The sequence below is a fragment of the Allocatelliglobosispora scoriae genome (assembly GCF_014204945.1).
Classification (GTDB): Bacteria; Actinomycetota; Actinomycetes; order Mycobacteriales; family Micromonosporaceae; genus Allocatelliglobosispora; species Allocatelliglobosispora scoriae.
Map to the genome: position 1 here is coordinate 4,379,590 of NZ_JACHMN010000002.1, position 57,671 is coordinate 4,437,260.

44 protein-coding genes and 2 pseudogenes (1 of these 46 running past the window's edge) are annotated in these 57,671 nt (G+C 69.1%); 21 read left to right on the forward strand and 25 right to left on the reverse strand.

The features are described 5' to 3' along the window. The 4 genes from F4553_RS25520 to F4553_RS25535 all read left to right on the forward strand — a co-directional run. A protein-coding gene (locus F4553_RS25520; RefSeq protein WP_184840009.1) for a flagellar basal body-associated FliL family protein crosses the window boundary here: on the forward strand, nucleotides 1-190 show its final stretch. It extends 548 nt beyond the left edge of the window; only the last 190 of its 738 coding nucleotides appear in the window; its start codon lies beyond the left edge, outside the window; its stop codon occupies nucleotides 188-190. A 241-nt stretch (nucleotides 191-431) separates the two neighbouring features. Further along, the gene (locus F4553_RS25525; protein ID WP_184840011.1) at nucleotides 432-2,897 is read left to right on the forward strand and encodes a glycoside hydrolase family 9 protein; all 2,466 of its coding nucleotides are present in this window, start codon (nucleotides 432-434) and stop codon (nucleotides 2,895-2,897) included. Nucleotides 2,898-2,965: 68 nt separating this feature from the next. Continuing rightward, the gene (locus F4553_RS25530) at nucleotides 2,966-5,902 is read left to right on the forward strand and encodes a glycoside hydrolase family 48 protein (RefSeq protein WP_184840013.1); all 2,937 of its coding nucleotides are present in this window, start codon (nucleotides 2,966-2,968) and stop codon (nucleotides 5,900-5,902) included. A gap of 369 nt (nucleotides 5,903-6,271) precedes the next feature. Continuing rightward, nucleotides 6,272-8,509, forward strand: a complete 2,238-nt coding sequence (locus F4553_RS25535) for a M4 family metallopeptidase (RefSeq protein ID WP_184840015.1) — start codon at nucleotides 6,272-6,274, stop codon at nucleotides 8,507-8,509. 69 nt (nucleotides 8,510-8,578) lie between these two features. Here F4553_RS25535 and F4553_RS25540 read toward each other — a convergent pair whose 3' ends face one another. The 3 genes from F4553_RS25540 to F4553_RS25550 form a co-directional block, all read right to left on the reverse strand. Then, on the reverse strand, nucleotides 8,579-9,613 hold the full coding sequence (locus tag F4553_RS25540) for a LacI family DNA-binding transcriptional regulator (protein WP_184840018.1): 1,035 nt from the start codon (nucleotides 9,611-9,613) through the stop codon (nucleotides 8,579-8,581). Then, nucleotides 9,610-12,327 carry a glycoside hydrolase family 3 protein gene (locus F4553_RS25545; protein WP_184840020.1) on the reverse strand — a complete coding sequence of 906 codons (2,718 nt, stop codon included), beginning with the start codon at nucleotides 12,325-12,327 and terminating at the stop codon, nucleotides 9,610-9,612. Before F4553_RS25545 ends, F4553_RS25540 begins: the two co-directional genes overlap by 4 nt. Before the next feature lie 225 nt (nucleotides 12,328-12,552). After that, nucleotides 12,553-13,773: an ROK family transcriptional regulator gene (locus F4553_RS25550; RefSeq protein WP_184840022.1), complete on the reverse strand. Its 1,221-nt coding sequence runs from the start codon at nucleotides 13,771-13,773 to the stop codon at nucleotides 12,553-12,555. Nucleotides 13,774-14,040: 267 nt separating this feature from the next. Here F4553_RS25550 and F4553_RS25555 point away from each other — a divergent pair, with 267 nt between their 5' ends. From F4553_RS25555 to F4553_RS25565, 3 genes are all read left to right on the forward strand, one after another. Then, entirely contained in the window at nucleotides 14,041-15,714 is a 1,674-nt protein-coding gene (locus F4553_RS25555; RefSeq protein WP_184840024.1) for an extracellular solute-binding protein, read from the forward strand. Between the two features lie 207 nt (nucleotides 15,715-15,921). Next, nucleotides 15,922-16,803, forward strand: coding sequence for an ABC transporter permease (locus F4553_RS25560; RefSeq protein WP_246467395.1), 882 nt, complete (start codon nucleotides 15,922-15,924; stop codon nucleotides 16,801-16,803). Further along, nucleotides 16,800-17,720: a carbohydrate ABC transporter permease gene (locus tag F4553_RS25565; RefSeq protein WP_184840026.1), complete on the forward strand. Its 921-nt coding sequence runs from the start codon at nucleotides 16,800-16,802 to the stop codon at nucleotides 17,718-17,720. The genes F4553_RS25560 and F4553_RS25565 overlap by 4 nt, the downstream gene beginning before the upstream one ends. A 104-nt stretch (nucleotides 17,721-17,824) precedes the next feature. On the opposite strand, the gene F4553_RS25570 is transcribed toward F4553_RS25565, so the two are convergent. From F4553_RS25570 to F4553_RS25590, 5 genes are all read right to left on the reverse strand, one after another. Further along, the gene (locus F4553_RS25570) at nucleotides 17,825-19,189 is read right to left on the reverse strand and encodes a type 2 periplasmic-binding domain-containing protein (RefSeq protein WP_184840028.1); all 1,365 of its coding nucleotides are present in this window, start codon (nucleotides 19,187-19,189) and stop codon (nucleotides 17,825-17,827) included. Between the two features lie 132 nt (nucleotides 19,190-19,321). Continuing rightward, nucleotides 19,322-20,707, reverse strand: a complete 1,386-nt coding sequence (xylB, locus tag F4553_RS25575) for a xylulokinase (RefSeq protein ID WP_184840030.1) — start codon at nucleotides 20,705-20,707, stop codon at nucleotides 19,322-19,324. A 6-nt stretch (nucleotides 20,708-20,713) separates the two neighbouring features. Then, complete coding sequence (gene xylA / locus F4553_RS25580) at nucleotides 20,714-21,880, reverse strand: xylose isomerase (RefSeq protein WP_184840033.1); 1,167 nt, start codon at nucleotides 21,878-21,880, stop codon at nucleotides 20,714-20,716. Beyond that, entirely contained in the window at nucleotides 21,877-24,210 is a 2,334-nt protein-coding gene (locus F4553_RS25585) for a glycoside hydrolase family 31 protein (protein ID WP_184840035.1), read from the reverse strand. Before F4553_RS25585 ends, xylA begins: the two co-directional genes overlap by 4 nt. Nucleotides 24,211-24,480: 270 nt before the next feature. Then, entirely contained in the window at nucleotides 24,481-26,178 is a 1,698-nt protein-coding gene (locus F4553_RS25590) for a cellulase family glycosylhydrolase (RefSeq protein WP_184840036.1), read from the reverse strand. Nucleotides 26,179-26,379: 201 nt separating this feature from the next. On the opposite strand from F4553_RS25590, the gene F4553_RS25595 reads away from it, so the two are divergent. Then, a complete protein-coding gene (locus F4553_RS25595; RefSeq protein WP_184840038.1) occupies nucleotides 26,380-28,098 on the forward strand; it encodes a beta-galactosidase in 1,719 nt (572 codons plus the stop codon). 1,020 nt (nucleotides 28,099-29,118) lie between these two features. Here F4553_RS25595 and F4553_RS25600 read toward each other — a convergent pair. From F4553_RS25600 to aroA, 8 genes and pseudogenes are all read right to left on the reverse strand, one after another. After that, a pseudogene (locus F4553_RS25600) lies at nucleotides 29,119-29,910 on the reverse strand (hypothetical protein); the annotation flags it as partial. 170 nt (nucleotides 29,911-30,080) lie between these two features. Continuing rightward, a complete protein-coding gene (gene hisN / locus F4553_RS25605; protein ID WP_184840042.1) occupies nucleotides 30,081-30,884 on the reverse strand; it encodes a histidinol-phosphatase in 804 nt (267 codons plus the stop codon). A 107-nt stretch (nucleotides 30,885-30,991) separates the two neighbouring features. Beyond that, on the reverse strand, nucleotides 30,992-32,572 hold the full coding sequence (locus F4553_RS25610; protein WP_184840044.1) for a glycoside hydrolase family 13 protein: 1,581 nt from the start codon (nucleotides 32,570-32,572) through the stop codon (nucleotides 30,992-30,994). A gap of 184 nt (nucleotides 32,573-32,756) precedes the next feature. Then, entirely contained in the window at nucleotides 32,757-33,533 is a 777-nt protein-coding gene (locus F4553_RS25615; RefSeq protein WP_184840045.1) for a DUF4097 family beta strand repeat-containing protein, read from the reverse strand. Nucleotide 33,534: 1 nt separating this feature from the next. After that, nucleotides 33,535-34,176, reverse strand: coding sequence for a response regulator transcription factor (locus tag F4553_RS25620; RefSeq protein ID WP_184840047.1), 642 nt, complete (start codon nucleotides 34,174-34,176; stop codon nucleotides 33,535-33,537). After that, entirely contained in the window at nucleotides 34,164-35,399 is a 1,236-nt protein-coding gene (locus F4553_RS25625) for a sensor histidine kinase (RefSeq protein WP_246466527.1), read from the reverse strand. Before F4553_RS25625 ends, F4553_RS25620 begins: the two co-directional genes overlap by 13 nt. Nucleotides 35,400-35,788: 389 nt before the next feature. Then, nucleotides 35,789-36,817, reverse strand: a complete 1,029-nt coding sequence (rsgA, locus tag F4553_RS25630; RefSeq protein WP_184840051.1) for a ribosome small subunit-dependent GTPase A — start codon at nucleotides 36,815-36,817, stop codon at nucleotides 35,789-35,791. A gap of 3 nt (nucleotides 36,818-36,820) precedes the next feature. Next, complete coding sequence (gene aroA, locus F4553_RS25635) at nucleotides 36,821-38,104, reverse strand: 3-phosphoshikimate 1-carboxyvinyltransferase (RefSeq protein ID WP_312875361.1); 1,284 nt, start codon at nucleotides 38,102-38,104, stop codon at nucleotides 36,821-36,823. A gap of 34 nt (nucleotides 38,105-38,138) precedes the next feature. On the opposite strand from aroA, the gene F4553_RS25640 reads away from it, so the two are divergent. Both F4553_RS25640 and F4553_RS41185 read left to right on the forward strand, forming a co-directional pair. After that, nucleotides 38,139-38,813, forward strand: a complete 675-nt coding sequence (locus F4553_RS25640; RefSeq protein ID WP_184840054.1) for an SOS response-associated peptidase — start codon at nucleotides 38,139-38,141, stop codon at nucleotides 38,811-38,813. Between the two features lie 240 nt (nucleotides 38,814-39,053). Beyond that, a pseudogene (locus F4553_RS41185) lies at nucleotides 39,054-39,386 on the forward strand (WhiB family transcriptional regulator); the annotation flags it as partial. A gap of 151 nt (nucleotides 39,387-39,537) precedes the next feature. On the opposite strand, the gene F4553_RS25650 reads toward F4553_RS41185, so the two are convergent. Continuing rightward, a complete protein-coding gene (locus tag F4553_RS25650) occupies nucleotides 39,538-39,783 on the reverse strand; it encodes a hypothetical protein (RefSeq protein WP_184840058.1) in 246 nt (81 codons plus the stop codon). Nucleotides 39,784-39,835: 52 nt separating this feature from the next. On the opposite strand from F4553_RS25650, the gene F4553_RS25655 reads away from it, so the two are divergent. Together F4553_RS25655 and rsrA are read left to right on the forward strand one after the other, a co-directional pair. Beyond that, nucleotides 39,836-40,462, forward strand: a complete 627-nt coding sequence (locus F4553_RS25655; RefSeq protein ID WP_376776251.1) for a sigma-70 family RNA polymerase sigma factor — start codon at nucleotides 39,836-39,838, stop codon at nucleotides 40,460-40,462. Beyond that, complete coding sequence (gene rsrA / locus F4553_RS25660; protein WP_184840060.1) at nucleotides 40,459-40,722, forward strand: mycothiol system anti-sigma-R factor; 264 nt, start codon at nucleotides 40,459-40,461, stop codon at nucleotides 40,720-40,722. Before F4553_RS25655 ends, rsrA begins: the two co-directional genes overlap by 4 nt. A gap of 32 nt (nucleotides 40,723-40,754) precedes the next feature. Here rsrA and F4553_RS43015 read toward each other — a convergent pair whose 3' ends face one another. Beyond that, nucleotides 40,755-40,829, reverse strand: coding sequence for a 50S ribosomal protein bL37 (locus F4553_RS43015; protein ID WP_376776290.1), 75 nt, complete (start codon nucleotides 40,827-40,829; stop codon nucleotides 40,755-40,757). Nucleotides 40,830-40,956: 127 nt separating this feature from the next. Between F4553_RS43015 and F4553_RS25665 the strand changes: the two genes are divergently transcribed. Then, entirely contained in the window at nucleotides 40,957-41,172 is a 216-nt protein-coding gene (locus tag F4553_RS25665) for a biotin/lipoyl-binding carrier protein (RefSeq protein ID WP_184840062.1), read from the forward strand. A gap of 52 nt (nucleotides 41,173-41,224) precedes the next feature. Here F4553_RS25665 and F4553_RS25670 read toward each other — a convergent pair whose 3' ends face one another. Next, a complete protein-coding gene (locus F4553_RS25670; RefSeq protein WP_184840064.1) occupies nucleotides 41,225-41,797 on the reverse strand; it encodes a TetR/AcrR family transcriptional regulator in 573 nt (190 codons plus the stop codon). A 134-nt stretch (nucleotides 41,798-41,931) separates the two neighbouring features. Between F4553_RS25670 and F4553_RS25675 the strand changes: the two genes are divergently transcribed. The 3 genes from F4553_RS25675 to F4553_RS25685 all read left to right on the forward strand — a co-directional run bounded on the left by F4553_RS25675 (nucleotide 41,932) and on the right by F4553_RS25685 (nucleotide 46,453). Beyond that, a complete protein-coding gene (locus F4553_RS25675) occupies nucleotides 41,932-43,527 on the forward strand; it encodes an MDR family MFS transporter (RefSeq protein ID WP_376776252.1) in 1,596 nt (531 codons plus the stop codon). Nucleotides 43,528-43,716: 189 nt separating this feature from the next. Then, nucleotides 43,717-44,730, forward strand: a complete 1,014-nt coding sequence (locus tag F4553_RS25680; RefSeq protein ID WP_184841244.1) for an SIS domain-containing protein — start codon at nucleotides 43,717-43,719, stop codon at nucleotides 44,728-44,730. Nucleotides 44,731-44,938: 208 nt separating this feature from the next. Then, a complete protein-coding gene (locus F4553_RS25685) occupies nucleotides 44,939-46,453 on the forward strand; it encodes a sensor histidine kinase (protein ID WP_184840066.1) in 1,515 nt (504 codons plus the stop codon). Here the strand turns inward: F4553_RS25685 and F4553_RS25690 are convergent. Both F4553_RS25690 and F4553_RS25695 read right to left on the reverse strand, forming a co-directional pair. Continuing rightward, on the reverse strand, nucleotides 46,450-47,970 hold the full coding sequence (locus F4553_RS25690) for a glycosyltransferase family 39 protein (protein ID WP_184840068.1): 1,521 nt from the start codon (nucleotides 47,968-47,970) through the stop codon (nucleotides 46,450-46,452). The genes F4553_RS25685 and F4553_RS25690 overlap by 4 nt on opposite strands. An 82-nt stretch (nucleotides 47,971-48,052) precedes the next feature. After that, nucleotides 48,053-49,867 carry a DUF6311 domain-containing protein gene (locus tag F4553_RS25695; RefSeq protein WP_184840070.1) on the reverse strand — a complete coding sequence of 605 codons (1,815 nt, stop codon included), beginning with the start codon at nucleotides 49,865-49,867 and terminating at the stop codon, nucleotides 48,053-48,055. 383 nt (nucleotides 49,868-50,250) lie between these two features. Here F4553_RS25695 and F4553_RS25700 point away from each other — a divergent pair, with 383 nt between their 5' ends. The 3 genes from F4553_RS25700 to F4553_RS25710 all read left to right on the forward strand — a co-directional run bounded on the left by F4553_RS25700 (nucleotide 50,251) and on the right by F4553_RS25710 (nucleotide 53,522). Continuing rightward, a complete protein-coding gene (locus tag F4553_RS25700) occupies nucleotides 50,251-51,939 on the forward strand; it encodes a nitrite/sulfite reductase (protein ID WP_184840072.1) in 1,689 nt (562 codons plus the stop codon). A 157-nt stretch (nucleotides 51,940-52,096) separates the two neighbouring features. After that, on the forward strand, nucleotides 52,097-52,804 hold the full coding sequence (locus F4553_RS25705; RefSeq protein WP_184840074.1) for a phosphoadenylyl-sulfate reductase: 708 nt from the start codon (nucleotides 52,097-52,099) through the stop codon (nucleotides 52,802-52,804). Next, nucleotides 52,794-53,522, forward strand: coding sequence for a sirohydrochlorin chelatase (locus F4553_RS25710; RefSeq protein ID WP_184840076.1), 729 nt, complete (start codon nucleotides 52,794-52,796; stop codon nucleotides 53,520-53,522). Before F4553_RS25705 ends, F4553_RS25710 begins: the two co-directional genes overlap by 11 nt. A gap of 87 nt (nucleotides 53,523-53,609) precedes the next feature. On the opposite strand, the gene F4553_RS25715 is transcribed toward F4553_RS25710, so the two are convergent. Both F4553_RS25715 and F4553_RS25720 read right to left on the reverse strand, forming a co-directional pair. After that, nucleotides 53,610-54,710: an NAD(P)-dependent malic enzyme gene (locus tag F4553_RS25715; RefSeq protein ID WP_184841246.1), complete on the reverse strand. Its 1,101-nt coding sequence runs from the start codon at nucleotides 54,708-54,710 to the stop codon at nucleotides 53,610-53,612. Between the two features lie 186 nt (nucleotides 54,711-54,896). Beyond that, nucleotides 54,897-55,199: a S24/S26 family peptidase gene (locus F4553_RS25720; protein WP_281395056.1), complete on the reverse strand. Its 303-nt coding sequence runs from the start codon at nucleotides 55,197-55,199 to the stop codon at nucleotides 54,897-54,899. Between the two features lie 84 nt (nucleotides 55,200-55,283). Here F4553_RS25720 and sodN point away from each other — a divergent pair, with 84 nt between their 5' ends. Both sodN and F4553_RS25730 read left to right on the forward strand, forming a co-directional pair. Then, nucleotides 55,284-55,679, forward strand: a complete 396-nt coding sequence (gene sodN, locus F4553_RS25725; RefSeq protein WP_184840080.1) for a superoxide dismutase, Ni — start codon at nucleotides 55,284-55,286, stop codon at nucleotides 55,677-55,679. Nucleotides 55,680-55,732: 53 nt separating this feature from the next. Further along, nucleotides 55,733-56,161: a GNAT family N-acetyltransferase gene (locus tag F4553_RS25730; RefSeq protein WP_184841248.1), complete on the forward strand. Its 429-nt coding sequence runs from the start codon at nucleotides 55,733-55,735 to the stop codon at nucleotides 56,159-56,161. A gap of 308 nt (nucleotides 56,162-56,469) precedes the next feature. On the opposite strand, the gene F4553_RS25735 is transcribed toward F4553_RS25730, so the two are convergent. Beyond that, nucleotides 56,470-56,670 (reverse strand): DUF397 domain-containing protein, encoded by a 201-nt coding sequence (locus F4553_RS25735; protein ID WP_184840082.1) that lies wholly within the window; start codon nucleotides 56,668-56,670, stop codon nucleotides 56,470-56,472. A 19-nt stretch (nucleotides 56,671-56,689) separates the two neighbouring features. Beyond that, complete coding sequence (locus F4553_RS25740) at nucleotides 56,690-57,544, reverse strand: helix-turn-helix domain-containing protein (RefSeq protein ID WP_184840083.1); 855 nt, start codon at nucleotides 57,542-57,544, stop codon at nucleotides 56,690-56,692. Nucleotides 57,545-57,671 lie beyond the last annotated feature (127 nt).

A 57,671-nucleotide genomic window follows, 5' to 3' on the forward strand; every position in this document is an offset into this window, starting at 1 on the left:
GCTCGGTTCGCAGATCCACTACAGCGCACCGAAGGGCAACGGTTCGACCGTCTGGCGCCGCAACGGCAAGCAGATCGACAAGCAGGCGTTGTCGGGGGCGATCGGTGCCGAGACGTTCACGTGCTCGGGCGACAAGCTCACCCAGTACGGCGAGACCTACTCCATCGAGCTGGTCCGCGTTGCTACCTGAGCGAGTATCCCCAGTTCAGCGATGTCCTATGTGGACTGTGCGAAACCAGGTCTTCACAAGGGCGCAACTTAAGGGTTAAATAGTTGGGAGCGCTCCCAACATCGATTAAGCATAACATGCATACCCCTGTGTCATCCCCCGTGTAGTGCAGCTCACATGCGGCGGGGCGGATGCGCCAACATCCGCCCCGATGTCCCCCGCACGGCTGTGCCACACGGCTCCACGGACAGGAGTCATCGTAATGCCCGCACCCCTGACGGGGCGACAGGTCTGTCGTACTGCCGCTTCGATCGAGCCTGGAAAACACCGGCTTCACCCTTCCAGCCGAACCCGCACCAGTCGGGTCCGGCTCCTCGTTTCGGGCCTTGCGGTGCTGCTCACGGCGGCTGCAGGCCTCGCCGCAGCGACCGCACCGGCGCAGGCGGCCGGTCCCTACAACTATGGCGAAGCTCTCCAGAAGTCCATCTGGTTCTACGAGGCGCAGCAGGCCGGACCGAAGCCGAGTTGGAGCCGAGTAGGCTGGCGTGGCGACTCCGCGCTGACCGACGGCTCCGATGTCGGCCTCGATCTCACCGGCGGCTGGTTCGACGCCGGCGACCACGTGAAGTTCGGCCTGCCGATGGCGTTCAGCACCACGATGCTCGCCTGGGGCGCGGTGGAGTACCGCAGCGCCTACAGCAACTCCGGCCAGCTCACGCACCTGCTCAACAACCTGCGCTTCGTCAACGACTACTTCATCAAGGCGCACCCCTCCGCCAACGTGCTCTACGGCCAGGTCGGTGGCGGCAGCGCCGATCACGCCTGGTGGGGGAGCGCCGAGGTGATGAAGATGGCGCGTCCGGCGTACAAGATAGATGCGAGCTGCGGTGGCTCGGACCTGGCCGGAGAGACGGCCGCGGCGATGGCGGCGAGCTCGATGGTCTTCCGCGCGACCGACCCGACCTATGCCAACACGCTGGTCACGCACGCGCGGCAGCTCTACACCTTCGCCGACACCGTGCGGAAGAAGTACAGCGAGTGCATCACCGACGCGGCCGGCTACTACAACTCCTACAGCGGCTACAACGACGAGCTCGTCTGGGGCGCGCTCTGGCTCTACCGGGCGACCGGCGAGACGGCCTATCTGACCAAGGCGGAGAGCTACTACGCCAACCTCTCGACCGAACCGCAGCAGACGATCAAGTCCTACCGCTGGACCACCGACTGGGACGACAAGTCCTACGGCTCCTACGTGCTGCTCGCCCGGCTCACCGGCAAGCAGCAGTACATCGACGACACCAACCGGTGGCTGGACTACTGGACCGTCGGCGTCAACGGGCAGAAGATCACCTACTCGCCGGGCGGGCAGGCGTGGCTGCAGCAGTGGGGCTCGCTGCGCTACGCGGCGAACACGTCCTTCATGGCGCTGCTCTACTCCGACTACGTCACCGACGCGACCCGTAAGGCGCGCTACCACGACTTCGGCGTCCGCCAGATCAACTACATCCTCGGCGACAACCCGCGGAACTCCAGCTACATGATCGGGTTCGGCGCCAACTCGCCGAAGAACCCGCACCACCGCACCGCGCACGGCTCCTGGACCGACAGCCTGGAGAGCCCGGCCAATTCCCGGCACCTTCTCTACGGCGCGCTCGTCGGCGGTCCCAAGGCGGCGAACGACGCCTACACCGACAGCCGGGCCGACTACACGATGAACGAGGTGGCGACCGACTACAACGCCGGTCTCACCAGCGCTCTCGTGCGGATGTACAGCGAGTTCGGCGGCGCGCCCATCGCCAACTGGGCGCCGACCGAGACACCCGACGGGCCGGAGATGTATGTCGAGTCCGGCCTCAACCAGGCGAGCGGCAACAACTTCACCGAGGTCAAGTCCTTCGTCTACAACAAGTCGGCGTGGCCCGCACGCAAGCTGACCCAGGGGTCGTTCCGCTACTACTTCACCCTCGACGGCGCCACGACGCCGGCGCAGATCAGCACGCAGGTGGCGTATAGCCAGTGCTCGCCGCCGACCGGGCCGACGCAGTTCAGCGGCTCGATCTACTACGTGACGATCAGCTGCGCCGGGCAGGTCATCGCCCCGGCCGGGCAGTCCGACTGGCGCCGCGAGATCCAGTTCCGGATCACGAGCTCGGGGACCTGGGATCCGTCCAACGACTGGTCCTTCCAGTCGGTGATGGGCCCGAACACGCACGTGACGCTCTTCGACGGCACCACGCAGGTCTGGGGCAGCGCGCCCAACGGCACGTCGCCCTCGCCGTCCCCGTCGGCGAGCACGTCGCCGTCGCCGAGCGCCAGCCCGAGTGCGAGCGCTTCGCCCAGCCCGAGCCCGAGCGCGTCCCGGAGCCCGAGCGCATCACCGAGCCCGAGCGCCAGCACCAGCCCGCAGCCCAGTGGTCCGTGCTCGGTCGCCTACACCGTCAACGACTGGGGTGGCGGCTTCACCGGCTACGCCACGATCACCAACACCGGGACCAGCACTCTCAACGGCTGGACGCTGCGGTTCGCCTTCCCGGGCAGCCAGCAGATCTCCCAAGGCTGGAGCGCGACCTGGACCCAGACCGGGGCCAACGTCAGCGCCGTCAACTTGAGCTGGAACGGGACGCTCCCGCCCGGATCAAGCACCCAGATCGGCTTCAACGCCGGCGGTTCCGGCAGCCCGAAGCCGAGCAGCTTCACCATCAATGGCTCCACCTGCTCCATCGCATAACGCCCGTCCCAAAGAGTGGGGGCCGGCGTCGCCGGTCCCCACACACGCCTGCTTAGGAGAACGGCACAATGAATTTCAGATGGAGACCTCGGCGGTCTCGTTGGACGGTGATCGGCACCGCGGTCGCGCTCATGACCGCCGGGCTGGTGTCCGTGGCTCAGCCCGCGCAAGCTGCGGTCGCCTGTGAGGTGACCTACGGCAAGGCGTGGGACAACGGCAGCGGCTTCGGTGCCAACGTCACGATCAAGAACCTCGGCGACCCGCTCACGAGTTGGTCGCTCACCTGGACCTGGGCCAACAACCAGACCGGTATCCAGGGCTGGTCGGCCAATTACGCACAGTCCGGTAAGAACGTCACCGCGACCAGCCTGTCCTACAACGGCAGCCTGGGCACCGGTGCCTCCACCGGGATCGGCTTCAACGCCACCTACACCGGCGGCGTCAACACCAACCCGACGGTCTTCGCCATCAACGGCGTGACCTGCGGCGGGGCCAACCCGGCGCCGACGGTGAGCATCACCAGCCCGGCGAACAACACCCACTACAACGCGCCGGCGGCCTTCACGATCGCCGCGACCGCTGCGGACACCTCACCGGGGACCGTCGCCAGCGTCGAGTTCTACCGCGACGGGCTGCTGCTCGGCTCGGACACCTCGTCGCCCTACACCTGGGCGGTGAGCTCGCTGCCGGTCGGCACCTACGTCTTCCAAGCGAAGGCGATCGACAACCAGGCCTCGTCGGCGTCGGCGAACGTCACGGTCATCGTGGACGCGGTCACCGGTCCGTCGATCGTCGCCAGCGCCGCGGCGGTCACCGTTCCCGAGGGGGGTACGGCCACCGCCGGGCTGAAGCTGTCCGCGGCTCCGTCGGCGAACGTGACCGTGGCCTTCACGAAGGCGACGGGCGGCGACACCAACCTGTCGGCGACCCCGACGTCGCTCACCTTCACCCCGTCGAACTGGTCGACCAACCAGACCGTGACCTTCGCGGCCTCGGAGGACTCCGACAACACCAACGGCACGGCGAGCTTCGCCGCGACCGCGTCGGGCTACACCACGGCGACGATCGTGGCGACCGAGAGCGACAACGACCAGCCCGTCTACACGCAGCGGTTCCTGGAGCAGTACAACAAGATCAAGAACTCCGCGAACGGCTACTTCTCGCCCGAGGGCGTGCCCTACCACTCGATCGAGACGCTGATCGTCGAGGCGCCCGACTACGGCCACGAGACCACGTCCGAGGCGTTCAGCTTCTGGATCTGGATGGAGGCGCAGTACGGCCGGGTCTCCGGCAACTGGGCCCCCTTCAACCAGGCCTGGACGACGACCGAGCGCTACATCATCCCGTCCCACGCCGACCAGCCCACCTCGGGCGCGTCCGGCACGGCGACCTACTCGCCGGAGCAGCCCACGCCGGACCTCTACCCGGTGCAGATGAACAGCTCCGTCGGTGTCGGTGCCGACCCGCTGAAGTCCGAGCTGACCAGCACCTACGGCAACTCCGACATCTACGGAATGCACTGGCTGCTCGATGTCGACAACAAGTACGGCTACGGCCACTGCGGCGACAAGACCACTCGCGTCGCCTACATCAACACCTTCCAGCGGGGTCCGCAGGAGTCGGTGTGGGAGACCGTCCCGCAGCCGTCGTGTGAGAACTTCACCGCCGGCGGCCAGTACGGCTACCTCGACCTCTACCTGAAGGAGGCTTCGGGCGGCACCCCGGCGAAGCAGTGGAAGTACACCAACGCCCCGGACGCCGACGCGCGTGCCGTGCAGGCTGCCTACTGGGCACTCCAGTGGGCCACCGCGCAGGGCAAGCAGGCCGACGTGGCCGCCACGGTGGCGAAGGCCGCCAAGATGGGCGACTTCCTCCGCTACGCCATGTACGACAAGTACTTCAAGAAGATCGGCAACTGTGTCGGTGCCTCCGCCTGTGCGGCCGGGTCCGGCAAGAACTCGTCGCACTACCTCATGTCGTGGTACTACGCCTGGGGTGGCGGCATGAGCGACCAGTGGTCGTGGCGCATCGGTTCCAGCTTCAACCACTTCGGTTACCAGAACCCGCTGGCGGCGTACGCGCTGGCGAACGTGAGCGGCATCAAGCCGCTGTCGCCGACCGCGACCACCGACTGGAGCGCGAGCCTCACCCGGCAGATGGAGTTCTACACCTGGCTCCAGTCCTCCGAGGGTGCCATCGCCGGTGGTGCGACCAACAGCTGGGAGGGTGCCTACAACACCCCGCCGGCCGGTACGCCGACCTTCTACGGCATGTTCTACGACGAGAAGCCGGTCTACCACGACCCGCCGTCGAACCAGTGGTTCGGCATGCAGGTCTGGTCGCTGCAGCGGGTGGCGGAGTACTACTACGTCACCGGTGACGCCAAGGCGAAGGCGCTGCTCGACAAGTGGGTGCCCTGGGCGCTGTCCAAGACCACCTACACCGCCACGTCGTTCAGCATCCCGTCCGACATGACGTGGAGCGGCGCTCCGGCCACCTGGAACCCCACCAGCCCGGCCGCGAACACCAACCTGCACGTCACGGTCACCGCCAACGGCTCCGACGTCGGCGTCGCCGCGTCCTACGCGCGGACCCTCATGTGGTACGCCGCGAAGGCCGGCACGGGTGCGAGCGGCCCGGCGGCGAAGACGGCGGCGAAGGGCCTGATCGATGCCCTCTACGCCAACAGCGACAGCAAGGGTGTCGGCATCGCCGAGACCCGTGGCGACTACAACCGGTTCGACGACGTCTACAACGCGACCACGCACCAGGGCCTGTTCATCCCGAACGGCTGGTCCGGGACGATGGCCAACGGTGACCCGATCGCACCGGGGAAGTCCTTCGTGGACATCCGCTCCTGGTACAAGCAGGACCCGGACTGGTCGAAGGTGAACACCTACCTCCAGGGTGGTGCGGCACCGAGCTTCACCTACCACCGGTTCTGGGCACAGAGTGACGTGGCGATGGCGTACGCCGACTTCGCGTCCCTGTTCCCGAACGGGTGAGGGACCGGAAACCGAGCCCGAACGGGTGAGGGGTGTAGGCCGGCCAGGCCGATAGCTCACGTGTGACAGCGAATGCCGCAGCTCGTCAAGAGTTGCGGCATTCGCCGTCTCAGGGCAGAGATCATCCGATGCTCGTCGATCGACGTGCGTCGAGTCCGCATGCCAGTCTCGGCTGTGCCATTTGTCACCGCCCCCCGCTATGGACATTGCCTACCAGGGGGATCCGGAAGCGGGTTGGACGGTCGGTCATACATACGTCACCATCCGGCTGATGAACATCGGCTGTACGTCTTCACAAGAGCCGATCTTCCATATATACATGTCAGCGTGACTACCGTCACATTCAAATATTTAGTCGGGGAGGACTAAATGAAGAGATCCCTCGGGATCGCCGGCGCCGCCCTACTCGTAGGTGGCCTGCTGGTTAGCACGGCTCAAGGTGGAACGGCCGCTCCGGCCGGTCCGGACGCGGTTGCCGCCGCGGGTGCCGCTCTGCAGGCGCACCGCAGCGACGTTCGCGCAGCTGACGGTGAGGCCTACTCGGTCAACCGTTCGAAGACCGACGCCAATGGTGCCGGGCACGTCCGTTACGACCGGACCTACAACGGTCTGCGCGTCCTCGGTGGCGACTTCAGCATCCACACCGCGCCCGGCGGCGCCTACGCCGGCACGTCGGTCGGCCTCGCCGCACCGCTGACGATCTCCACCGCCGCGAAGGTCACCCCCTCGGCCGCCGTCAAGGCAGCCAAGTCCGCCTTCACCGGCAAGATCACCGGCGCCGGCAGCCCCGAGCTCTTCGTGGACGCCACGTCGGGCTACGGCAAGCTCGCCTACGAGACCGTCGTCTCCGGCTGGGCCGCCGACGGACAGACCCCCTCTGTCCTGCACGTCATCACCGACGCCGTCAACGGCAACGTGATCGGCTCCTTCAACGACGTCAAGCACGTCAACGGCACCGGCCAGGGCGTCTACACCGGCACCGTCACCATCGACACGACCCTGTCGGGCAGCACCTACTCGATGGTCGACCCGTCGCACGGCAACGGCCGCACCTGCGACCTCAACGGCGGCACCTCCACCTGCACCACCTTCACCGACGCCGACAACGTGTGGGGCAACGGCCTGGCGTCCAACCGCCAGTCGGCCGGTGTCGACGCGCACTTCGGTGCCGCGAAGACGTTCGACTACTTCAAGAACGTCCACGGCCGCAACGGCATCTTCGGCAACGGCGCTGGTGTGCCGAGCCGGGTGCACTACGGCAACGCGTACATCAACGCGTTCTGGGACGGCTCGCAGATGACCTACGGCGACGGTGCGGGCAACGCCCGTCCGCTGACGTCGATCGACGTGGCCGGCCACGAGATGTCGCACGGTGTGACCGAGGCCCTCGCCGGCCTCGTCTACTCCGGTGAGTCCGGCGGCCTCAACGAGGCGACCTCGGACATCTTCGGCAACATGGTCGAGTTCTACGCGAACTCGCCCGGCGACCCCGGTGACTACCAGGTCGGCGAGAAGATCAACATCAACGGCAACGGCACCCCGCTGCGCTACATGTACAACCCGACGCTGGACGGCTCGTCGCACGGCTGCTGGTCGACCAGCACCAAGAACGTCGACGTGCACTACTCGTCCGGTGTGGCGAACCACTTCTTCTTCAACCTGGCCGAGGGCACCGGCGCCACCTCCTACGGCACCAGCCCGGTCTGCGGCTCGGCTCCGGCCGTCGTCGGCATCGGTCGCGCCAAGGCCGAGAAGATCTGGTACCGCGCTCTCGACGTCTACTTCACCACCAACACCAGCTACGTGAACACGAGCACGCCGGCCAACACGGCGCGGGCGTACTCGCTGCGTGCCGCGACCGACCTCTACGGCTCCTGCACCACGGAGTACAAGGCCGTTCAGGCTGCGTGGACCGCTGTGAACGTCGCCGGTTCGGACGCCATCTGCTCCACGGGCAACGACTTCTCGCTCGCCGCCTCGCCGGCGTCGGGCTCGGTCAACCCGGGTAGCGCGGTCACCACGTCGGTCGGCGCCACGCTGACCAACGGCTCGGCCCAGACCGTGACGCTGTCCGCGTCCGGCCTGCCCAGCGGTGCCAGCGCGTCGTTCTCGCCGGCCTCGATCACCTCCGCCGGCGGCACGTCGACCCTGACGATCTCCACCACGGCGGCGACCGCGGCGGGCACCTACCCGGTGACCATCACCGGCACCGGCCCCTCGGCCACCCGGACCACGACCTACTCGCTGACCGTCAACGGCCCGGCGGGCTGCTCGGGGACCAACCCCACCGATGTCACCATCCCGGACAACACGACCGTGCAGAGCACGATCACGATCTCGGGCTGCAACCGCAACGCGTCGGCGACCTCGACGATCGCGGTGAACATCGTCCACACCTACCAGGGTGACCTCGTGGTCGACCTGATCGCCCCGGACGGCACGGTCTACAACCTGCACAACCGGACCGGCGGCAGCGCCGACAACATCGTCACCACCTACACCAAGAACCTGTCCTCCGAGGCAGCCAACGGCACCTGGGTTCTCCGGGTCCGGGACGCGGCGTCGGCTGACACCGGCTACATCAACACCTGGACTCTGACCGTCTAAGGGTTCTCCGCCCGAGGCGCCATCCGCACGTTGCGGATGGCGCCTCACCCTTTGTCCAGCACCAACTCTTCAAGAGTTGCGGCGATCGTGGGTGCTGGCTCGGACACTCAGGCGGGGGGCGAGCAGCGTGGAGTTGGGGACCGGCACCCCGGCGAGCTTGCGCATCAGCAGCTCCACCGCCCGTCGGCCGACCTCCTCGGCCGGGATCAGCACCGAGGTCAGCGCGGGTGTGCACCGCACCGCCACCTCGTCCGGGCAGATCGCGACCACGGAGATGTCCTGCGGCACCCGGTGCCCGAGCTGCCGCAGCGCGGTGAGCACGTGGTCCACGGCCGCCTCGTTGTGCAGCACCAGCCCGGTCACGCCGGTAAGTCCCGCCACCGTCTCCAGCACCGCAGGAAGGGTCTCCTCGCAGGGCAGCGCGGTCGCCTCCAGGCCCGCCGACCCCGCCGCCGCCAGAAACCCTTCGCGGGTACGCCTCGCGTAACCCGTTCCCCGCTCGTAGACGACCGCAGGCGCGCCGAGCAGCGCGATCCGGCGATGGCCGAGCCCGGCGAGGTGCTCGACGCAGACCGCCCCGGCCCGCTCGAAGTCGAGATCGATGCAGGTCAGCCCCTCCACCGAGGCGGGCAATCCGATCAGGACGCTGGGCCGGTCGAGCTCGCGCAGGGTCGGGACCCGGGGATCGTGGGTCTCCACGTCCATCAGCAGCAGCCCGTCCACCATCGCGCTGGCGGCGACGCGGCGCAGCCCCGCCGAGCCCTCGTCGGCCGTGACGAGCAGGACATCGTGGTCGGCGGCGCGGGCCGAGGTGACGACGGCGGTGGCGAACCGCATCAGCACCGGCACGTTCATCCCGCTGCGCAGGGGCAGTGCCAGCGCGATCACGTTGGCCCGGTTGCTCGCGAGCGAGCGGGCACCGGCGTGCGGGTGGAAACCGAGCGTGCGGATGCTGGCGAGCACCCGTTCCCGGGTCCCGGCGGAGATGGTCCGCTTGCCGCTGAGCACATAGGAGACCGTGCTCGCCGCGACACCGGCGTGCTTCGCGACATCGGTGATCGTCACCGCCAGCCGGCGCTGCTGCTCCGCCGGCTGGCCGGTCATCGCAGCACCAGATCGGTAGCCGTCGTGTCGGGCGCGTCGAAGATCAGGTAGAGGTCGTGCACGCCGTCGACCGAGCTCGCCTGCGCCAGCGGGCCGCCCGGGGTCACCGTGGCGAGCACCTGTCCGGCGAACGGGTCGTCCAGACGCAGGGTCACCGACCTTCCGGTGCCGGAGAGGGCCGCCTGGCGTACCCCCGAGAGGGAGAGATTGTGGAAGCAGAGCCAGGCGCCCGCCTCGACCGCCTTGACCCCCGCGGCAGCTGGCGTGATCCCGCAGTATTCATCGTGGCCGATCACCGCGACGGGGCCGTCGGCCGCGCGCCGGGCGGCGATCGTGGTGCCGCGGACCGCGAGCGTCGCGGTGAGCCGGATGTCGGCGCTGGACCGGCCGACCATCACCTTGTGCCGCGCCGACTCGACCACCATCGCGCCCGTCGTCACGTCCCAGAAGGCGAAGTCGTCGACGTTGATGTCGAGGGAGACCTCGCGGCTCTCGCCCGGCGCCAGCGTCAGCTTGGCGAAGGCGCGCAGCTGCCGCAGCGGCTGCTTGACCCGGGAACGCTGCTGGTGGGTGTATGCCTGCACGACCTCGGTGCCCGGCCGGAGCCCGACGTTGGTGACGGTGAGGCTCACCCGCACCGTCTCGCCCGCGATCGCGCTCTCCGCCGACAGGCGCAGGGCGGAGTAGTCGAAGGTGGTGTGCGACAGCCCGTGCCCGAAGGGGTAGAGCGGCGTGCCCCGGTAATAGAGATAGGTCGCGTCGTTGGTGATGATGTCGTAATCGAGCAGGTCGGGCAGCTCGGCAACGCTCCTGTACCACGTCTGCGGCAGCCGCCCGCCGGGGTCGGCCGCGCCGGTGAGCACCTCGGCGAGCGCGTTGCCGAGCTCCTGGCCCCCGTGCGAGGTCCAGAGCACCGCGGGCAGGTTGACCTCGGCCCAGACCGCCGCGTAGGGGTAGCTGCTCACCAGGACCGCAGCGGTGCTCTGGTTGGCGGCGTAGACCTCGCGGATCAACCGGTCCTGCGCGGGCGAGAGGGCCAGATCCAGCCGGTCCTCGGTCTCGCGGCCGTTGACGAGCGGGTGGTTGCCGACGAGCACGATCGCCGCATCGGCCGCCGCCGCGACCTCGGCCGCCTGCACGGCGCCGTCGATCACGAGCTCCAGGTCGAAGACCCGCCGCTCGCCGTCGATGACGATCTCGGTGGTCGGGTTGCCGTCCGAGGCGTGGTGCAGCAGCTCGACGGTGCCGTCGCCCTGCTCGACCAGGCGGAACATCTCCCGCACCACCCACTCCGACGGGCCGGGGGAGTCGGCGGTGAGCGCGCCGTCGGCGTCGACCCGGACGAAGCGACCGGTGGCCGTCGAGCGCAGCGTCACCACGCCGTGGCCCCAGTCGAAGGCGTCGAATTCGCAACGGGTACGGCTCAGTCGAGCCCCGTCGGCGTCGACGACGAGGTAGCGGTCCTCGTAGCGCAGCGCGATCCGGTCCGTCCCCTCGGCGTAGGTCACGTTCGCCGCACCGAGCGCGGTCCGCAGCCCGTTGAGCGGCGTCACCGCGTAGGGCAGGGTCCCGCTGTACCAGTCCGTGAAGAGGTGGTCGGCGTGCGAGCCGATCACCGCGACCGTGCGGTGCTGGGCCGGGTCGAGCGGCAGCAGCTTGCACTCCGACTTGAGCAGCACGATCGACTCCCGGGCCGCCTCGCGCGCCAGCCGCCGGTGCTCGGCCTGGTCGACGGCGGTCCGGACGAAGGGGTTGCCCTCGGCGGCGTCGAACTCGCCGAGTCGGAAGCGGATCGTCAGCGCCCGCGACACCGCCCGGTCCACGTCGGCCTCGGTGATGAGGCCCTGCGCCAGCGCCTGCTCGAAGCGCCCGATCGTGACCTGCGAGTCGGTGCCCTGGTCGGTGAAGCTGTCGATGCCGGCGAGCAGCGCGGCGGCGTGGCTCGTCGCGTGATCGGCGAAGAAGTCCTGCTGTGCGGGGTCGGCGAGGTTGTTGGGCGCGTAGGCGTCGGAGACGACGAAGACCTCGTCGTCGGTCCAGCCCCGCAGCTCGTCGTTGATGAGCGGCGTCACGTGCGCCGGTGAACCGTTGACCAGGTTGTAGGCGGCCATCACGGCGACCGCGGCACCCTCGGAGATCGCCCTGCGGTAGGCGGGCAGCTCATATTCGTGCAGCACGCGGGGGCCGAGGTTGCTGTCGGTGCGGCAGCGGTCGGTCTCGTTGTTGTAGCCGAGGAAATGCTTCAGCGTCGGCGCCGTCTTCAGATATCGAGGGTGGTCCCCGCGCAGCCCCCACGAGTAGGCCGCCCCCATCGCCGCGGTGAGGAAGGCGTCCTCGCTGTAGCCCTCCTCGTTGCGGCCCCAGCGGGGATCGCGCAGCGGGTTGACGACGGGCGCCCAGACGTTGAGTCCGCATCGGGTCGGGTCGGTGTGGTGGAGCTCGCGTACCTCATCGCCCGTCGCGTCCCCGACCGCCCGGACCAGCTCCGGACTCCAGGTCGCGCCGAGGCCGACGGCCTGCGGGAAGACGGTCGCCTCGCCGAGCCAGGCGAGCCCGTGCAGGGCTTCGGTGCCGGTGGAGAAGGCGGCGACGTCGAGCCGGTGGATCGCGGGCTGGTGCTGGTGCAGCATCGCGACCTTTTCGGCGGGGGTGAGTCGGGCGAGGAGATCGGCGACCCGGTGGGGGAGCGGCAGCTCAGCGTTGCGGAAGTCCATGACGCGCCAACCAATCTGTCGAAGCGCTTCGACGCCCCACCTGAGGGAGCTTGATGTCTGAGGTGTTTCGGAGAGTTGACAAAGTTCTACTGGAAGCGCTCCCACGCGTCAAGTGTTTCGATGCGTTGAACGCGATTTGGATGTGCCGCGAGGTCGCAACTCTTCAAGAGTTGGTCCTAAAGACTCTTTAAGGACCAACTCTTGAAGAGTTGCGGCGGAGTGTTGCTACGGAGTGGGGAGGATGCCGGAGTCGATGGTGTCGAGGACCTGGGCGGCACCGCCGGTCGCGGCGGCACCGTGGTCCAGCATGGACGCGACGATCCGGGTGCCGCCCTCGTCGGGTGCGACCGACCGCAGCGTCAGCTCGGCCTGAGCCGGTGGCAGCAGCCACGGCGCGAGCCGCACGAAGTAGCCGCCGAGGATGACCACCTCGGGATTGATCAGGTTGGCGACGGTCGCGATGCCGTGGCCGAGGTCCCGGCCGACCCCCTCCAGCGCCGCGAGCACCGCCGGATCCTTGCCCTTGGCCCGGCGGACCACCTCGTCGACCTCGGGTTCGAGGTCGGTGAGCGTGCCGTCGTGCGTCGAGTCCGGCATCGCCCGCGCGATGAGAGCGCTGATCCCGGCGAGCGCCTCCAGGCAGCCGCGCCGCCCGCAGCCGCAGACCGGACCGGTCGGATCGATGAGCAGGTGGCCGAACTCGCCCGCGTATCCGCGCTCGCCGCGCAGCAGCCGGCCGTCGCTGATGATGCCCGCGCCGATGCCGACCTCGCCGGTCAGGTAAATCAGGTTGTTGGTCGTCGCGTAGCCGCCGTAGCGCTGCTCGGCGAGGACCGCGAGGTTGGCGTCGTTGTCGACCGAGACCGGGAAGGACGGGTTGCCCAGCGCGCTGCGCAGGGCGGAGCGCAGGTCCACGTCGTGCCAGCGCAGGTTGGGCGCGAGCCGCACGACGCCCTCACCATCGACCAGTCCGGGTACGGCGATCGTCACCCCGAGCGTCTGCCGGCCCTCCTTGGCGACCCGGCCGACCGCACGCTTGGCGAGGGCGGCGACCGCTGCCGCGGCCTGGCCCGGCGTGGAGGAGAGCCCGGCGAAGGAGCGCCGCCACGAGAGCAGCCGCTCGCCGCCGAGATCGATCGCGACCGCCGTCAGGTAGTCGGCGTTGATCTCGAGCCCGATCGCGGCGTAGGGCGAGCCGTCGATGACGAGCATCGTGGCCGGCCGGCCGATCCGGCGCTCGGTGAGCCCGGTCTCCCGGACCAGCCGCCGATCGATGAGATCGGCGACGAGGCTGGAGACCGTGGCCTTGTTGAGCCCGGTGGCGGCGGCGATCTCGGCGCGCGAGCACGGCGCGTTGACGCGCAGGTAGCGGAGCACGACGGCGAGGTTGGTGGCACGCACATCGGCGAAGTCGGCCGGTTGCGGCCCTCCCGTGGTCGTGATCACCCTTGGCTCCCGTGCCCTCCGTCGTGTTGCGCTGCGGCCTCATCATGCCGCATCGACTCGCCATGAGTCATCGGCGCTCCTCCTGGACTTGCGTCGCGGCGTCGATCCGCGAGCGGCGTGGGGTGGGTGAGCGAGTAACCGGGAGGAAACGAGGCCTTGTGGCACCCGTCACCGTCGAGTAATTTGTTTAGTCGTAAGACGAACTAACTGTACCCGAGAACCACCCCGCAACACACCCCATTTTCCTGATGACGAAGGGAGTGAGCCGTGCGTAACCCTCTTTCGGGCGCGGCCACCGACCGACGTACGTTTCTCGCGCTGACCGGATTGAGTGCCGCGGCCGTCGCCGGTGGCGGCGTGCTCTCCGGCTGCAGCGAGAAGACCAGCGGCAAGGGCGCCGTCGAGACGGGTGACCAGGCGCTCCTGCCGAAATACCAGCCGGTCTCCGCGGTCGCCGCCGACGTGCCCGGTGTCCCACCGGTCGCGAACGGCTTCGCGAAATACCCCGCCAACCTCGTCGACGCGATCACCGAGATCCCCGGCAAGAGCGGTGCCAAGGCCACCGCGATGACGCCCTACTGGGGGCCGACCCCGCCCGGGCTCGGCAGCAACGCCTTCTACGACGCGGTCAACGCCGAACTCGGCATCCCGATCGACTTCACCATCCAGGACGGCAACAAGTACGGCGAGAAGCTCAGCGCCCTGCTCGGCGCCCGCGACGTGCCGGACCTCCTCTGCGTCCCGTCCTGGGAGTACGGCAAGATCCCGAAGTTCGCGGACGCCGTCGCGGCGCTCTTCGAGGACCTCACGCCCTACCTCGCCGGGGACAAGGCGGCCGCCTACCCGATGCTCGCCTCGCTCGGCGACAACAACTGGCGCTACGCCATCTGGAACGGCAAGCTCGCCTCCATCCCGTGGCCGACCGACTCCACCCCCTTCCCGTGGGCGCTCTTCTACCGCAAGGACCTCACCGACGCGGCCGGGATCGCCGTACCGAAGAGCGGTGACGAGCTCTACCAGGTGCTGAAGAAGGCGACCGACCCGGCCAAGGGCATCTACGGCTGCAACGGCATCTTCGACATCGTCCAGATGTACTTCAAGGTGCCCGGCTCCACCGGCGGCTGGCGCAAGAAGGCGGGCGGCGGTCTGGAGCACAAGTACGAGACCGCGGAGTACAAGGCCGCGCTCGAGTTCACCGCCCGGCTCTTCGCCGAAGGCCTCGTCCACCCCGACATCGTGGCGAGCAAGGGCAGCGACTCCAAGACCCTCTTCTCCGGCGGCAAGATCCTGTTCATGCAGGACGGCCCAGGTGCCTGGCAGGGCATTCAGAAGGACCAGTCGAAGATCACCCCGTCGTTCAACATGCAGCCCGTGCCGCTCTTCTCCGCCACCGGCGGGGACCCGCTGCAGTGGGGGAGCACGGCCCCGATCTTCTACACCTTCATCAAGAAGGGGCTCGGCAAGGACCGGGTCGAGGAGCTGCTGCGTGTGCTGAACTGGTGCGCCGCGCCGTTCGGGACCAAGGAGTACGAGCTGCGGCAGTTCGGCAAGGAGGGTGTGCACTTCACGCGGGGTCCCGATGGGGCGCCGGTGGGCAATGCGCTGGCGCAGAAGGAGATCGCCTTCCAGTACGGGTTCATCGTGGGGCGGAACCCGGCGATCGTCGGGGACCCGGCCACGCCTAACTATGTTCAGGACCTCATCGGCTGGGCCAACTCGTCGGTGAAGTATCTGGAGACCGATCCCTGGGCGGGGTTGAAGTTGGAGAACCCGGCCAACTACTCGAAGATCGGGCAGCCGACGGAGGACAAGATCCAGGACGTGCTGCGTGGTCGGCGGCCGGTTTCTGATCTGGCCTCGATTGTTTCGGAGTGGAAGGCCGGGGGTGGCGACGAGGGGCGGGACTTCCTTGCTTCTGCTCTCTCCTCCAGCGGTCGCTGATTGCTCGCTGGTGGGCGGTCAGGTGCCTCGGGTGAGTCCCTCCGGGCGGTCAGGCTTGATCCCGGCGGGACTCACCCGAGGCACCTAACCGCGTCGTGGTCGCGGTGAGCATTTACCTCATGCTTTTTTACAGATTGACGGTTGGACATGGTGGTCAGGCGTAAGAGTTTCGGGGCGCGGTGGGCTCGGGATTGGCCGTTGCTCGCCATGACCGCGCCGGCTGCCGTGTTGCTGCTGTTGTTCCACTACCTGCCCACGTTGGGGAACGTCATTGCGTTTCAGGACTACAACGCCTGGGTGGGCGACTCGGTCGTCGACTCGTTTGTGGAGAGTCCGTGGATCGGGTTCGGGAATTTCGCAGAGCTGTTCGAGGATCCGCTGTTCTGGGATGCGCTGTGGAACACGCTGTTCCTGACGCTGTTTCAGCTGGTGTTCTTCTTCCCGTTGCCGATCTTCCTGGCGATTCTGCTGAACAGTGTGGTCTCGGCTCGGCTGCGGACCTTCATCCAGGGCGTTGTCTATCTGCCGCACTTCTTCAGCTGGGTGCTGGTCATCACGTTCTTCGTGCAGATGCTGGGCGGGGCCGGGTTGCTGGCGCAGACGATGCACGAAGGGGGGATGACGCCGTGGAACATCATGACGAATCCGGACACGTTCTTCCTGCTGGTGACCTCGGAAGGGGTGTGGAAGGACGTGGGGTGGGGGACGATCGTCTTCCTCGCCGCGCTCTCGGGGATCGACACGAATTTGTACGAGGCTTCTGCATCTGATGGGGCCGGGCGGTGGCGGCGGTTGTGGCACATCACGCTGCCGGGGCTTCGGCCGGTGATCGTGCTGCTGCTGATCCTGCGGATGGGTGACGCGCTCAGCGTGGGGTTCGAACAGTTCGTGCTGCAGCGGGATGCCGTCGGCTATCAGGCTGCCGAGGTGCTCGACACGTACGTGTATTACCACTCGATTGCGGTGACCGACTACGGGCTCGGTGCTGCTGCGGGCCTCTTCAAGGGGGCGATCGGGCTGGTGCTGATCCTGCTCGCCAACCGGCTCGCGCACCGCCTGGGCGAACAAGGGGTGTACGCCAAGTCATGACCACGCTGCCTGCTGCTCGACGCCGTGCCCGCAACCGTCCCGCCTGGGAGGAACCGCCCAGCCTGATCGGGCTGCTGGGCAAGGGGACCGTGCTCACCCTCGTCGTACTCGCCGTCGTTTTTCCGCTCTGGTCCGTGCTCGTCACCAGCCTCTCGTCGCGGCAGACGATCAATGAGGCGGGCGGGATGGTCGTCATCCCCCGCGGGTTCGACCCCGGTGCGTACGTGACGATCTTCTCCGGGGGTCAGGTGGCCCGCGCGGTCTGGGTGAGCCTGATCGTGGCGGTCGGCGGCACCCTGTTCAGCATGGTGCTGACCGTGCTCGCCGCCTACGGGCTGTCGCGGCCCGGGTCGCTGTTCCACCGGCCGCTGCTCTTCCTCTTCCTGCTGACCTTTCTGATCTATCCCGGCCTGGTCACGAAATACCTCGTCGTGACCAGCCTCTTCCACCTCAAGGACAACCTGCTCGCCCTGATCGTGCCCAGCGCGATCAACGTCTTCAACCTCATCGTCGTCCGCGCCTTCTTCATGAACGTGCCCACCGAGCTGGTGGACAGCGCGCGCATCGACGGCGCGGGGGAGTGGCGGATCCTGACCCAGATCATGATGCCGCTCTCCAAAGCGGTGATCGCCGTCGTCGGGCTCTTCTACGCCGTCGGCTACTGGAACATCTACTTCGACGCCGTGCTCTACATCGACGACAACAACCTGCAGCCGATCCAGCGAGTGCTGCAGAGCTACATCCTCGCCGGTCAGGCACCACAGGTCGGAGTCGCCGGGTCGTTCTCGGTGATGCCGCCGACGATCGCGGTGAAGATGGCGGTCGTCATCATCGTGGTGATCCCGGCGATGGTCGTCTATCCCTTCGTGCAGAAGCACTTCACCAAGGGAGTCATCAGCGGGGCCATCAAGGGCTAGGCGCGCCTGTCATGTGGCCGCGGGCGGCGTTGCTCGTCGCCTTGTGTGCAAACAGCGCACACGGCGGCGCCGTGCGCCCTGCCGGCCACCACATGACAGGCGCTCTACCGGTCGGATCTGCTCAGGGCTCTGGTCGCGGCGGGCAGCACGGCGAAGGAGAGGGCCCAGCCGAGGCCCTGCAGCAGCAGCGAGATCACCAGCTTGCCGCCGAGCGGGTGGTAGAGCTCCTCCAACCCGAGCGGCGACGTGGGCAGGATCGCGTCGAGGGCGTAGAGCGCCGCGTTGGCGTTGGGGCTGTGGCTGGGGTGGTCCGGTGCCGGTTCGCTGCGGAACACCCACCAGCCCAGCGCTTCCGCCGCGACCAGCCAGAAGAACGCCCGCCACGGCACGTAGCCGTAGCCGGCCAGCGCGTCCGCGAACCAGCCCGGAATGCGGATCAACAGGCGCGGGAACCACCCCAGCCAGCTCGGCAGCGGCAACTCCTGCGCCAGCACGGCGCGCCGCGCGCGACGTTTCTCCAGCAGCACGGTACGCGCGTCGCGGTCGTGCCCGAGTCCGAGGAAATACTTCGCGAGCTGCTCGTAGGGCTGCGGATGGTAGCCGTTGGGATCCCGGCGCAGCCACGCGATCCGTGGCTCGGCCGGCGGATCGGGCTCCAGATCGTCATAGGTGAGACCGTTGAGCAGCATCGGGACGTTGCGCATCGCGGGGCTGGGCAGCAGGTGCAGGGTGCTGATCCGGGCACCGCGCAGGTCCACCGCGCCGTCGATCGTCGAGTCCACGTGCAGGGCCGTGGCCTGCATGTTCGAGCAGTTCAGCGCGGTCTTGCCGGGGTTGCGAAGGACCGAGCCGTCCGCGACGAGGCGGCCGCCGATCCGCGCGTTGGCGAAGCTCACCGGCCCGATCGCGGTGAACCCGTCGGAGATGGTCACGTCGTGCTCCACCACGAGACCGTCCGCGGAGACGGCGGGGCCACCGTGGTCGGTGATCGTGGAACCGGTGAGGGCCAGGTCCCCGAGGTGCGCGTTGTAGAGGCGCAGGTGGCCCATCCGGCATCCGATCAGCTTCAGCGCCCCCTCCGTACGCAGACCGTTGGCGTTGATCTCCGCCGCCCGGCAGCCGTTGAGCCGGACCTCGCGCAGCCGCGCCCCGCCGAGCCGGACCGCGTCGTCGAACCAGCAGCGGAAGAGGACCAGCTGGCAGTCCACATCGGAGCCCGCCAGGTCGACGGTGCCGATGATGCGCGCGCCGGAGATGAAGATCCGCGGTACGTGCCCCCGCGCGCTGTCCACGGCCCCGAGCAGCAGCCGAGAGATGACCTCCCCGCGAACCTCCCGCTCGGCACCCCAGGACAGGGGATCGAACCCGTCACCGGCGGGCTCGCCACCGCCGAGATCGACCTCCACTCCGCGGGCGAAGCAATTCCAGACCTGCCGCTCGGCGTCGTTCAGAAGATCCTCATACAGCACGCGCCAAACCGTGCCACACCCCGTCAACGTCTGTCGATCCCCCGCCGACCCTCAAAATTCGCGTTGATCAAGGGAAGACTCGCCATGTCGGGGGTCCGATATGCGGCGAGTCTTCCCTTGATCAACGGGGAATCAGCGGCGGTTCAGCGTCTTGTCGCGGGCCTCGGCGTAGCGGGACCGGACGTCCGGGGCCGGGTCGGCCTCGTGGGTGGTCGTGCCGGTGGGGGGCTGCCACGTCGGGAGGGTGCCGGTCAGGGTCCAGGCGGCCTGGCGAGCGGCCCCGTCGGCCACGTATTCGCTGGCCGGTGGGGTCGTCACCGGGCAGCCGAGGATGCTGGGCGCGATCCGCTGCACGGCGGGGTTGGCCGCCGCGCCGCCGATGAGCAACACCCGTTCCGCCGTCAGGCCCTGGGCGCGCAGGGCGTCCAGGCCATCGGCGAGGCCGCAGAACATGCCCTCGATCGCCGCTCTCGCCAGGTGCGCCGCCGTCATCGAATCCAGCGTCAGACCGTGCAGCGAACCGGTCGCATGTGGACGGTCGGGCGTACGCTCGCCGTTGAGGTAGGGCACGAGGGTCAGCCCGTCGGCACCGGACGGCACGCTGAGCGCCAGTGTGGCGAGCTCGTCGTGGCCGACCCCGAGCAGGCGGGCGGTCGCGTCGAGCACCTGGGCGGCGTTGAGCGTGCAGACCAGCGGCAGGAAGTGCCCGCTCGCGTCGGCGAACCCGGCGACGGCGGCGCTGGGATCGGCGGCCGGAACCGTCGAGACGCCGAAGACCGTGCCGGAGGTGCCGAGCGAGACGACCACGTCGCCCGGCCGGGCACCGAGCCCGAGGGCGGCACCGGCGTTGTCGCCCGCACCCGCTCCGACGATCACGTTGCCGTGCTTGCCGGCCGTGCCGGTCGGGTCGAGCACCCGCGGCAGGTGCGCCAGCCGCCCGAAGGCGTGTTCGAGCAGGTCCGGGCGGTAGGCGCCGCCCGACGGCGACCAGTAGCCGGTGCCCGAGGCATCGCTGCGGTCGGTGACGAGGGTGGCGAGGTCGCCCGCACCCGTGAGCTGCCAGGTGAGCCAGTCGTGCGGCAGGCAGACCGCGGCGGTCCGGGCCGCTGCCTCCGGCTCATGGGTGGCGAGCCAGCGCAGCTTGGTGACGGTGAAGGAGGCGACGGGCACGCTGCCCACCGACTCCGCCCAGGTGTCGGCACCGAGCTCCGACACGAGGTCGGCAGCGGCAGCCGCCGACCTCGTGTCGTTCCAGAGCAGGGCGGGGCGCACCACGGCGCCGGCGTCATCGAGGCAGACCATGCCGTGCTGCTGCCCCGCGACGCTGATCGCCTCGACATCGTCCAGGCCACCGGCCTGGGCGATCGCCGAGCGCAACCCGTCCCACCAGTGCCGGGGGTCGACCTCGGTCCCGTCGGGATGGGACGCGCGGCCGGAGCGCACGAGCGCCCCGGTCGCAGCGTCCCGGATGACTACCTTGACGGATTGGGTGGAGGAATCCACCCCGGCGACGAGCATGACCCGTTACCGGGCGCCGAGCAGGTGCTCGATCGCGATCTGCTGCAGCGCGACGAACGAGAAGCCCTCGACCGCAGCCGCGTCCGCGTCGAAGTCCTCGAAGGCCGACCGGTCCGCGAGCAGGTCCGCTGCGGTCTCCCCGGCGGCGAGGGTGGGCTGGCGCAGCTCCGGTACGCGAGACTTCGCCAACGCCGCCTGCACCTCGGGATCGGCGCGGTAGGCCTTGGCCCGCTCGGCGAGCAGCGAATACATCCGCATGTTGGCGGCGGCCGACGCCCAGACACCCTCGATGTCCTCGGTGCGCGACGGCTTGTAGTCGAAGTGCCGGGGGCCGTGGTAGGCCTGCCCGCCATCCGGCCCGCCGTGCTCCAGCAGGTCCACCAGGAAGAACGCGTTGACGATGTCGCCGTGGCCGAAGACGAGGTCCTGGTCGAACTTGATGCCGCGCTGCCCGTTGAGGTCGATGTGGAAGAGCTTGTCGTGCCACAGCGCCTGCGCGATGCCGTGCATGAAGTTGAGCCCGGCCATCTGCTCGTGACCCGTCTCCGGGTTGAGGCCCACCAGGTGCGGGTGCTCCAGGCCGCCGATGAAGGCGATCGCGTGGCCGACCGTGGGGAGCAGGATGTCGCCGCGCGGCTCGTTGGGCTTGGGCTCGATTGCGAAGCGGATGTCGTAGCCCTGCTCCTGGACATAGGTCGTCAGCAGGTTGAGACCTTCGGCGTAACGGTCCAGGGCGGCGCGGATGTCCTTGGCACCGTCATACTCCGAACCCTCACGGCCACCCCAGAGCACGTAGGTCTTGGCGCCCAGCGACACGGCGAGGTCGAGGTTGCGGATGACCTTGCGCAGCGCGTACCGGCGGATGTCTCGGTTGTTGCTCGTGAACCCACCGTCCTTGAAGATCGGATGGGTGAAGAGGTTGGTCGTCGCCATCGGGACGGTCAACCCGGTCTCGGCCAGCGCCTTGCGGAACCGGTCGATGATCGCCTCACGCTCGGCGTCGCCCGACCCGAACGGGACCAGGTCGTCGTCGTGGAAGGTCACACCGCTGGCACCGAGCTCGGCGAGCCGGTGCACGATCTCGACCGGGTCGATCGCCTCGCGGGTCGCGTCGCCGAACGGGTCACGGGCCTGCCAGCCGACGGTCCAGAGGCCGAAGGTGAACTGAGTCATTGTCTGTGCTCCTGTGCTTGGTGGTTGATGACGACGGTGACAGAACCCGGGGCGTGCGGGGTCACCACCCCCGCAATTGCCGCTGGTCCGTCGACCGTCACCGTCAGCACGTTGCCGACCCGTTCTGCGGTGACATTCGAGGAACCATTGTCGTCGCGGATTTCACATGTGGCTAGATTGCCACCACTCCTTGCGGAAACACTGCCGAAGGAGAGCAGGGTGATCGCCGGCCACGGTCCGTCCGCGATGTGCGCGGTGGGCTCGACCGTGGGAATGAGGGACCCGGCCCGGGCGAAGAGCGGAACCTGGTCCAGCGGCGGCGCGACCGAGAGCATCGCGGGACCGGTGTGGACCGTGCCGGTCCACCAGTCGATCCATTCGCCCTCGGGGAGGTAGACACTGCGCCGCTGCGTCTGGCTGATCATCGGCGCGACCAGCAGGTCGGGGCCGAATCGGTACTGGTGCTGCACCTGCCAGGCGAGCGGGTCGCCGGGCGAGTCGACGGGCATCGCGCGGATGATCGGCTCACCGGTCTCGCCCGCGCGCAGCGCCAGCGTGTAGAGGTAGGGCAGCAGCCGGTAGCGCAGCTTCAGCGTCTCGATGACCGCCGGCTCCACGTCGGGGAAGACCCACGGTTCGCGCGAGGTGGTCCCGTGGAAGCGCAGCAGGGGGCTGAACGCCCCGAACTGCGCCCAGCGCAGGTAGAGGTCGTCGCTCGGCCGCCCGGTGAAGCCGCCGGTGTCATGAGACCAGAAGGGTACGCCCGAGAGCCCGTGCGCCAGCCCGCCGTTCATCGTGGACGCCATCGCCGGGTAGGAGCACATCGTGTCGCCGCCCCACTGCGCCGCATGCCGCTGCCCACCGAGGTAGGACGAGCGCCCCCAGACCATGGAGTGCCCGTGCACCTCGCGGGTGACGGCCGCGACGGCGTCGTTGAAGAGCAGCGAGTAGACGTTGTGCAGCTCGACGCCGGTCATGCCGTTGAAGGCGACCGAGTCGGCCGGCACCCCCTCGGCGAAGTCGGTCTTGAAGACGGCGACCCCCTGCCGGGCGATCGGCCGCAGCAGATCCTGGAACCAGGCGGTCGCGTCGGGGTTGGTGAAGTCGACGATGCCGCCCTCGGGGAACCCGCCGTGCCAGGAGTCCGCGACATAGGTGCTGCCGTCGTCCCGCTTGAGCAGGTACCCCTTCTCCGCAGCCTCGGTGAACCGATCCGAGTGGACACTCAGGTAGGAGTTCATCCACACGCAGACCCGGAACCCCATCGCGGTCAGCTCGGCGAGCATCGCCTCGGGGTCGGGGAAGTTGTCGGCGTCCCAGCGCAGCTCCGACCAGCGCCCGGCCGGCTGCCAGTAGGTGTCGAGGTGCAGCACGTCGCAGGGGATGCCGTGCTCGCGGATCGTACGGGCGCGTTCCATGACGCGCTGCTGATTGTCGATGAAGAAGCCCGACGAGATCCAGGAGCCGAAGGCCCACTTCGGCGGCGGGACCGGTCGGCCGGTGAGCCGGTCGAAGCGGTCCAGGACGTCGAGCGGCCCGGGACCGGCGAGGACGTAGTAGTCCAGCACGTCGTCGGGGGCCACGATCTGGGTCACGCTCTGGGTCGCAGCGCCGAAGTCGAACTCGACCGGCATACCCGAGTCGACGAGCAGGCCGTAGCCCCGGCTCGACTGGTAGAACGGCACGTTCTTGTAGGCACGGTCGCTCTCGCTGCCGAACGCGTCGAAGTTCCACATCACCGGACGCTGCCCGCGCAGATCGAGCGGCAGGAAGCGCTCACCCGTGCCGACCAGCACCTCGTCGGCGGGGAAGGTGAAGGTCTCGTGGAAGGCGACGATCTCGCCGTCGACGACGGAGCAGCCGAACGGCGCGGTGCGCATGCGGCCCGAGATGTCCACGACGCCCGGGTCGGTCTCCAGAAGGGTTCGTCCGGTCGCCGTGTCGGCGTAGCGGACGCTCCACGGTGCCAGGGTCACGTGCGCGGTCAGGGCTCCGGTCGTCACGATCGCGCCGGTCTCGGTGACCGTGACCTCGGCGCGGGCGGACTCGTCGGGGCGGGTCAGCGGCAGCAGCCGGGCCGAGCGGGTGCGGGCCTGCGGATCGGCGCTGAGGCGGCACCGCAGGATGCCCTCCCCGGCCGCCGTGAGCTGCACGAAGAGCACGGCCCCGGACTCGGTCTCCGCCTTGCAGGTGATCCCTGCGCCGTCGGCGGAGGCGAGAACTGCCTGCGTGATGGTCTGTGGTCCCGGCTCGCCATGTGCCCGTCTCGGTAGCTCGGGCGGGTCGGCGGAGAAGTACTCGTGGGCCACGAGCGGCGGTCGGTAGGGCACCGCGTTAGTTTCTCTGGTCGCGAAACAAACTGTCAAGGTCACGTGTGACCAGGTGGTACGCCCGTGAGTCCCTGCCCGTGGCGTGCGACGCACTCAGCCCCAAGACCGCCACAACTCTTGAAGAGTTGGTGTTATCGATGTGCTTGATCGTGTTGTTTCCGGGAAACAGTCCCCTAGCGCGCGCTTTGAGGGGCCTGTTTCCCGGAAACAACACGATCATGGCGAGGGCCGCCGACATGACTCGTCGGCGGCCCTCGGAACAGCGTGGAGCTATGAGCAGGTGACTCCGTTGAGCTTGAACGCGCTCGGCGCCGGGGTCGACGCCCCGTTACCCGTGAAGGCGGGTGTGACCGTCGCACCCGGAGCGAGGTTGGCCGCGTAGGTCGGCGCGGTCGCGGTGAAGGTCGTCCCGCTGCTGCTCCAGGTGGCGTTCCACCCGTTGGCGAGCGTGACGCCCGACGGCACGGTGAAGGTCAGCACCCAGTTGTTGACCGTCGCCGAGCTCGTGTTCTTGACGGTGACCGTGGCGTTGAACCCCTGCGGCCACGCACTGTCGACCTTGTAGGTCACCTGGCACCCACCGCCCGGATTCGGCGACGGCGAGGTCGACCGGGACGGCGAGGGCGAGGCGGACGGGGAGGTGGACCGCGACGGTGACGGCGATGCCGAAGCCGACCGGGAGGCCGACGGCGAGATCATGTCGGAGACCGTCGGGATCGGGCTCGTCTGGCCGCTCGGCGGGATCAGGTAGGGCTGCAGGATGTTCTGCTTGGCCTGGTTGACCGTCACCCAGTCGTCGCTGACGATGCCGCCGGTGTCACCCGAGTTCGGGTTCCACGACCAGTAGGTGAAGGACATCCCGTTGACCCCCGTGCCCAGGTAGGACATCAGGTTGGTGAGCCAGACCGTGTCCTTCGGGTCGGCGAGCGTGCTGCCGAACTCGCCCAGCATGATCGGAGCGATGTTCTGCTTGTAGAGGTAGCCCCAGTACTTGTCCCAGATCGCCGGCAGGTTGGCCGGGAACGCGGGGTCGTCGAACCAGGCCTGGCGGTAGACGGAGACGCCGTACTCGTGGGGGGAGTAGACGAGCCGGTTCGCCACGCTGAGTCGCACCGGGAACTGGCCGGCCTTGCTGAGGTTGCCGCCCCACCAGCCGCAGTCCTCGTCGTTGGTGGTGTCGCCGTCCCAGACGTTGGAGAGCCCGCCGCTGGGGCAGCTCACCCCTTCAACAAAGATCAACCAATTCGGCTGTACGCCGAGAACCGCGTTGCCGATCCGCTCGGCGGCGAGCCGCCAGTCCCGCGTCTCGACGCCGCAACCCCAGCAGGCGCCGGTCGCGGCCGGGTTGGTGCCCTCGGCGTGCGGCTCGTTGTGCAGGTCGGCACCGATGACGGTGGTGTTGCCCGCGTATCGGGTCGCCATCGCCTTCCAGTCCGCGATCATCGTGGCTTCCGAGGTTGCCGCGACGTACCAGAGCGCGGACTGCCCGGCCGCCGTGGGACGGTGGCGGTCCAGGATGATGCGCATGCCCTTGGTCCCGGCGTACGCGATGACCTTGTCGAGGATCTGCAGCGGCGAGAGGCCGACGAGGTCGGGGTTGGTGAAGTCGTTGATGCCCGACGCCGTGGCGCCGGGCTTGACCGCGTCGTTGGACCACGGCACCCGCAGCGTGTTGTAGCCGAGCTGCGCCATGTGGTCGATCTGCGACTTCCACGTGACGCTGGCCCAGAGGCCGTGGAAGGTCCGGTTGTCGGTCTCCATGCCGAACCAGTTGATGCCGGTCAGCCGGACGGTGGCCCCGGTGCTGTCAACGATCTTGTTGCCGCTGGTGTGCAGGTAGCCGATGCCGGTGCCGGCGGCGTTGGCCGGTCCTGCCGTGACAAGGCTGAACGAGACGGCGGCGGCTGCGGCGACGAGGGCCGTCGCGACCGCCGCACCGATGGAGGAGCGCAGGGCTCTGGATTGCATGATGCCTCCGGGCGTAGGAGGATTGCAGGGTCATGGGAGCGTTCCCACGGGCATCACTGTAAATGTCGCGAGCACCTTGTGTGAAGACCTGATATCGAATTCATTTCGATGACATGGCGTTGACTAAGCTCGCAGGGACCCAACGGATCGCCGTCACTTCGTCAGAGGTGCGGCGATCGTCGAGTTTGGCGGGAGGCCCGGATGCTCTGGTACGGCGGGGATTACAACCCGGAACAGTGGCCCGAGGACGTCTGGGCCGACGACATCGTGCTGATGCGCCGGGCCCGGGTCAATCTCGTCACCGTCGGTGTCTTCGCCTGGTCCCGGCTGCAACCCGAACCCGACCGCTTCGATTTCGGCTGGCTGGACCGCATTCTCGACCGGCTCCACACTGGACGGATCGGCGTCGCGCTCGCCACGCCGACCGCCTCGCCGCCGCCCTGGTTCACCGCGCAGCACCCGGGGGCGATGCCCGTCGGCCGCGACGGTGTGCGGCTGACCCACGGCAGCCGCGACACCTACTGCGTCAACGCGCCCGAATTCCGCGCCGCGAGCCGAGCGATCACCGACTACCTGAGCAGCCGCTATGCCGAGCACCCGGCGCTCAAACTCTGGCACGTGCACAACGAATACGGCACGTGGTGCTTCTGCGACCACTGCGCCGTCGAGTTCCGTGCCTTCCTGCGTGCCCGGTACGGCTTCGTCGAGCAGCTCAACGAAGCCTGGTGCACCGATTTCTGGTCCCAGCGGTACGCCGACTTCGACGAGATCACACCGCCGCGCGCCACCCAGTACCTCACCAATCCGGCCCACGAGCTCGACTACCGCCGCTTCCTCTCCGAGGCGATGCTCGGCCACTACCGCCAGGCCCGGGAGCTGATCCGGACCCGGTCGCAGGCGCCGGTGACGACCAACTTCGTCCTCGGCGGCTGGGTCCCGGTCGACCACGCACGCTGGGCGCACGAGGTCGACCTCGTCGCGATCGACCACTACCCGTCCAGTGTCGCGACCGCCACCGCCGAGCGGGCGTTCGCTGCAGATCTCGCCCGGGGCTGGGCCCGCGCGGCCGGGCACCCGCACGGGCGCTGGCTGCTGATGGAGCACGCTCCCGGCGCCGTCCACGAGAACGGGGTGGTCCGCTCGACCGGTCCCGGGGCCATCGCCGACGCGGCGCGTACCTACCTCGATCGCGGTGCCGTCGGCGCGATGTACTTCCAGTGGCGGGCGTCGCGCGGCGGCGCCGAGCAGTGGCACCCGGCGATGGTGCCCCACGCGGGCGCCGGATCGCGCGTCTACGCCGAGATCGTGGCGCTCGGTGCCGAACTCGCCGAGCGGCAGCCCAACCGCGTCATCGCCGACGCCGCCGTGCTCTACGACGAGGAGACGATGTGGGCGTGGCAGGCACCGCACCTGCTCAGCCGGCACGTGGACTATCCCGACCTGGTGGGGCGGACGCACCGGGCGCTCGCCGTGACCGCCGACGCCGTCGACGTGCTGCCGGTCGGCGCCTCGCTCGCGGGTTATCGGCTCGTCTGCTGCCCCGCGATGTACATCATGTCCGCCGTGACCCTCGCCGCCCTGCGCGACTATGCCGAGGCGGGCGGCACCGTGCTGATGACCTTCGGCTCCGGGCTGGTCGACGAGACGCTGCGGGTGACACCGGGCAGCGTCGAGGAGCTGACGGGTGTGCGGATCGCCGAGTGGTCACCCCTGCTTCCCGGCGAGGAGGTGGCGCTCGCAGACGGGGGCACCGGCACGCTCTGGCTCGACGAGCTCGAACCGCTGGATGCGGAGACGGTGCTCGCCGCTGTTGACGGCCGACCGGTGCTGACCCGGCATGCGATCGGGGCCGGCGCGGTCTACTACCTCGCCACGCGGCTCACCGACGAGGCGTATACCGCGCTCATCGCCAAGATCTAGCGCGCAAGATCGCGCTGTTTCCGGGAAGCTGGCCCTTCCGGTGCGGCCTGAGGGGCCGGCTTCCGGGAAAGAGCGCGATCAAGGGCTCGCCGAGAAGGGCGGCACGGAATTTCCGCAGATCGCGCTCGTTGCCCCACCCGCGCAGCGCCGGGCCCCGCGTGACGCGATGATGATCGCGCTCGTTCCGGGAAGTTGCGTCTATCTCAGCGCAAGATCGCGCTGTTTCCCGGAAGCTGGCCCCTCCGGCGCGCCCTGAGGGGCCAGCTTCCGGGAACGAGCGGGATCAAGGGCTCGCCGAGGAGGGGCGGGGTGGCACGGAACTCCCGCAGCTCGCGCTTGTTGCCCGCCCGCGCAGCGCCGGGCCCGCGTGACGCGATGATGATCGTGCACGTTGCGGGAAGTTGCCGCTATCGCAGCGCAAGATCGCGCTCTTTCCCGGAAGCTGGCCCTTCCGGTGCGGCCGGAGGGGACTACTTCCGGGAAAGAGCGCGATCAAGGGCTCGCCGAGGAGGGGCGGCACGGGATTTCCGCAGCTCGCGCTTGTTACCTGCCCGCGCAGCGCCGGGCCCGCGTGACGCGATGATGATCGTGCACGTTGCGGGAAGTTGCCGCTATCGCAGCGCAAGATCGCGCTATTTCCCGGAAGCTGGCCCTTCCGGTGCGGCCGGAGGGGACTACTTCCGGGAAACAACGCGATCAAGCCGCCTGGGCGGCACTGAAAGAGGAGAGCGGTTACGCCCTGCCGCGGACGCGGGGGATCTCTATCGTCTGGTCCGAGAGGAGCGGAACCTCGGCGGTCGGCTGGTCGATCACGTGATGGCCGTTGCCGTTGGCGTGGGAGCCGCCGTTCGCGATCCGGGGCGTGATCAGCTCGAAGGCCGCCGTCGTGTCGGCGGTGAGCCACGCCGGGCGCTCGTGCTGTGGCGGGGCAGGCCGTGCGGGAGCGGCCATCGCGGGCACCGTCTGAACGGTGCCCGGCCGGGCTGTGAGCTGGTCTATCCGCTCCGTGGTCGCCCCGGTCTGTGGCTCGGCATAGCGGGTGAGCGCGATGATCGACCCGAGCGTGGCGAGGAACCCGACGAGCGCGAGCCACTCCGTCCCCGGCCGGATCTGGTCACCGAGCAGCAGCAGTCCGATCGCCGCGGCGGGCACCGCACCGGCCGCGTCCATCGCCGCGACGGCGGCGTTGGTGGAGCCGCGCTGCATCGCCATGCCCAGGAAGACCTGGGCGGTGAGCGAGTGCACGATCACGAGGTAGAGCAGCGGGCTGGTGACGAACTCGAAGACCGAGTGCGTGTTGGCGAGCGGCCGGGCCGCCACCGCCGCGCAGGCGAAGCCGAGGCCGGAGACGGCGCCGAGCGCGACGCTGCCGGGCGTTCCCTGGATCCGGGCGGTGAAGAACCCCAGCCCGACGATGAGGCCCAGCATGGCGATGAGGGCGATGATCGCGGGCAGCTCCAGCGGCTCCGAGGGCGCGGGCTGCGCCGCGACCGCGAGGCTGCCGATGCCGAGGACGAGGATGCCGAGCAGGAACATCTCGCTCTTGGGCAGGCGCCACTTCAGCAGGAGCACGCCGAGGACCGCGGTGACGCCCAGCCCGGCGGCGAGGCTCGCCTGGACCAGGAAGAGCGGCAGGTCGCGCCGGGCGAAGAGGGCGAGGAAGAAGCCCAGGATCTGGCAGCCGAGGCCGACGAGGTAGGTGCGGTGTCGCAGGAGCCTGAGCAGCAACCCGGCATCCAGTGTCTGCTGCATCTTCGTTCGTGACGCACCCACTGATTGCAGCAAGTTGGCAATGCCGTACGCGACAATCATCGCCGCGAGGAACCACCACCCTGAAGACACCACGGAGGAAGCTTAGACCCCTAGGGGTCAGGTTTGCCTCCGCGAGCCTGTCGGATGAGAGAGTGACCCCCCAAACGGTGCTACCAGGGCCGTTTTCGCCGGTCAGCGAGCGACATAGATCACACTCCGCACTCGTTGGATCACAACGCGCGCAGGGCTCCCGGCGTCAGGAGCGACAGCACGTCAGTGTGCAACCGGCCGTTGGTGGCGATCGCGCTGCCGCCGCCGGGCCCGGGCCGCCCATCGAGATCGGTGAAGGTCCCGCCCGCCTCGGTGATGATCGGGATCAGCGCCGCGATGTCCCACAGCGAGAGTTCCGGCTCGACCATGATGTCCAGCGCACCCTCGGCGAGCAGCATGTAGCCGTAGAAGTCGCCGTACGCCCGGCTGCGCCATGATTTGCGCATAATGTCGAGCATCGACGCCAACCGGCCCGTCTGCTCCCAGGAGTGCAGCGAGGAGTAGCAGAAGCTGGCGTCGGCGAGACGGCGTACCCCCGAGACTTTGATCGGGGTCGCGGCCGCCTGGTGCCGGCCGGCGTAAGCGCCGAGGCCCCGCGCGGCCCACCAGCGCCGGCCCAGGGCCGGCGCCGAGACCAGCCCGACCACCGGCTCGTCGCCCTCCATCAGGGAGATCAGGGTGGCCCAGATGGGTACGCCGCGGATGTAGTTCTTCGTGCCGTCGATGGGATCGATCACCCACTGGCGGTTGCCGGCCGCGCCGGTGGACCCGAACTCCTCGCCCAGCACACCGTCGCGGGGCCGGGTGCGGGCCAGCGTGGAGCGCAGCGCCTTCTCCACCGCCGTGTCGGCGTCGGAGACGGGTGTCAGGTCCGGCTTGGAGTCCACGCGCAGGTCCAGGGACCGGAAGCGCGCCATGGAGAGCGAATCGGCGGTGTCGGCGAGCATGTGGGCGATTGCAAGGTCATCGGCGTACTTGGCCACGGGTGAAACCTAGCCGATCACCAGCGCCCGGGGGTATCGGGTTCGTGGCCTCTAGCTGATTACCTGGCGCCGCCTCGCGGGGCTCCCTCGCTTCGCTCGCTCACTCGTCAGGCCAGTCGCAACCACGCGGTCGTGTCGCCGGGGATCTTGCCGTCCTCGATCGGCGAGCTGCTGAGCACGATCTCGGCGTGCGCCGGCAGCTCCACCGGCTCGGGGGAGAAGTTGACCACGACGCCGATGTCGCCCCGGCGGAACGCCAGCACCTGATCGGGCAGGCCGGGCAGCCAGGCGAAGGGAGCCGAGCTGAAGGAGCGGCGCAGCCGCAGGGCCCGCTGGTAGAGGCTGAGCATCGAGTCCGGGTCGTCCTGCTCGACCTCGGCGGTGAGCGCGGCCCACCCGGCAGGCTGGGGCAGCCACGGTGCCGTGCCCGTCGAGTTGAAGCCGAACGGGCTCTCCGTGCCGCTCCAGGGCAGCGGCACCCGGCAGCCGTCGCGGCCCTTGTCGGCGCCGTTGGTCTGGAAGAAGGTCGGGTCCTGGCGCAGCTCGTCGGGGATCTCCTCGACCTCCCAGAGCCCGAGCTCCTCGCCCTGGTAGACGTAGACACCGCCGGGCAGCGAGGTGCTGAGCAGCGCGGCGGCCCGGGAACGCAGCGTGCCGAGCTCGAGGTCGCTGATCTGGCCGACACGCGGGTCGTGCCAGTAGGACGTCTTGGCCCGGCCGTAACGGGTCACCGGGCGGGTCACGTCGTGGTTGGAGAGCACCCAGGTCGGCGAGGCCTCGACCAGCAGGTGCGAGGCGAGCGTGTCGTCGATGACCTTGCGCAGCGCGCCCGCGTTCCAGGCCGCACCGAGGAAGGGGAAGTTGAAGGCGGAGTGCAGCTCGTCGCCGCGCAGATAGCGGGCGAAGCGCTCCGGGTCGGCGATCCAGGCCTCGGCGACGAAGATCCGCTCGCCCGGGTACTCATCCATGATCCGGCGCCAGGACCGGTAGATCTCGTGCACGCCGTCGAGGTCGGAGAAGGGGCTCGGGGAGCCCTCCGCCGTGTCGGGCAGGCCGGGCACCTTGACCAGGTGGTCGGCGACGTCGATGCGGAAGCCGTCGACGCCGCGGTCGAGCCAGAAGCGCAGGATCCGCTCGAACTCGGCCCGGACCTCGGGGTTGTCCCAGTTCCAGTCCGGCTGGGCCGGGGCGAACATGTGCAGATACCACTCGCTGCCGGCCTGGGTCCAGGCCGGACCGCCGAAGTGGGACTGCCAGTTGTTGGGCGGGATCTCGCCGTTCTCCCCGCGGCCCTCGCGGAAGTGGAAGCGGGCCCGCTCGGGCGAGCCGGGCGCGGTCGCGAGCGCGTCGTGGAACCACGGGTGCTGGTCGGAGCAGTGGTTCGGCACGATGTCGATGATGATCCGCAGGCCCAGGTCGTGCGCCTCGGCGATGAGCTGCTCCGCCTCGGCGAGCGTGCCGAAGAGGGGCTCGATGTCGCAGTAGTCGGCGACGTCGTATCCGGCGTCGGCCATCGGGGACGGGTACCACGGGCTGAACCAGATCGCGTCGATGCCTAGCCCGGCCAGGTAGCTCAGCCGCTTGCGGACCCCGGCCAGGTCGCCGATGCCGTCACCGTTGCCGTCCGCGAAGCTGCGCGGGTAGACCTGGTAGATGGCGGCGCTCGGCCGCCAGTCGGCTGTCGTCATCAGCAACGCTCCCCGGTAGTGGTGTCCAGGGCAGGCTACCCGTCCCCGGCAGCGCGGGCATCCGCTGCGCGCCGGGGGAGCGGTTCGAGGGCGTCCGCAGACGGGCGGCCGAGGGCGCGGCCGTGTGTGCTCCGTGCACACACGGTGCCGGGCAACGCCATCGGCCGCTCGTCTGCGAGCGTTCTCAGCGGTAGGACAGCGCTACGTCGCCGGAGGTGGAGCGCAGGGTGATCTTGTTGGTGGCGCCCGCCGTGTCGGGTACGCCCACCCGCTGATCCCCGGATCCGGTGTCCACGCTCACGCGGTAGTCGGCCCGCGGCACCGCGATGTCGACATCGCCGGAGGTGACCCGGGCGTCGAGGGAGTGCGGCGCGGCGGCGAAGTCGAGCAGCAGGTCGCCGGAGGTGAGGTCGGCCTCGAAGTCGGTGGCGATGAGGTCCGCCGTCGTCAGATCGCCGGAGGTGAGCGTCACCGAGATCGGCCCCGTGACATCACCGATCTTGACGTCGCCCGAGGTCGCCGTGATCTTGACGGCTCCCTTCGTACCGAGGACGTCGAGGTCGCCCGAGGTCGCGTCGATCTCCACCGCGATGTCGGTCGGCACCTTCACGGCATAGTCGATCGAGCAGTCGTCGCCCCACCACCACCGGTTGTCGTCGCAGTGCAGCTTGATCCGCAGCGTGTCGCCGTCCCACCGCTCGGTGTAGGTGGGCTTGCTGCGGGACCACTTCAGGTAGCGGTCGATCGCGACCTCCTCCGTGGCGGGGCTCGCCGACACGTGCACGTTGCCGCTGTCGACGTCCTCGAAGACGATCTTGGTGATCGCGTGCTGATAGGTCTGCTCCTGATGCTCGGACTGCGGGTCGGGTCGGCCCACGAAACTCCAGGCCACGAGGCCGCCGATGAGCAGCGCGACGATGGTGAACGCCGTACCGAGGGCCCGCCAGGGTGACGAGGTCATGTCAGATCTCCAGATAACGAAGGACCGCGAGTACGCGGCGGTGGTCGCTGTCGGCCTGAGGCAGGTCCAACTTGGCGAAGATGTTGTTGACGTGCTTGCCGACCGCGCTCTCCGTGACGAAGAGCGCCGCCGCGATGCCGCCGTTGGAGCGGCCCTCGGCCATCAGGGCGAGGACCTCCCGCTCCCGTGGCGTGAGCCGGTCCAGCGGGTCGCTGTGCCGGCGCAGGAGGAGCTGTGAGACGACCTCCGGATCCAGGGCCGTGCCGCCGCCGGCGACCCGGCGCAGCGCGTCGAGGAACTCGGCCACGTCGGCGACCCGGTCCTTGAGCAGGTAACCGACCTTGCTGGTGGCGCCGGCGAGCAGTTCGGTGGCGTAGCGCTCCTCGACGTACTGCGAGAGCACCAGCACCGCGATCTCCGGCCACTGCCGCCGCATCACCAGCGCCGCCCGCAGTCCCTCGTCGGTGAAGCTCGGCGGCATGCGCACGTCGAGCAGCACCAGGTCGGGCCGGTGCTCGGCGACCTCGCGGAGGAAGGAGTCCGCATCCCCGGCGGAGGCCACCACCTCGAAGCCACCGGCATCGAGCAACCGGACCAGCCCTTCGCGGAGGAGGACCGAGTCCTCGCCGATCACGACTCGCATGGCAGCTCCACGATGATCCGGGTCGGCCCGTCGGGTGGGCTCTCGATGTGCAGGGTCCCGTCGACCGAGCCGATGCGCTGGGCGAGTCCGCGCAGGCCCGTACCCGACTCCGGGTCGGCACCCCCGCGGCCGTCGTCGCTGATGGTGAGGCGGAGCCGATCGGCGTCGCGATGCACGGCGACCTCGGCCGACGAGGCCTCGGCGTGCTTGGCGACGTTGGCCAGCGCCTCGGAGACGACGAAGTAGGCGACCGCCTCGATCGTCCGCGAGGGGCGGACGGGCACCTCGACGGTGAGCCGCACCGGCAGCGGCGCCCGGGCGGCGATGCCGGAGAGGGCGGCGTCGAGGCCGCGGTCGTCGAGCACGGCCGGGTGCAGGCCGCGGACGAGGTCGCGCAGCTCGGCGAGCGCCTGTTTCGCCTCGTCGTGGGCCTGCTCGATCACCAGGCGGGCCCGCGGGTCGAGGTCGGTGAGGGTGGCGCGGGCCATGCCGAGGTTCATCGCGAGGGAGACGAGCCGCTGCTGGGCGCCGTCGTGCAGGTTGCGCTCGATCCGCCGGCGCTCCGCGTCCGCGGCGTCGACGACGTCGGCCCGGCTCTCGGTGAGCTGTTCGACCCGGCGTTCGAGCAGCTCAGCCCGGCTGGGCTGCAGCAGCGCGCGGGCGGCGAGGGTGTCGAGGGCGGCGATCCCGCGGGCGATCGGCGCTGCGGCGGCGAGCAGGACGACGCCGCCGACGCCGAACAGTGTCGAGACCAGCGCGCTGCGGTCGATGCCCGGGTTCCCGGCGAGGTCACCGGCCGACCAGCCCGGCACGGCGCTCGCGATCAGGGCGAGTCCGACCGAGGCCGTGCCGACGACGAGGCCGAAACCGAGGACTCCGACCGGCCCGGCCACCAGCAGGTGGTATCCGAGCTGCCGCCAGAGCGCCGGGGAGGTCGTCTCGCGCACGGCCCGCTGGCTCCAGATCTCACCCACCCCGACGGGTACGGGCGGCGCCAGCTTCACGCCGAGCAGCCCGGCGAAGCGGCCGCTCTGCCAGGAGGTGAGCACTCGCGTGGTGGCGGCGAGGACGGCGAGGCCGAGTGGCGCGGCGACGACGGTGCAGCAGAGGACGAGGGTGAGGATAGCGACGAGCAGCGCGACGACGAAGGTGATCATCCCGGTGGCGAGCCCGCTGACGACGAAGACCGTGGCCCGCCAGGCCTTGCGGATCGTCAGCTTCATGTCCATCACCGTAGAGACCGGCGCCATCGGTTTCGATGGGGCAGGCATCCGACGTGATGGTGGGGCTAGCCATACCCCCGTGGGGGCCAGCCTGGTGAGAGGTGCCAGGCCGGCCCGGTCACCAAAGAGCGCCAGGCGCCCTAACGGGTGTGATTTCGCGAAAAGTGGAGGAGGCGCGGAGCTCGCAGGGGCACTAACATGCTCCTTACTGTGTGGACGGTCGTCGAGGCAGGTCGCACAGTCGAGCCGTGGGGACTCCGGAGGGCGTCTGGAGTCCCCACGGGTGTTTGTCGCTGATGGGGTGGGAGCGTTCCCATCAAGAGATGTTTGTGACTGTAGCGGTTAAGTCGGACGCGAGGAAGACCCCTCCGCGCAACAAACACGACTTCTTAGTCGGCCTCTGCCACCGGCACGCCGCCTGACCGGGACGCGAGCAGCCGTCGATAGGACGACAGCCGTCGCGGATCGGCATTACCAGCCGCGACCCAGGCGTCCAGCGCGCACTCCCCACCGGCGTGCTCGCAGTTGGGCGGGCACTCGACGGTCCCCTCGACGAGGTCTGGGAATCCGTGCAGGAGGCTGTCGGCCGAGACGTGTGCCAACCCGAAGCTGCGTACGCCGGGCGTGTCGATGATCCAGCCCGGATCCTTCTTCCCCTTGCCGACCTGCGGCAGCCGCAGCGCGACCGCGCTCGTCGACGTGTGCCGCCCCTTGCCGATGGCGCTGACCACGCCGACCGCCCGATCGAGCCCGGGGATCAGCCGGTTGACCAGCGTCGACTTGCCGACGCCGGAGTGGCCGACGAGCACCGAGATCCGCCCGTGCAGCGCCGCGCGCAGCTCGGCGAGGTCGTCATCGGGCCGGGAGAGGAGGTAAGGGACCTCCAGGGTGGAGTAGTAGTCGATCACCGCGGCGGGGTCGGCGAGGTCCGCCTTCGTCAGCAGCAGCAGCGGCTCGATGTCGGCGTCGTAGGCGGCGACGAGGCAGCGGTCGATGAAGCCCGTCCGAGGCGGCGGGTCGGCGAGCGCACTGACGATGACGAGCTGGTCGGCGTTGGCGACCACCACCCGTTCGAGTCGGCCCTCGGGGGTCGTGTCGTCGTCGTCGGCCGTCCGCGTGAGCACGCTCTTGCGCTCCGAGATGCGCACGATCCGGGCGAGCGCGCCGGCGTCCCCGGTGATGTCGCCGACGAGCATCACCCGGTCGCCCACGACCACCGACTTGCGCCCCAGCTCGCGGGCGCGCATCGCGGTCACCGGCTCGCCCGCCATCTCGACCGTGTAGCGCCCCCGGTCGACGGCGAAGACGAAGCCCTCGGTCGCGTCGGCGTGGCTCGGCCGCTTGCGCGTGCGCGGGCGGGACGACCCCGTCGGGCGCACCCGCACGTCGTCCTCGTCCCAGTCCCGCTGCCCTGCCATGCGTTAGCTCTCCCTTGTCATCCTGCTCCACAGTGCCGGGAAATCGGGGAGGGTCTTGGACGTACACGAGACGTCCGAGAGCACGACTCCCGGCACTCGGAGTCCGATGATGGCCGCGGCGTGCGCCATCCTGTGATCATCGTAGGTCTCGAACGCGGTCCCGGTCAGCGGCCTCGGCCGGATGCTGAGCCCGTCGGAGTGTTCCGAGACCTCCGCGCCGAGGGCCGTGAGCTCGTGCGCGAGGGCCGCGACCCGGTCGGTCTCATGGGTGCGGATGTGCGAGATCCCGGTGAGCTGGGTGGGCGAGTCGGCGAGCGCCGCCAGCGCCGCGATCGCGGGGGTCAGCTCGCCGAAGTCGCGCAGGTCGAGCTCCACGCCGTGGATCGTGCCGGTGCCGGTCACGGTGAGCCCCTCCGCGGTGAGGGCGCAGGCGCCGCCCATCCGGGTGAGCACGTCGCGCAGCCGGTCGCCGGCCTGGGTGGTGCTGCGCGGCCAGCCGGGCACGGTCACCGATCCGCCGGTGACGAGGGCGGCGGCGAGGAAGGGCGCGGCTCCCGACAGGTCGGGCTCGATCTCCCAGCCGCGGCCGGACAGGCGCCCGGGGCCGACGTGCCAGACGTTCGGGGTGGAGTCGTCGACCGCGGCACCGGCCGCCCGGAGCATCTGCACCGTCATCCGCAGGTGCGGCGCGCTCGGGACGGGCGGGCCCTCGTGCCGCAGCACCAGCCCCTCGTCGAAGTCGGGAGCGGCGAGCAGCAGCCCGGAGACGAGCTGGCTGGAGAGCGAGGCGTCGATGACGACCTCACCGCCGCGCACCCGGCCCTCCCCGTGCACCACCAGCGGCAGTCCGTCGGCCGAGCTCGCCTCGATGCGGCAGCCGAGGGCGCGCAGCGCGTTGATCAGCGGTGCGAGCGGGCGCTGCCGGGCCCGCGGGTCCCCGTCGAAGGTGACCGGCCCGGTGGCGAGCCCGGCGAGCGGCGGCAGGAAGCGCATCACCGTCCCGGCGAGGCCCACGTCGACCGTGGCGGGCCCGGTGAGCGGGCGCGGCCGCACCACCCAGTGCGTCTCATCCACTGTGGAGACGGCGGCCCCCATGGCCCGGATGCCGGCGGCCATCAGCTCGGTGTCGCGGGCCCGCAGAGGCGCGGCGAGGGTGGTCGGCCCGACCGACCCGGCGCCGAGCACGAGGGCCCGCGCCGTCATCGACTTCGATCCGGGCAGGCGGACGGTGGCGTTGACTCCAGTGGTGGCGGTAGGCGCGTTCCACGGCGCCGGCGGCTTTGTCACGTGCTCATTCTGCCCTGTCGATAGGCTGTGCAGTATGTGTGGCCGTTATGCGACTACTCGCTCGTCCGCGGATCTCAGCAAGCTCTTCGAGGCTTTCGACGAGACTCAGGGCGGGCTCGAGGCCGACTACAACGTGGCGCCGACGGATCCCGTACCCATAGTCAGGGTTTCGGCGAGCCGGGACGGGCGGGCATTGAGCCTGGCCAGATGGGGTTTGGTGCCGCCGTGGGCGGCGGACCTGCGGGCCGGCGCGCGGATGATCAACGCGCGGGCCGAGACCGTCGCCACGTCGAAGGTCTTCCAGTCCGCCTTCGCCCAGCGCCGCTGCCTGGTCCCGGCGGACGGCTGGTACGAGTGGACGCGCACCGCGCAGGGCAAGCAGCCCTATTACATGAACCGCCCCGACCTCGTCTTCGGCGGCATCTGGAACGTTCGCGGCACGGGCGCCGACCGCCTCATCACGTGCAGCATCATTACCATGCCGGCGCTGGGTCCGCTGACCCGCGTGCACGACCGGATGCCGCTGATGCTCGCGCCGGATCGGTGGGAAGAGTGGCTTTTGGCTACGCAGAGTGAGGCTCTGCTCACCCCGCCTGCGGACGAATATCTCTCCACAGTGGAGATCCGTCCGGTCGGCAGTGCCGTTGGCAACGTACGCAACGATGGTCCGGAGCTGATCGCGGCGGTGGAGGAACAGACACTTTTCTAAGTGACGATCCGTGCGGTGACTACTCGCCGTAATGGCGGATCCCTCAGGCCATTTGGTCGGTCTGCGGGGGTTTGGTGGACCAAATTTTGCCCATCTTGCAACCAAACCCTTGTCCGGCGGGTCTTTAGTGCGGTAGAACACAGCGCTGGTGGGTGCCGTTTTGACAACAGGCACCCTCCCAGCGAACGAGCCGCCGGGCCCTTACCCGGCGGTGTCTTCACCCTCGGGGGAGGTGGGCGGATGACTCGGGCGCGTATTCCACGCCCGCATGAGGTCGCGTCGGCACGGCGTGACCCGCGGCTATTGCGTGCTGCCGTCGAACGGCAGGACGACACCGCCTGGCGCACGCGCGGCGTGTGCCAGAGCGTCGATCCGGAGACGTTCTTTCCAGCACCGACGGAGGCGGCCGATGCCGCGATCGAACTCTGCGGAAAGTGCGTCGTCCAGGGTGCGTGCCTCGCGTGGGCACTGGAGGTCGGCGACTGCCACGGCGTCTGGGGCGGCACGACCGCTCGGGAGCGCCGCGCGATGGTCGTCGCCTGGCGCACCATGGAGCAGCCGGAGGAGACGCCGTACGTCGAGCCCGACATGCTGACTCCGGCCGTCGGCGGCACCATTCCCGCACCGGGCCTGATCGCCGTGGTCACCGCGGCGGCGGAGCAGCCGCAGCGGATGGTGAGCGCGGTCCGGGTGGCGTCCCGCTCTCGAACGGCTCGACGGCGCCTCACCGTGTGATCAGTGCCACGTTGGACGTGGTCACGCGGAATGCCGCTGTTCGGGCGGGTGTTACCCCCTTCGGAGATCCGCTGCGGATCGTCGTGATGAGGGGTGGTTCGGTGCGCACAGTGATTCGTCCGACCGAGGTGACCAGCACATTCCGATTGCTGGAGGCACCGGAGTGGTCGATCGCCACGCCGGTTGACGCGATGCTGCCCACATCCGTGTTAACCGCGCCGATGCCCCCTGCCACCCGCGTATCCTCAGCGGGGCGGTCGCAACGACCGCGCAGGGCGGAGGAGAGAGTGACCGACGAGCGGGCAGAAGAGCGCGGGAAGACGCGTGACCGCTCCGGCCCCAATGCGGACGCCCGGGCACGATTTGAACGCGACGCGATGCCCTTCCTCGACCAGCTCTACCCGGCGGCCCTGCGGATGACCCGCAACCCGGCCGACGCGGAGGATCTGGTCCAGGAGACCTACCTCAAGGCATATGCGGCGTTCCACCAGTTCGAAGAGGGCACCAACCTCAAGGCCTGGCTCTATCGCATCCTCACCAACACCTTCATCAACTCCTACCGCAAGCGGCAGCGGCAGCCCATCCAGGCGCCGACCGAGGAGATCACCGACTGGCAGCTCGCCGAGGCCGAGTCGCACACGTCGAGCGGGCTGCGCTCGGCGGAGATGGAAGCGCTGGACAAGCTGCCCGACAGCGACGTCAAGGAAGCGCTGCAGGCGCTGCCCGAGGAGTTCCGGCTCGCGGTCTATCTCGCCGATGTCGAGGGCTTCTCCTACAAGGAGATCGCCGACATCATGGGCACGCCGCTGGGGACCGTCATGTCGCGTCTGCACCGAGGTCGGCGTAACCTGCGGAACATGCTGGAGGGCTATGCCGCCGAGCGCGGTCTCATCCGCGGCGAGGTGTCGGCATGAGTGAGAAAGAGAATTGTCGCAACGTGATCGACGAGGTCTACCTCTACCTCGATCTCGAATGCGCGGACGACCGCCGCGACCTGATCAAGCAGCACCTCGACGAGTGCTCGCCGTGCCTGCGCGAATACGGCATCGAGCAGGAGGTCAAGGCGCTGGTCGGCCGCTGCTGCGGCTCGGAGAAGGCTCCCGACGAGCTCAAGGACCGGCTCCGGGCCAAGCTCTCCGAGCTCACGATGACCGAGACCGCCGAGCACGCGTAGAGCTCTTCAGCGTGTCGGCGGCCATCGAGTCGTCAGGCGTTGGGACGCTTGCCGTGGTTGGCCTTCTTCTTCTTGCGTTCGCGCTTGCGACGGGCCTTCTTACCCATGGTTTGTCCCTTTCATCCGGGAACGAGTCGGACTCAGCTTAGCGCGAACCCGTAGCGGGGTTGCGCCCCGTGCGGGACTACGGCGTGATTGGATTACGCCGTATAACCCCGTGAGGAGGGACCGGCAATGGCCGACGAGATCCGTGCTGAGATGGTGGCGAACGTGTGGAAGGTCGTGGTCGCTGAGGGCGACTCCGTCTCCGACGGCGACACCCTCGTCATCCTCGAATCCATGAAGATGGAGATCCCGGTGCTCGCCGAGTCCGATGGCACCGTGACGCAGCTCGCTGTGGGTGAGGGCGACGTCGTCCAGGAGGGCGACCTGATCGCCGTCATCGCCTGAAAGCCTGAAAACGCGCGGTGCGGCCGGGACATCCCGGCCGCACCGCGCGTTTTCAGGCTTTCAGATTGAGCTCGATCAGGTCGTAGGCGACGGTCAGGGCCGCGGCCAGGCGCTCGTCGCGGGTGAGCGAGTCGTCGCGCATCACGAAGAGGCTCGCGTGCAGCGAGAAGATCGACATGGCGGCGCGCAGCCGCTCGGTCGGGCCCGAGTCGGGGTCGCAGAGGATCGGACCGATCGCGCCCATCTTGTCCTTGAAGCGGTGGCCGCTCGGACGGTCGCGCATCGTCGCCTGATTCTGCTCGTAAAACTGCATGACCTGGGCGAACGGGCCGTTGTAGATGCCCTCCGCATAGCGCCGGAGGAACTCGCGCCGAGCCTCGAGCGTCGGCGGCTGGGCCCGGCCCCACTCCATCAGCCTGTCGATCATGTCGATGTGATCGTTGGAGAAGCTCTCCACGATCTCTTCCTTGCTCTTGAAGTGGTAATAGAGGGCGGCCTTCGTCACACCCAGCCGCTCGGCGATCTCCCGCAGCGAGGTCTTGTCATAGCCCTGCTCGGTGAAGAGCTCGAGCGCGATCGCCTGAATGCGGGCGCGGGTGTCGCGTCCCTCGGGCTGCTCGGTCATCGCTCTCACACTCACCTTTGCGGATTCGGACTTATCTACTTGACGGGCGGCTAGTAAACAACTTACCGTACGGCTAGTAAGTTGGCTAGCCGGTCGGCAAGTAAGCCTGCCGGAAAATCTAGGGGAGTTTACCGGTGACCGAGGCTTTAACCGTGCCACGACCGAATCTCAAAGTCGTGCTGCCCGGACTCATGCTCGCGATGGTTCTCGCGATGCTCGACAACATGGTGGTCGGCACGGCGATGCCCAAGATCGTTGGTGAGCTCGGCGGGCTCTCCAAGCTGTCCTGGGTGGTCACGGCATACGTGCTCGGCACGACAGTCTCGACCCCGATCTGGGGCAAGCTGGGCGACCTTTACGGCCGCAAGAAGATCTTCCTCACCTCGATCCTGCTCTTCCTGATCGGGTCGATGCTCTCGGGTGCGGCCGGTGAGTTCACCTGGCTCAATGACCAGATCACCCCGATGACGCAGCTCATCGCGTTCCGCGCCTTCCAGGGCATCGGTGCCGGCGGTCTCATGGTCGGCGCCTTCGCCATCATCGGCGACCTCGTGCCGCCCCGCGAGCGCGGTAAGTACCAGGGCCTCATGGGCGGCATCATGGCGATCGCGATGATCGCCGGTCCGCTCGTCGGCGGCCTCATCACCGACAACTACTCGTGGCGCTGGATCTTCTACATGAACATCCCGCTCGGCGTCGCGGCGTTCTTCATCCTCGTGTCGTTCCTGCACCTGCCGACGAAGCGCACCGAGCACCGCATCGACTGGCTCGGCGCCGGACTGCTCGGCGTCGGCATCACCGCGCTCGTGCTCATCACCACGTGGGCCGGGAAGAAGTCGCCCGACGGCTACGCCTGGGTCTCGCCGCAGATCCTCGGCCTCGCCGGGCTGGCGATCGTGACGCTCGCGATCTTCATCCTCGTGCAGCTCCGGGTGCCCGAGCCGATCCTGCCGCTGCACATCTTCAAGAACCGTAACTTCTCGCTGGTCAGCGGCATCGGCTTCATGGTCGGCTTCGCGCTCTTCGGTGCCGTCGCCTTCCTGCCGCTCTACCAGCAGACGGTCCAGGGCGCCTCGGCGACCAACAGCGGCCTGCTGCTGCTGCCGATGATGCTCGGCGTGATGACCACCTCGTTCATCATCGGCACGGCGATCACGAAGACCGGGAAGTACCGCTGGTACCCGATCATCGGCGGCGTCGTCATGACACTGGCGATGTTCCTGCTGACGCGTCTGGACGACCACACCTCCAAGACCGAGTCGACCGTCTACTTCGTCATCCTCGGTCTCGGCATGGGCTTCCTGATGCAGACGACCCTGCTGATCGCGCAGAACAGCGTGGAGATGAAGGACCTGGGTGTCGCCAGCTCCACGGCGACCTTCGTCCGGTCGATCGGCGGCTCGTTCGGTGTCTCGATCTTCGGCGCGGTCTTCACCTCGCGGCTGAAGAGCGACATCGGTGCCTCGCTCGGCCCGCAGGCTGCGGCTCAGGTCGACAAGGTCGGCGGCAACCTCCAGGCCGACCAGCTCGCGGCGATGCCCGCTCCGGTACGCGAGGGGTTCCTGCACGCCATCGCCTTCGCCACGTCCGGCCTCTTCTGGTGGGCGCTCGCCTTCGCGGTCATGGTCCCGGTGCTCGCCTGGTTCATCAAGGAGGTGCCGCTGCGCAGCGGTGCCGACAACAAGGACGCCGACGGCGCGGAGATCCGCCCGCTCGTCGCGGTGGAGTAGTAGTCCACCTCGCATACCGGCGCCCGCCCCGATGTTTTCCTCCACGGGGCGGGCGCCTTTGTGTGCGTACCGGTGCGCGGTTGTGCTCGTAGGGTTGCGAGATCTTGCCGTTTCGTGCAAGATTGCGCAGGAACTAAGCGGCAATTGAGCACAGTGAGCGAGGCGACGATGAGCGAGCGCGGCATCGGGATGGCAACGGACATTGCGGAGCAGCCCGGCGTCTACGCCACGCTCCTGGAGCCGGCGCGCTTGAGCGCCATCTCCCAGATCGCCAAGGTGATCGCCGAGCGGCGGCCGCAGCACGTGGTCTTCACCGCTCGCGGCACCTCCGACCACGCAGCGCTCTACGCCGCATACCTCACCGAGATCCGGCTGGGGCTGCCCGCCGGGCTCGCCTCGCCGAGCGCGATCACGGTCTTCGGCGCCCGCCCCGACCTCTCCAACGCGCTCGTCGTGGGCGTCTCCCAGTCCGGCGGCTCGCCCGACCTGACCGAGGTGCTCCGGGTCGCCCGTGAGCAGGGTGCGCTCACCCTCGCGGTCACCAACAACCCCGAGTCGCCGCTGGTCAACACCGCTGAGCTCTCGATCGACGTCGCCGCCGGGCACGAGCGCGCGGTCGCCGCGACCAAGACCTACACCGCGGAGCTGCTCGCGCTGCTGCTGCTCGTCGAGTCGATCGCCGGTGGCGGATCGCTCGGTGCCGACGAGCTCGCCGAGCTCGCGAAGCTGCCCGAGCTCGCCGAGCAGACGCTCGCCGACACCACCCCGGCGCAGCTCGCGCCGCGATACCGCTTCGCCGACCGGGTCGTCACGACCGGCCGGGGCTACGCCTACCCCGGCGCCCGCGAGGCCGCGCTGAAGCTGATGGAGACCTCCTACATCGCCGCGCTCGCCTTCTCCGGCGCGGACCTGCTGCACGGGCCGCTCGCCATGACCGATCCGGACGTGCCGGTGCTCGCCCTCGTCGGTGCCGGCCTGGGCGGAGCGGCGATGAAGGACGTGCTCGCCCGCCTCGGCGAGCGCCGCGCGGACGTCGTCACGGTCGGTCCCGAGGGCACGCTGCGGGTCCCCGGTGTCGACGAGCGGTACGCCCCGCTGCTGGAGATCCTCCCGCTTCAGAAGCTGGCGCTGGAGATCGCCCTCGGCCGGGGCGAGAACCCGGACGCGCCCCGAGGCCTGAAGAAGGTCACCGAAACCCTGTGACCGGAGCGGCGCTCGCGTGCTCGCTGCGGGTGAGGCGCCCCCACCCTGAATTTTAATGCTGGACACGCCGCAGAATGCGCAACAAAAGTCAGGATCGACTTCTTCGAGTCGATCCTGACTTTTGTTGCAGGTTGGTCGGCGTGTCCAGCATTAAAATTCAGGACTCGGGGGAGCGGGGCGCACGTGGGGCGGGGGATAGGGTGAGTCCGTGTCTACGCTGCGGGATCTGCTTGAGGAGCACACTGGGCTCGGGCCGTCCGATATCGACCACCTGACCCGGCTCGCCGGCGACTGGCAGCTCATCTCCGACCTCTCCTTCGCCGATCTGCTGCTCTGGGTGCCGGTCGAGACCGGTGACGTCTCGCTCGGCGGTCCCGCGTTCCTCTGCGTCGCCCAGGTGCGGCCGACGACCGCGCCCACGGCATACCAGGACGACCAGGTCGGCCGCGTCGTCGGCGGCGCGGAGGTCGCGCACCTCACGATCGCCCGCCAGCAGGGCCGAATCTGGCGCGAGGGCGACCCGGTGTGGTACGGGGACACTCCCGCCCGCCACGAAGCGGTCCCCGTCCGGCATCGCCGTCCCGACGGCGAGACGAGTGACGTGATCGCCGTGGTCGGCCGCGACACCAACCTCTCCACCGCCCGGACACCGAGCCAGCTGGAGCTCAACTACCTGACCAGCGCCGATGACCTCGCCCAGATGGTCGCCGACGGCACCTTCCCGCCGCAGCGCCATGTGGGGGAGACGACGAGCGCCCCCCGCGTCGGCGACGGCCTGGTGCGGCTGGACGGGTCGGGCAAGGTGACCTACGCGTCGCCCAACGCCCAGTCGGCCTTCCGCCGGTTGGGACACGCTTCCCACCTCGTGGGCGAGGACATGGCCGCACTGCTGGGGCGGCTCGCCGACGATCCGCTGGAGGGCTCCGACGCGAGCACCCGCATCCTCGCCTCGCTGCGCGGTGACGCTCCCGCCCGCAAGGAGATCGAGGTGCGCGGCGCGACGATGCTGACCCGGGCGCTGCCGCTGATCCCGGCCGGGGTGCCGATCGGCGCGCTGGTCCTGGTCCGCGACATCACCGAGGTCCGCCGCCGGGACCGCGCGCTGATCACCAAGGACGCGACGATCCGGGAGATCCACCACCGGGTGAAGAACAACCTGCAGACCGTCGCCGCGCTGCTGCGGTTGCAGGCCCGCCGGGTCAACGCGCCCGAGGCGAAGGCCGCGCTCGAGGAGTCGGTCCGCCGGGTCGCGTCCATCGCCCTGGTCCACGAGACGCTCGCCATGTCGGCCGATGAGGCGGTGGAGTTCGACGGGATCGTCGACCGGGTCGCCACGGCGGCCGCGGAGGTCGCGGGCGGCGAGGTGCCGGTGCGGATGCGCCGCGAGGGCACCTTCGGCATCCTGCCCGCGGAGATCGCGACACCGCTGGTGATGGTCCTCAACGAGCTGCTCATCAACGCCGTGGAGCACGCCTTCAACGAGCAGAGCGTGGACGCCGAGGTCGTCGTCTCGGCGCACCGGTTCCGCAAGCAGCTCCAGGTCACCGTCGCCGACAACGGGATCGGGCTGCCGGCCGACTTCAGCCCGACGGCGACGAAGCGGCTGGGGCTGCAGATCATCCGGACGCTCACCACCGGCGAGCTGCGCGGCACCATCGAGATGCGCAACCGGGCCGAGGGCGGCGCGGAAGCCATCCTCGAAGTCCCCTTGAGCAAGCGTTAGTTCTTCTCGAAGAGGATGAGGTAGAGCCACTCCGAGTGCCAGACCTGGACCGGGCGGTAGCCGAGCATCAGCGCGTTGAGCCGGGTCTCGCTGGTGAAGGGGTCGGAGGTGGCGTTCAGCGCCCGCAGGTACCAGACGTGCTGCGGAGTGCCGAGCCGCTCGGCGAGCGGGTACTCCGCTGCGGCGAGGGTGCCCCGCGACAGCGCGGTCTCCTTGAGCAGCGGATCCGCCGGTCGGCGAGCGGGGTCGACGTAGTAGTCGACCGCGCCGCGCAGCGCCCAGCCGTTGTTCTGCGGGTAGATGATCACATCGTCGGTGAGGTTGCGGTCGGCGATCGCCCGGGCCAGGGCACGGTAGTCGCCGCCCTGGTGGGCACCGGGGATGCGCAGCACGGGCACGAGGGCGATCGCGAACGACGCCAGGACGCTCAGGACCAGTGCGGCCCGTAGCGCGGACCACCGGTTCACCCTCGTCCCCAGGACGGTGGCGGCGGCGAGCATCGCCAGCGGCACCACCGTGATCAACGAGTAGCGGGGCACCCAGACGGGGTCGATCAGCGAGGCGGCGATGAGGATCACGGGTGGCGCGACGGCGACCGCGATGAGCCCGGCGACGATGCGCCGATCGCGGCCGCGGACGGCGATCGCGAGCCCGATGATGATGAAGGCGATCCCCACGGTCCTGGTGGTGGCGTTGGGGATGCTGCCCCGCAGTCCGAAGATCCCGGCCGGTGCGTTGAGGACCGTGTCCTCGGTGAGCGGGGCGATCCAGGCCAGCTGCCCGCCGCGCTGCTGCGTACCGAGCCAGATCAGCGGTGCGCAGACCAGCACCGCGACGCCGGAGGCGATCAGCCAGCGCCGGATGGCGAGCCGGTTGTCCGGTCGCGCCACGACGACCACCGCGTGCCCCGCCAGGATCGTGAGCGTGAAGAGGTGCGACAGCCCGGCGGCGGCGAGCGCCACGCCGTAGCAGGCCCAGCGGGCCACGGTCGGCTTCTCGGCGGCGCGGAAGCAGAGCAGCGTGGCGAGCACGGCGAAGCAGAACGCGAAGCCGTAGCTGCGAGCCTCCTGGGCGAAGACCGACAGGCTCGGCACCGCGCAGAGGATCAGACCGGTGAGCAGCCCGACCGCCGGACCGAAGAGGTGTCGCCCGAGCTCACCGGCGAGGCCGACCCCGATCGCCATGGTGATCACCGAGGGCAGCCGCAGCGCGACCTCGGAGTAGCCGAAGAACGAGGTCCAGACGTGCATGACGAGGTAGTAGGGCGCGATGACGCCGTCGATGTTGCCCGCGAGCTCTAGGATCTGCCCCGGCGTACGCCGAGAGGCGTCGACCGTGGCGAACTCGTCCCAGCCGATGGTGCTGTTGCCGAGGTGGTAGCGCCCGATCGCGGCCATCAGGAAGGCGGGGATCAGGGAGGGCGCGAAGCGTTCGGCGATCGCTCGAAGGCGGACCGCGCCGGGACGTCGGCCGGACGCCACGCTCTCGAAGCTCGGGGGTGCGGTGGAGATGGCCATCGGCCGGAAACCCTCCTGCGGCGTTACCGGAACACATACGCAAAAACCACACTAAGAGCTGGTAGACCCCTATGGAGTCGATTCATCGCCCCCGCAGATCCCAGCCTACGATGCCGCCGGAGTGTAGTGGATGGACACCGGTCAGCGCGGTCAGCAGTGACTCGATCGACGCCAGGTGGGGCATCCGCTCGTCCACGATCAGACAGTGCGCGCCCCAGTAGGCGAGGTCCGCCCGTACCTGCCCGACGAGCAGAGGCGTGATCGGCTCGACCACCCCGGTCCGGGCGACCCGATCGACGAGCACATCCGTACGCCGGATCGGCTGTCCCCACCGCCCCAGCCCGTCGGCCGCCCTGGCGATGTAGTAGCCGTTGGGGGAGGCGTACCCGATTCCGGCGGCACCCTGCCAGCGCATCTGCGCCTTCCGCAGCCCGTCGAGCCGCCCGGCGTAGGCGACGATCGTGCCGCCCGGGTCGGCGCACCGCCGCCAGTCGCCCGACGTGATGAACTCCGGAACCGGTGACACCGCGACAGCCGGCAGCACGGTAGGCAGGGTCGGCAGCATCGCCGCCGCCAGGGCGGTCGGCCACAGCCAGGCGACCGCCCGCCCCGATCGACGGGGCTTCCTCGCCGCCTGCCAGCTCGCGGCGATGAGCAAGCCGAGCACCGGGGTGGCGACGAGCGCGAGCCGGGTGGTGATGATGTCGTGCAGCACCGGCAGGTCGCTGAAGACCCGCCACGGCCCGGGCACCCCGATCGGCTGCTTCGACCACTTCGGCTCGGCGCCGAGCGCGGCGACCAGGAAGATCAGCGCGGTGATCGCGGCGGTACGCAGCCAGACCAGCCGCCACAGCCACACCGTCGCGGCGACCCCGGCGACGAGCAGCGGCAGGCCGAAGAAGGTGGTCTGCTCGCTCACGTTCGGCGAGACGGCGGCGGCGGCACGAGGGCTGCCCGCGAGGGAGTGCGTCGCGTAGGTCAGGTAGGAGCCGAGGTCGGCGGCGAAGATGCCGTTGGGGATGGTGCGGTAGGCGTACGGGCTGAAGAACTGCAGCCACAGGGGGTAGCCGACGAGGGCCAGTGAGACCGCCGCCGCGATGGCGAGGCTCGCCGCCGCGCCGCCCAGCCGCCTGCGCACCTCGGCCGGTCGCTGCAGGGCGTAGGCGATGGCGAAGGTGCCGAACGCGAGAACCGTGATCAGCAGGACCTCCTCGCCGAGGAGGATCTGCGCGGCGATCACGAGGCCCAGCGCCACGCCGGTGCGTCGCGTCCGGCCCGGCTCGCCGAGGCGCAGGCAGAGCGCCACGAGCAGCGGAACGAGGAACTGCGCCGCCATCTGGGGGTGCCCGATCGACTGGGAGACGATCCCGGGTGCGAAGCCGCAGAAGAGCGCACCGGCGAGCGCCGCGTCCCGGGGCGTGCCGACGACGCGGCGCAGGAAGGCGTACCAGGCGATCGCCGTGCCCGCGAGGCAGGCGGTGACCGTGACCGCGTAGGAGACGCCGGGGCCGAGCAGGAGCGTGACGGGCGTGAGCGGGATCGCCAGGAGCAGCAGGGATGTGTTGCCCATCAGGTTGGCGGTGGTGGGGGCGCCGAGCGACGGTGCGAGGAGGGGGTTGTCCAGTCCGACGACGGAGTTGGCGGCGTGGGTGAACATCCACTCGAAGAGCATCTGGTCGTCGGCGTTGCCCACGAGGGCCCGATGCCCGCCGCCCGCCCACAGCTCACCGAAGACGGCGACCGCGCCGAGGATGATCACCAGTACGGCGGCGGCGTCCCGAAATCCTGTCGGGCGCGTTCGTAACCAGTTCACAAACCTGCCCGGCCTGTGAGACCGGCCAGTGACGGACTCCACTGCGGCCGGGTCACTGATCGAGGTGGACTCGCTGGCCGTCACGCCGGTCATTCTAGGGTGGAGATCGATTTCCGACCCCAGGAATCGAAATTCCCGGTTCCGCTGAATGAGACAGACGCCACGACATCTTGGCCGGGGTTCATGCGACATGGCAGAGTGAACAGCATGACGCCCGCCACGTTCCGCGCCGTGCCGCTGACAGCTCGTCGGCACGTCGACTACGGACGTGTGCGCAGCGCGATCTGTCCGGCTCGCTGAGCGCTGCCCGCCGCTGTGTGATCACAGCCTTTCTCGGGCGCGCAGACGCGCCGAAGCAATGTTGCTCAGTCGGCTGATGCTGACGTGGCGCGTAAGCGTGTCCCCCCAAACCTAAGCTGACCGGCCTCCCCGCCGGTCGTGGCAACGGACCCAGGAGGACAGCCGCCATGGCGGTCAGCACCGGAACACCTTCCCCGGCCAAGCCGGTCCGCCGCGCGCGCGGCGAGGGGCAGTGGGCCCTCGGGCATCGGGAGCCCCTCAATCCCAACGAGCGCAGCAAGAAGGACGACATCGGGCTCAACGTGCGGGCCCGGATCGAAACCATCTATGCCAAGGGTGGCTTCGCCTCGATCGACCCCGCCGACCTGCGGGGTCGTTTTCGCTGGTGGGGGCTCTACACGCAGCGCAAGCCCGGGATCGACGGCGGACGCACCGCCGTGCTCGAGCCGCACGAGCTCGACGACGAATACTTCATGCTCCGGGTCCGCGTCGACGGCGGCCAGCTCGACCTCCGCCAGCTCCGCGCGATCGCCAACGTCTCGATCAAGTACGGGCGGGACACCGCCGACCTGACCGACCGGCAGAACGTGCAGTACCACTGGATCCGCGTCGAGGACATGCCGGCGATCTGGGAGGAGATCGAGGGCGTGGGCCTGTCCACCACCGAGGCCTGCGGTGACACCCCCCGCGTCGTCCTCGGCAGCCCGGTGGCGGGCATCAGCACCGACGAGGTCCTCGACGGCACCCCGGCGATCCGCGAGATCGTCGACCGGTTCATCGGCGACCCGACCCTCGCCAACCTGCCCCGCAAGTTCAAGTCGGTCGTCTCCTGGCTACCCGACGTGCCCTATGAGGCCAACGACATCTCCTTCCTCGGCGTGGTCCACCCGGAGCACGGTCCGGGCTTCGACCTCTGGGTCGGCGGCGGGCTCTCGACCAACCCGATGCTCGCTCAGCGCCTGGGCGCGTGGATCCCGCTCGACGAGATCGCTGACGTCTGGGTCGGTGTCTGCAAGCTCTTCCGCGACTACGGCTACCGCCGGCTGCGCTCCCGGGCGCGGCTGAAGTTCCTCGTCGCCGACTGGGGCGTGGAGAAGTTCCGCAGCGTGCTGGAGCAGGAGTTCCTCGGCCGCGCGCTGCTCGACGGCCCCGCACCCGAGCTGCCCGACCGCCCGATCGACCACATGGGTGTGCACGAGCAGCGCGACGGACTCTTCTACGTCGGTGCCACCCCGGTCGTCGGCCGGGTCACCGGCACCGCCCTCGCCAAGCTCGCCGACATCGTCGAGGCGCACGGCTCCGACCGGGTACGCCTCACCCCGCACCAGAAGCTCCTCGTGCTCGACGTCCCCGCCGACCGGGTGGACTCGCTCGTCGTGGCGCTGCGGGAGATCGGGCTGGAGGCGAACCCGAGCCCGATCCGGCGCTCCACGATGGCCTGCACCGGCATCGAGTACTGCAAGCTCGCCATCGTCGAGACGAAGGCGAAGGCCGCCGAGGTCGTGGCGCACATCGAGGCCACCGGGCTGGTCGCGCCGATCTCGGTGAACGTCAACGGATGTCCCAACGCCTGTGCGCGTACCCAGATCGCCGACATCGGCCTGAAGGGTCAGCTCGTGCCGGGACCCGACGGCGAGATGGTCGAGGGCTACCAGATCCACCTCGGCGGCGGCCTGGCCCTCGCCCAGGGTCAGCAGCCCGGCTTCGGCCGCAAGGTCCGCGGCCTGAAGACGACCGCGCTGGAGCTGCCCGCCTATGTCGAGCGACTGACCAGGGAATATCTCGCCGGGCGCAAGGACGCCGACGAGGCCTTCGCCGAGTGGGTGCTCCGGGCCGACGAGGAGGTGCTGCGGTGAGCGAGTCGCGCGCGGTGCCGTTCTACTGCCCGTTCTGCGGTGACGAGGACCTTCGCCCGCACGAGGACCACCACGGCGAGTGGGAGTGCCGCGCCTGCACGCGCGTCTTCTCTCTGAAAATGATCGGCCTGAGAACCCCTCTCACAGGAGGCCAAGCATGAGCGCGACCACACGTTCCGTCGATGAATTGGTCGAGATCTCGATCCGCGCCGGAAAGGCGCTGGAGGGCGCCCCCGCCGAGGAGATCATCGGGTGGGCCGCCGAGACCTTCGGCTCCCGCTTCGCCGTCACCAGCTCCATGGCCGACGCCGTCGTCGCGCACATCGCCTCCCGGGTCGTCCCCGGCATCGAAGTCATCTTCCTCGACACCGGGCTGCACTTCGGCGAGACGCTGCGGGTGCGGGACACGGTGGCCCGGACGATCCCCGTCACCGTCATCTCCGTGAAGCCCGCGATCACGGTCGCCGAGCAGGACGAGCAGTACGGTCCCCGCCTCTATGCCCGCGACCCCGACCAGTGCTGCGCCATCCGCAAGGTGGAGCCGCTGGAGCGGGCGCTCGCCGGCTACGAGGCCTGGGGTGCGGGCCTGCGCCGCGACGAGTCGCCGACCCGCGCCCGGACGCCCGTCGTGCACTTCGAGTACGCCCGCAACAAGGTCAAGGTCAACCCGATCGCGACCTGGAACCAGGACGATGTCGACAGCTACATCGCGCGCTACGACATCCCGGTCAACCAGCTCCTCAAGCAGGGCTACGGCTCGGTCGGCTGCTGGCCGTGCACCCGGCGGACCGAGGCGGGAGAGGATGCCCGCGCCGGTCGCTGGGCGATGTTCGACAAGACCGAATGCGGTCTGCATGCTGCCTGAGTCGCCCCCGGTCGTCCTCGCCGCCCACGGATCACGCGATCCGGCGGCGGCGGCGACGACCAGGGCGCTCGCCCGCGTCGTCGCCGCGCTGCGGCCCGGTCTCGACGTGCGCGTCTGCTTCCTGGAGCTGGCACCACCCCGGCCCGCCGAGGTGCTGAGCGCCCTCGCGGACGCGGGTGGACCCGCTCCCGTCGTCGTGCCGCTGCTGCTGACGAAGGCGTTTCACGGCCGGGTCGACCTGCCGGCGCAGGTCGCCGACTTCGACGTCACGATCACCGACACCCTCGGCGAGCCGAGCGAACCGCTGCTGCGGGCACTGAGCCGGCGGCTCGTCGCCGCCACCGACTCCTTCGACGCGGTGGTCCTCGCCGCGGCCGGAACCCGGGTCGTCGAGGCGCGCGGCACCGTCACCGATGTCGCGGCTGCGCTCGCGCTGCGCTCGGGCTGCCCCGTCGAGGTGGCGTGGGCGAGCGCGGCCGGGCCGACGGGCGCGGAGGCGGTCGCCGCGCTGCGCGACCGTGGCGCGCGCCGGGTGGCGGTCTCCGCCTACTTCCTCGCTCAGGGACGCCTCTACGACACGGTCGTCGCGAGCGCGCTCGCCGGTGGGGCGATCGGTGTCGCCGAACCACTGGGTGCGTCCTGGGATCTCGCCCGCCTCATCCTGGCCCGCGTCGACGCCGCCACCCAGGCCCGCGTCGCGCAGCTCGCCGCGGCGTAGCCGGAAGAATCGCCACAACTCTTCAAGAGTTGGTCCTAAAGAAGCCGGAGCCCCCGAGGAACGCCTCGGGGGCTCCGGCTTGCTGCCTCAGGCGGCGTGGGCCACCGCGGCGCTCACGGCCGCCGCGACGCGCGGGTCCAGCGGGCTCGGAACGATCCGGTCGGGGAGCAGGTCGTCCGCGACCAGCCCGGCGATCGCGTCCGCGGCGGCGAGCTTCATCCGCTCGGTGATCGAGCGGGCCCGGGCGTCGAGAGCGCCCCGGAAGATCCCCGGGAACGCGAGCACGTTGTTGATCTGGTTGGGGAAGTCGCTGCGGCCGGTCGCGACGATCGCGGCGTGGCGCCCGGCGATCTCGGGGTGGACCTCGGGGGTGGGGTTGGCGAGCGCGAAGATGATGCCGTCGGCGGCCATGGCGGCGACCGAGGACTCGGCGATCTGCCCGCCGGAGACGCCGATGAGCACGTCGGCGCCGATGAGGGCGCCCTCGATGCCGTTGCTCAGCCGGCTCAGGTTGGTGAGCCGGGCGAGCCGGCCCTTCTCCGAGTCGCCACCGAGGTCGGCCCGCTCCGAGTAGAGGGTGCCCTTCGAATCGCAGATGATCACCCGGGCCGGGTCGACCCCGCCCGCGATCAGCATCTTCGTCACGGCGATCCCCGCCGCGCCCGCGCCCGACACGACGACGCGCAGGTCGCCGAGGTCGCGGGTGAGCAGCCGGGCCGCGTTGCGCAGCGCCGCGAGCACCACGATCGCCGTGCCGTGCTGGTCGTCGTGGAAGACCGGGATGGGCAGCGCGTCGTCGAGGCGCCGCTCGATCTCGAAGCAGCGGGGCGCGGAGATGTCCTCCAGGTTGATGCCGCCGAAGGAGGGAGCGAGCGCGGTCACCGTCTCGATGATCTGCTCGGTGTCCTGCGTGTCGAGGCAGATCGGGACGGCGTCGACCCCGCCGAACTGCTTGAAGAGGATCGCCTTGCCCTCCATCACCGGCATGGCGGCCCGAGGACCGATGTTGCCGAGGCCGAGCACGGCCGAACCGTCGGAGACGACGGCGACGGTGTTGCCGGTCCAGGTGTATTCCCTGGTCAGCTCGGGGTCGGCGGCGATCGCCTCGCAGACCACGGCGACGCCGGGGGTGTAGGCGAGGGACAGGTCGTCCCGGTTGGCGAGGCCGACCGTGGCGTTCATCGCCATCTTGCCGCCACGATGCAGATCAAAGACTTCTTGGTCGTTCACGATCACTCCCAGCGCAACATCGACCGCGACAGTCGACAACAACGTATGCCGACTGCGCAGAACCCATGGTCAGCACTGACGCAAGGCGGCGGTGTGGTGCGTTACGCGGGGGTCACCCGAGCTGTGTAAAAGTCTAATGCGCCCTCAGTTGATGAAGCGAGGTCGGGGCCAGTAGCAAAACATCACACGTGCCTCGACGACCGCGACGCCGTAGCTGCGGGAGTCGTCGGTGACCAGGGAGTTGTCGCCCTCCAACCACCAGCCGCCCGCCTCGGGACGGACCGCCCGCTTGACGACGAGCCCTATCTCCGGACGTGCGGAGAATCTGGCGATGACGACGTCGCCCGGTCGGACCCTCGCCCCGCGCCGGGCGAGCAGCGCGTCACCGTGCCGCAGCGTCGGGGCCATCGAGGGCCCGTGTACGGCTACCGCCCACCACTTTCGCAATCCGGACCTCCGCGCGTGCTGATCGTCCCACCGAGGGTAGGTTGAGCGGGAAGGATCACTTGTACCGAGTCATGGAGGATCCCTATGAGCTTCTTTGCTCCCAAGACCGTGGTCAGCGCGCACTGCGACCTGCCGTGCGGCGTCTACGACCCGGCCCAGGCCCGCATCGAGGCGGAGTCCATCAAGGCCGTCGCCGAGAAGTACCAGGCCAACACGGACCCGGAGTTCCGCACGCGTGCGCTGATCATCAAGGAGCAGCGCTCCGAGCTGGTCAAGCACCACCTGTGGGTACTGTGGACCGACTACTTCAAGGCGCCGCACTTCGAGAAGTACCCGCAGCTCCACACCCTCTTCAACGAGGCGACGAAGCTGGCCGGCGCGAGCGGGGCCAAGGGCTCGGCGGACCCGGCCATCGCCGAGCAGCTGCTCCAGAAGATCGACGAGATTGCCAAGATCTTCTGGGAGACGAAGCAGGCGTGAGCGGTTTAGTCGTGCGGCCGGTGCGTCCTGAGGACGTGCCGGCCGTCGTTTCGATGGTGCACGAACTCGCCCTCTTCGAGAAGGCGCCCGAGTCGTGCACGCTCACTGAGGACCAGCTGGTCCAGGCGCTCTTCGGCCGCTCGCCCACGCTCTTCTGCGACGTGGTGGTCGGCGCCGAGGACGAGCCCGTCGGCATGGCGCTGTGGTTCCTCAACTTCTCCACCTGGGACGGTGTCCACGGGATCTACCTGGAGGACCTCTACGTCCGGCCGGCGGCCCGGGGGACCGGTGCGGGGAAGGCCCTTCTCGCCACCCTGGCGGCTCGCTGCGTGGAGCGCGGCTACACGCGACTGGAGTGGTGGGTTCTGCACTGGAATCCCGCCAGGGGCTTCTACGACGGGCTTGGCGCGGTGCCGATGGACGAGTGGGTGCCCTATCGCATCGGCGGGGACGCGCTCGCGGAGTTGGCCTCTTCCGAGTGAATCGTGCTTGAGCCCTGTCAAATGGCGCTTGGCCGTCACTATGGACTTCGCTGAACACGCTCCGACAACAAAGGTGGACGTAGCGTAATCATCACGCATGCAAATTGCAGCGTGGAATAGGCGAAGAATTCCTGGAGGTGAACTCCAAATGACAGGGCGATTCCAGATGGGTGGGGCTTGACTTCCTGTATCCATGACATTGCGGAAGGTAATCAAGCCCCAATAACGCAGACAGCGACCCCGATTTAGGGGTCGCCTTCATGTTTAGTTGTGTCTAGGGCCCGGGGTTGGCGGGCCGTCGTGGTGCCTCAGGCGGGACGGTCGAACTCCAGGTGCTTCACGCCCGAGATGAAGGCGTGCCACTCCTCCGCGGTGAAGGAGAGCTGGCCGCCGGAGCGGTTCTTGGTGTCGCGGACCTCGATGGATTCGCCGGTGTAGCGAACCTCGACGCAGGCACCGTTGTCGCCGCTCTTGCTGCTCTTGCGCCAGGTGCTGTTGAGGGCGGTCATGCCGCGCTCCTTCGTGTTGTCAGGCCGCGGCGTTGAGCTCTCTCCGAATCATCTCTACTGATTGGATCGGACTCAGTGCTGCGGCTCGCAGGTGGTTGAAAACATCATGGTAGCGGCGAGCGTCATCGCCTTCTGCAAACGCGCCGCCGCCCCAGTCTTCTATGTACACCAAATCTGGGTCGGCCGCCTGTGGAAATCGCAGAACTGAGAATGAGTGGACCGCGCCCGGATATGCACCCGCTGTGAATGGAGCAATCTGGAGAGTGACATTCGGCAGCTGGGCGAGCTCAATCAGGTGCTTTAGTTGATCGTGCATAACCTGACTATCGCCGATACGCCGGTATACGACAGACTCATCCATGATCGCCCAGAGTCGTACCGGATCGACGCGGTTCAGCAGCGCCTGCCGGGCCATCCGGATGCGGGCGCGCTGCTCGACCTGGTCGCCGCTGTGCGGCGGGTGGACATTGGAGAAGAGCGCCCGGGCGTAGTCCTCGGTCTGCAGCAGGCCGGGCATGACGACGGTCTCGTAGCTGAGCAGCTCGCTCGCCTCGGCCTCGAATCCGATGTAGGCGGAGTACGGCCCGGTGACCGCCTCGCCGTACTTGTTCCACCAGCCTCGGGCCTTGCCCTCCCGGGCGAGCTCCTCCAGGTCCGAGCGCAGCTTCTCGTCATTGACCTCGTAGAGGGCGAGCAGGTCCCGCAGGTCCCGGATCCGCATCCCCTGCTTGCCGATCTCGATCCGGCTCACCCATGATGCCGAGCGCTCCATCGCGGTGCCGACCTCGTCGCCGGTCATCCCCGTGTGCTCCCGCATCTCCCGCAGGATGAGGCCCAGTCGGCGCCGCCTGACTGTCGGGCTGCCCTCTGCCATAACTACAACTCCTTCTGCGCGACGCGTCCGTCTCGGAGCGCCCGCCATGTGGTCACTGGTGTCGTACGCCTACCCAGCGACCACATGACGGGCGCTCCTATCGCGAGTGTTCCGCCCCCGTGCGGTC

Bases quoted from the DNA above. Each gene is read 5' to 3' on its own strand.
- F4553_RS25615 (WP_184840045.1), bottom strand. From the start codon at position 33,533: ATGACCTCGTCACCCTGGCGGGCCCTCGGTACGGCGTTCACCATCGTC.
- F4553_RS25590 (WP_184840036.1), bottom strand. From the start codon at position 26,178: ATGCAATCCAGAGCCCTGCGCTCCTCCATCGGTGCGGCGGTCGCGACG.
- xylA (WP_184840033.1), bottom strand. From the start codon at position 21,880: ATGACTCAGTTCACCTTCGGCCTCTGGACCGTCGGCTGGCAGGCCCGT.
- F4553_RS25710 (WP_184840076.1), top strand. From the start codon at position 52,794: ATGCTGCCTGAGTCGCCCCCGGTCGTCCTCGCCGCCCACGGATCACGC.
- F4553_RS25565 (WP_184840026.1), top strand. From the start codon at position 16,800: ATGACCACGCTGCCTGCTGCTCGACGCCGTGCCCGCAACCGTCCCGCC.
- xylB (WP_184840030.1), bottom strand. From the start codon at position 20,707: ATGCTCGTCGCCGGGGTGGATTCCTCCACCCAATCCGTCAAGGTAGTC.
- F4553_RS25525 (WP_184840011.1), top strand. From the start codon at position 432: ATGCCCGCACCCCTGACGGGGCGACAGGTCTGTCGTACTGCCGCTTCG.
- F4553_RS25670 (WP_184840064.1), bottom strand. From the start codon at position 41,797: ATGACCGAGCAGCCCGAGGGACGCGACACCCGCGCCCGCATTCAGGCG.
- F4553_RS25535 (WP_184840015.1), top strand. From the start codon at position 6,272: ATGAAGAGATCCCTCGGGATCGCCGGCGCCGCCCTACTCGTAGGTGGC.
- F4553_RS25700 (WP_184840072.1), top strand. From the start codon at position 50,251: ATGGCGGTCAGCACCGGAACACCTTCCCCGGCCAAGCCGGTCCGCCGC.
- F4553_RS25595 (WP_184840038.1), top strand. From the start codon at position 26,380: ATGCTCTGGTACGGCGGGGATTACAACCCGGAACAGTGGCCCGAGGAC.
- F4553_RS25665 (WP_184840062.1), top strand. From the start codon at position 40,957: ATGGCCGACGAGATCCGTGCTGAGATGGTGGCGAACGTGTGGAAGGTC.
- F4553_RS25560 (WP_246467395.1), top strand. From the start codon at position 15,922: ATGACCGCGCCGGCTGCCGTGTTGCTGCTGTTGTTCCACTACCTGCCC.
- F4553_RS25690 (WP_184840068.1), bottom strand. From the start codon at position 47,970: ATGGCCATCTCCACCGCACCCCCGAGCTTCGAGAGCGTGGCGTCCGGC.
- F4553_RS25730 (WP_184841248.1), top strand. From the start codon at position 55,733: ATGGTGCACGAACTCGCCCTCTTCGAGAAGGCGCCCGAGTCGTGCACG.
- F4553_RS25545 (WP_184840020.1), bottom strand. From the start codon at position 12,327: ATGGACTTCCGCAACGCTGAGCTGCCGCTCCCCCACCGGGTCGCCGAT.
- sodN (WP_184840080.1), top strand. From the start codon at position 55,284: ATGAGCTTCTTTGCTCCCAAGACCGTGGTCAGCGCGCACTGCGACCTG.
- F4553_RS25610 (WP_184840044.1), bottom strand. From the start codon at position 32,572: ATGACGACAGCCGACTGGCGGCCGAGCGCCGCCATCTACCAGGTCTAC.
- F4553_RS25620 (WP_184840047.1), bottom strand. From the start codon at position 34,176: ATGCGAGTCGTGATCGGCGAGGACTCGGTCCTCCTCCGCGAAGGGCTG.
- F4553_RS25680 (WP_184841244.1), top strand. From the start codon at position 43,717: ATGGCAACGGACATTGCGGAGCAGCCCGGCGTCTACGCCACGCTCCTG.
- F4553_RS25640 (WP_184840054.1), top strand. From the start codon at position 38,139: ATGTGTGGCCGTTATGCGACTACTCGCTCGTCCGCGGATCTCAGCAAG.
- rsgA (WP_184840051.1), bottom strand. From the start codon at position 36,817: ATGGCAGGGCAGCGGGACTGGGACGAGGACGACGTGCGGGTGCGCCCG.
- F4553_RS25740 (WP_184840083.1), bottom strand. From the start codon at position 57,544: ATGGCAGAGGGCAGCCCGACAGTCAGGCGGCGCCGACTGGGCCTCATC.
- F4553_RS25540 (WP_184840018.1), bottom strand. From the start codon at position 9,613: ATGACCGGCCAGCCGGCGGAGCAGCAGCGCCGGCTGGCGGTGACGATC.
- F4553_RS25625 (WP_246466527.1), bottom strand. From the start codon at position 35,399: ATGAAGCTGACGATCCGCAAGGCCTGGCGGGCCACGGTCTTCGTCGTC.
- rsrA (WP_184840060.1), top strand. From the start codon at position 40,459: ATGAGTGAGAAAGAGAATTGTCGCAACGTGATCGACGAGGTCTACCTC.
- F4553_RS25705 (WP_184840074.1), top strand. From the start codon at position 52,097: ATGAGCGCGACCACACGTTCCGTCGATGAATTGGTCGAGATCTCGATC.
- F4553_RS25715 (WP_184841246.1), bottom strand. From the start codon at position 54,710: ATGGCGATGAACGCCACGGTCGGCCTCGCCAACCGGGACGACCTGTCC.
- F4553_RS25735 (WP_184840082.1), bottom strand. From the start codon at position 56,670: ATGACCGCCCTCAACAGCACCTGGCGCAAGAGCAGCAAGAGCGGCGAC.
- F4553_RS25530 (WP_184840013.1), top strand. From the start codon at position 2,966: ATGAATTTCAGATGGAGACCTCGGCGGTCTCGTTGGACGGTGATCGGC.